Source organism: Streptomyces sp. NPDC096046 (assembly GCF_040303285.1).
Classification (GTDB): Bacteria; Actinomycetota; Actinomycetes; order Streptomycetales; family Streptomycetaceae; genus Streptomyces.
Window position 1 is genome coordinate 1 of sequence record NZ_JBEOSZ010000056.1, and the last position, 42,664, is coordinate 42,664.

Annotated in this window: 39 protein-coding genes; 22 read left to right on the top strand and 17 right to left on the bottom strand. The window is 73.0% G+C overall.

Annotation, left to right across the window (positions count from 1 at the left end):
- Positions 1 to 528 precede the first annotated feature (528 nt).
- Positions 529 to 1,455 (bottom strand): cyclase family protein, encoded by a 927-nt coding sequence (locus tag ABTX62_RS32805; RefSeq protein ID WP_352119575.1) that lies wholly within the window; start codon positions 1,453 to 1,455, stop codon positions 529 to 531.
- A gap of 104 nt (positions 1,456 to 1,559) precedes the next feature.
- On the opposite strand from ABTX62_RS32805, the gene ABTX62_RS32810 reads away from it, so the two are divergent.
- The 3 genes from ABTX62_RS32810 to ABTX62_RS32820 all read left to right on the top strand — a co-directional run bounded on the left by ABTX62_RS32810 (position 1,560) and on the right by ABTX62_RS32820 (position 4,783).
- Entirely contained in the window at positions 1,560 to 2,474 is a 915-nt protein-coding gene (locus ABTX62_RS32810; protein ID WP_352119576.1) for an SDR family NAD(P)-dependent oxidoreductase, read from the top strand.
- Positions 2,475 to 2,585: 111 nt separating this feature from the next.
- Positions 2,586 to 3,734, top strand: coding sequence for an acyl-CoA dehydrogenase family protein (locus ABTX62_RS32815; RefSeq protein WP_352119610.1), 1,149 nt, complete (start codon positions 2,586 to 2,588; stop codon positions 3,732 to 3,734).
- Positions 3,734 to 4,783 carry a Zn-dependent alcohol dehydrogenase gene (locus ABTX62_RS32820; protein WP_352119577.1) on the top strand — a complete coding sequence of 350 codons (1,050 nt, stop codon included), beginning with the start codon at positions 3,734 to 3,736 and terminating at the stop codon, positions 4,781 to 4,783. Before ABTX62_RS32815 ends, ABTX62_RS32820 begins: the two co-directional genes overlap by 1 nt.
- On the opposite strand, the gene ABTX62_RS32825 is transcribed toward ABTX62_RS32820, so the two are convergent.
- Positions 4,773 to 5,786 carry a GlxA family transcriptional regulator gene (locus ABTX62_RS32825; protein ID WP_352119578.1) on the bottom strand — a complete coding sequence of 338 codons (1,014 nt, stop codon included), beginning with the start codon at positions 5,784 to 5,786 and terminating at the stop codon, positions 4,773 to 4,775. The genes ABTX62_RS32820 and ABTX62_RS32825 overlap by 11 nt on opposite strands.
- Positions 5,787 to 5,857: 71 nt before the next feature.
- Between ABTX62_RS32825 and ABTX62_RS32830 the strand changes: the two genes are divergently transcribed.
- The gene (locus tag ABTX62_RS32830) at positions 5,858 to 7,159 is read left to right on the top strand and encodes an MFS transporter (protein WP_352119579.1); all 1,302 of its coding nucleotides are present in this window, start codon (positions 5,858 to 5,860) and stop codon (positions 7,157 to 7,159) included.
- A 174-nt stretch (positions 7,160 to 7,333) separates the two neighbouring features.
- Here ABTX62_RS32830 and ABTX62_RS32835 read toward each other — a convergent pair whose 3' ends face one another.
- From ABTX62_RS32835 to ABTX62_RS32850, 4 genes are all read right to left on the bottom strand, one after another.
- Complete coding sequence (locus ABTX62_RS32835; RefSeq protein WP_352119580.1) at positions 7,334 to 7,945, bottom strand: flavin reductase family protein; 612 nt, start codon at positions 7,943 to 7,945, stop codon at positions 7,334 to 7,336.
- Positions 7,946 to 7,987: 42 nt separating this feature from the next.
- On the bottom strand, positions 7,988 to 8,779 hold the full coding sequence (locus ABTX62_RS32840) for an enoyl-CoA hydratase/isomerase family protein (protein WP_352119581.1): 792 nt from the start codon (positions 8,777 to 8,779) through the stop codon (positions 7,988 to 7,990).
- Positions 8,779 to 11,004, bottom strand: a complete 2,226-nt coding sequence (locus ABTX62_RS32845; protein WP_352119582.1) for an acetate--CoA ligase family protein — start codon at positions 11,002 to 11,004, stop codon at positions 8,779 to 8,781. Before ABTX62_RS32845 ends, ABTX62_RS32840 begins: the two co-directional genes overlap by 1 nt.
- A gap of 137 nt (positions 11,005 to 11,141) precedes the next feature.
- Complete coding sequence (locus ABTX62_RS32850; protein ID WP_352119583.1) at positions 11,142 to 12,347, bottom strand: flavin-containing monooxygenase; 1,206 nt, start codon at positions 12,345 to 12,347, stop codon at positions 11,142 to 11,144.
- Between the two features lie 320 nt (positions 12,348 to 12,667).
- On the opposite strand from ABTX62_RS32850, the gene ABTX62_RS32855 reads away from it, so the two are divergent.
- The 5 genes from ABTX62_RS32855 to ABTX62_RS32875 all read left to right on the top strand — a co-directional run bounded on the left by ABTX62_RS32855 (position 12,668) and on the right by ABTX62_RS32875 (position 15,700).
- Positions 12,668 to 13,117, top strand: coding sequence for a DoxX family protein (locus ABTX62_RS32855; protein ID WP_352119584.1), 450 nt, complete (start codon positions 12,668 to 12,670; stop codon positions 13,115 to 13,117).
- The gene (locus ABTX62_RS32860; RefSeq protein WP_352119585.1) at positions 13,117 to 13,560 is read left to right on the top strand and encodes a Zn-ribbon domain-containing OB-fold protein; all 444 of its coding nucleotides are present in this window, start codon (positions 13,117 to 13,119) and stop codon (positions 13,558 to 13,560) included. The genes ABTX62_RS32855 and ABTX62_RS32860 overlap by 1 nt, the downstream gene beginning before the upstream one ends.
- 227 nt (positions 13,561 to 13,787) lie before the next feature.
- The gene (locus ABTX62_RS32865) at positions 13,788 to 14,417 is read left to right on the top strand and encodes a GNAT family N-acetyltransferase (RefSeq protein WP_352119586.1); all 630 of its coding nucleotides are present in this window, start codon (positions 13,788 to 13,790) and stop codon (positions 14,415 to 14,417) included.
- Positions 14,418 to 14,525: 108 nt separating this feature from the next.
- On the top strand, positions 14,526 to 14,738 hold the full coding sequence (locus ABTX62_RS32870) for a DUF4287 domain-containing protein (RefSeq protein ID WP_352119587.1): 213 nt from the start codon (positions 14,526 to 14,528) through the stop codon (positions 14,736 to 14,738).
- Between the two features lie 59 nt (positions 14,739 to 14,797).
- The gene (locus ABTX62_RS32875) at positions 14,798 to 15,700 is read left to right on the top strand and encodes a GNAT family N-acetyltransferase (protein WP_352119588.1); all 903 of its coding nucleotides are present in this window, start codon (positions 14,798 to 14,800) and stop codon (positions 15,698 to 15,700) included.
- 104 nt (positions 15,701 to 15,804) lie between these two features.
- Here ABTX62_RS32875 and ABTX62_RS32880 read toward each other — a convergent pair whose 3' ends face one another.
- The 3 genes from ABTX62_RS32880 to ABTX62_RS32890 form a co-directional block, all read right to left on the bottom strand.
- Positions 15,805 to 16,485, bottom strand: coding sequence for a pyridoxine/pyridoxamine 5'-phosphate oxidase (locus ABTX62_RS32880; protein ID WP_352119589.1), 681 nt, complete (start codon positions 16,483 to 16,485; stop codon positions 15,805 to 15,807).
- A gap of 341 nt (positions 16,486 to 16,826) precedes the next feature.
- A complete protein-coding gene (locus ABTX62_RS32885; protein WP_352119611.1) occupies positions 16,827 to 17,252 on the bottom strand; it encodes a pyridoxamine 5'-phosphate oxidase family protein in 426 nt (141 codons plus the stop codon).
- 81 nt (positions 17,253 to 17,333) lie between these two features.
- Entirely contained in the window at positions 17,334 to 18,503 is a 1,170-nt protein-coding gene (locus ABTX62_RS32890; protein WP_352119590.1) for a thiolase C-terminal domain-containing protein, read from the bottom strand.
- Positions 18,504 to 18,605: 102 nt separating this feature from the next.
- On the opposite strand from ABTX62_RS32890, the gene ABTX62_RS32895 reads away from it, so the two are divergent.
- Together ABTX62_RS32895 and ABTX62_RS32900 are read left to right on the top strand one after the other, a co-directional pair.
- Complete coding sequence (locus tag ABTX62_RS32895) at positions 18,606 to 19,922, top strand: acyl-CoA dehydrogenase family protein (protein ID WP_352119591.1); 1,317 nt, start codon at positions 18,606 to 18,608, stop codon at positions 19,920 to 19,922.
- On the top strand, positions 19,919 to 20,389 hold the full coding sequence (locus ABTX62_RS32900; protein ID WP_352119592.1) for a nitroreductase/quinone reductase family protein: 471 nt from the start codon (positions 19,919 to 19,921) through the stop codon (positions 20,387 to 20,389). Before ABTX62_RS32895 ends, ABTX62_RS32900 begins: the two co-directional genes overlap by 4 nt.
- A 139-nt stretch (positions 20,390 to 20,528) precedes the next feature.
- On the opposite strand, the gene ABTX62_RS32905 is transcribed toward ABTX62_RS32900, so the two are convergent.
- On the bottom strand, positions 20,529 to 21,176 hold the full coding sequence (locus tag ABTX62_RS32905; protein WP_352119593.1) for a TetR family transcriptional regulator: 648 nt from the start codon (positions 21,174 to 21,176) through the stop codon (positions 20,529 to 20,531).
- Between the two features lie 122 nt (positions 21,177 to 21,298).
- Here ABTX62_RS32905 and kbpA point away from each other — a divergent pair, with 122 nt between their 5' ends.
- The 3 genes from kbpA to ABTX62_RS32920 all read left to right on the top strand — a co-directional run bounded on the left by kbpA (position 21,299) and on the right by ABTX62_RS32920 (position 24,803).
- Positions 21,299 to 22,021, top strand: coding sequence for an AfsK-binding protein KbpA (gene kbpA, locus ABTX62_RS32910; RefSeq protein ID WP_352119594.1), 723 nt, complete (start codon positions 21,299 to 21,301; stop codon positions 22,019 to 22,021).
- Between the two features lie 192 nt (positions 22,022 to 22,213).
- The gene (afsK, locus tag ABTX62_RS32915) at positions 22,214 to 24,589 is read left to right on the top strand and encodes a protein serine/threonine kinase AfsK (RefSeq protein WP_352119595.1); all 2,376 of its coding nucleotides are present in this window, start codon (positions 22,214 to 22,216) and stop codon (positions 24,587 to 24,589) included.
- 79 nt (positions 24,590 to 24,668) lie between these two features.
- Positions 24,669 to 24,803, top strand: coding sequence for a hypothetical protein (locus ABTX62_RS32920; RefSeq protein ID WP_352119596.1), 135 nt, complete (start codon positions 24,669 to 24,671; stop codon positions 24,801 to 24,803).
- Between the two features lie 97 nt (positions 24,804 to 24,900).
- Here ABTX62_RS32920 and ABTX62_RS32925 read toward each other — a convergent pair whose 3' ends face one another.
- The 3 genes from ABTX62_RS32925 to ABTX62_RS32935 are packed head-to-tail and all read right to left on the bottom strand — an operon-like array spanning position 24,901 to position 27,257.
- Complete coding sequence (locus ABTX62_RS32925) at positions 24,901 to 25,677, bottom strand: enoyl-CoA hydratase/isomerase family protein (protein ID WP_352119597.1); 777 nt, start codon at positions 25,675 to 25,677, stop codon at positions 24,901 to 24,903.
- Positions 25,674 to 26,087: a Zn-ribbon domain-containing OB-fold protein gene (locus ABTX62_RS32930; protein WP_352119598.1), complete on the bottom strand. Its 414-nt coding sequence runs from the start codon at positions 26,085 to 26,087 to the stop codon at positions 25,674 to 25,676. The genes ABTX62_RS32925 and ABTX62_RS32930 overlap by 4 nt, the downstream gene beginning before the upstream one ends.
- 9 nt (positions 26,088 to 26,096) lie before the next feature.
- Positions 26,097 to 27,257: a lipid-transfer protein gene (locus ABTX62_RS32935; protein ID WP_352119599.1), complete on the bottom strand. Its 1,161-nt coding sequence runs from the start codon at positions 27,255 to 27,257 to the stop codon at positions 26,097 to 26,099.
- A 97-nt stretch (positions 27,258 to 27,354) separates the two neighbouring features.
- On the opposite strand from ABTX62_RS32935, the gene ABTX62_RS32940 reads away from it, so the two are divergent.
- Positions 27,355 to 28,962: a FadD3 family acyl-CoA ligase gene (locus ABTX62_RS32940; RefSeq protein ID WP_352119600.1), complete on the top strand. Its 1,608-nt coding sequence runs from the start codon at positions 27,355 to 27,357 to the stop codon at positions 28,960 to 28,962.
- On the opposite strand, the gene ABTX62_RS32945 is transcribed toward ABTX62_RS32940, so the two are convergent.
- The 3 genes from ABTX62_RS32945 to afsR form a co-directional block, all read right to left on the bottom strand.
- The gene (locus ABTX62_RS32945) at positions 28,952 to 29,878 is read right to left on the bottom strand and encodes an SMP-30/gluconolactonase/LRE family protein (RefSeq protein WP_352119601.1); all 927 of its coding nucleotides are present in this window, start codon (positions 29,876 to 29,878) and stop codon (positions 28,952 to 28,954) included. The two genes, ABTX62_RS32940 and ABTX62_RS32945, sit on opposite strands and share 11 nt — an antisense overlap.
- A 261-nt stretch (positions 29,879 to 30,139) precedes the next feature.
- Positions 30,140 to 30,316 carry a hypothetical protein gene (locus tag ABTX62_RS32950; RefSeq protein ID WP_352119602.1) on the bottom strand — a complete coding sequence of 59 codons (177 nt, stop codon included), beginning with the start codon at positions 30,314 to 30,316 and terminating at the stop codon, positions 30,140 to 30,142.
- A gap of 217 nt (positions 30,317 to 30,533) precedes the next feature.
- Complete coding sequence (gene afsR, locus ABTX62_RS32955) at positions 30,534 to 33,581, bottom strand: SARP-family global regulator AfsR (RefSeq protein ID WP_352119603.1); 3,048 nt, start codon at positions 33,579 to 33,581, stop codon at positions 30,534 to 30,536.
- 226 nt (positions 33,582 to 33,807) lie between these two features.
- On the opposite strand from afsR, the gene ABTX62_RS32960 reads away from it, so the two are divergent.
- From ABTX62_RS32960 to ABTX62_RS32985, 6 genes are all read left to right on the top strand, one after another.
- Positions 33,808 to 35,052 carry an amidohydrolase family protein gene (locus ABTX62_RS32960; protein ID WP_352119604.1) on the top strand — a complete coding sequence of 415 codons (1,245 nt, stop codon included), beginning with the start codon at positions 33,808 to 33,810 and terminating at the stop codon, positions 35,050 to 35,052.
- Positions 35,053 to 35,066: 14 nt separating this feature from the next.
- Positions 35,067 to 35,969 (top strand): TIGR03619 family F420-dependent LLM class oxidoreductase, encoded by a 903-nt coding sequence (locus tag ABTX62_RS32965; protein ID WP_352119612.1) that lies wholly within the window; start codon positions 35,067 to 35,069, stop codon positions 35,967 to 35,969.
- A gap of 9 nt (positions 35,970 to 35,978) precedes the next feature.
- Positions 35,979 to 36,749 (top strand): SDR family NAD(P)-dependent oxidoreductase, encoded by a 771-nt coding sequence (locus tag ABTX62_RS32970; RefSeq protein WP_352119605.1) that lies wholly within the window; start codon positions 35,979 to 35,981, stop codon positions 36,747 to 36,749.
- Between the two features lie 96 nt (positions 36,750 to 36,845).
- Positions 36,846 to 37,964 (top strand): LLM class flavin-dependent oxidoreductase, encoded by a 1,119-nt coding sequence (locus ABTX62_RS32975; RefSeq protein ID WP_283971982.1) that lies wholly within the window; start codon positions 36,846 to 36,848, stop codon positions 37,962 to 37,964.
- 113 nt (positions 37,965 to 38,077) lie between these two features.
- Positions 38,078 to 39,808 carry an N-acyl-D-amino-acid deacylase family protein gene (locus ABTX62_RS32980; RefSeq protein ID WP_352119606.1) on the top strand — a complete coding sequence of 577 codons (1,731 nt, stop codon included), beginning with the start codon at positions 38,078 to 38,080 and terminating at the stop codon, positions 39,806 to 39,808.
- Complete coding sequence (locus ABTX62_RS32985; RefSeq protein WP_352119607.1) at positions 39,805 to 41,256, top strand: aldehyde dehydrogenase family protein; 1,452 nt, start codon at positions 39,805 to 39,807, stop codon at positions 41,254 to 41,256. Before ABTX62_RS32980 ends, ABTX62_RS32985 begins: the two co-directional genes overlap by 4 nt.
- Before the next feature lie 6 nt (positions 41,257 to 41,262).
- Here the strand turns inward: ABTX62_RS32985 and ABTX62_RS32990 are convergent, their stop codons facing one another.
- Positions 41,263 to 41,655 (bottom strand): nitroreductase/quinone reductase family protein, encoded by a 393-nt coding sequence (locus ABTX62_RS32990; RefSeq protein ID WP_352119608.1) that lies wholly within the window; start codon positions 41,653 to 41,655, stop codon positions 41,263 to 41,265.
- 98 nt (positions 41,656 to 41,753) lie between these two features.
- On the opposite strand from ABTX62_RS32990, the gene ABTX62_RS32995 reads away from it, so the two are divergent.
- On the top strand, positions 41,754 to 42,638 hold the full coding sequence (locus ABTX62_RS32995) for an endonuclease/exonuclease/phosphatase family protein (protein WP_352119609.1): 885 nt from the start codon (positions 41,754 to 41,756) through the stop codon (positions 42,636 to 42,638).
- Positions 42,639 to 42,664: the final 26 nt, after the last annotated feature.

Below are 42,664 nucleotides of genomic sequence, written 5' to 3' on the forward strand. Positions count from 1 at the left end.
AGTACACCCAGTACGAGGGCTTGCACCCGGCACGCCGAGAGCACGCACCGGACGCCGCTCCTTGACGGGCAAACGTTGCCTGCCGCGGCACTAGGGCGGCGGGACCCCGCTGTCCGGGCCCGTCGGGCGTGCGGAGTGCGACGGCACATGCCGCGGGGTTGTGCTGCGGGGGTGGGGCACGGAGGCAGGGCGACGGCCGATTTCGTCAGGGTGTGCGGTGATGCGCCGGGATGTGCTTCCGTGCGCGCCCATGGCAAAGGCCGCATAAGCGACATCTCGCCGATCGGGTGTTGACCCGTCGTGACCGTGTGCTCACGCTGGTGGGCAGCGATTCGCCGTGAGGGGACGACGAGGGCTTCGGTGGACGGCAGTCCTCGTCGAGTGCGGGTCGTTGTTCGGCGTCGGCTTCCTCGGGGTCAGGAAGTCGGGGCGGGAGCGCCGGAGTCGGGTGGCGGCGCGCGCTGCCGGGCTCGGGGCGGGCAGCGCGGCGCCGCCGCCCAGCGGGTGGCGGCCCGGGGCGTGCGGGGCCTACAGGACGGCCACGGGTGCCACCGGGGAACCGGTCGCCCCGGTGAACGGTTCGGGGGTCGCCGTCAGCAGGAACGCGTACCGGCCCGCTTCTCCACAGGCTGTGGACAACTTTTCGAGATTCCAGTTCTGGCCCTGTGGCATGCCCATCTCCACGAGGTGGAGGGCGTGCACCGGCAGCCAGAGGTTCTCCACCTCGGGCGGGAACACCTCGAAGGTGAGGGTGTCGTTGGCGACGGCGGCGACGTCCCGCGCGTGGAACCACTCCGGCGTGCGGATCGACAGCCCCGGCGACGGATACGCGTAGCCGTGCCGGTCCCCGGTCAGGCAGCTCCGGATCTGCCCGGTCCGCACCAGCACGATGTCACCGGCGCGCACCCGTGTGCCGGCCAACTCCTCGGCCATGTCCAGGTCCTCGGGTGTGACCGCGTGTCCGCCGTCGAGCCGGTCCGTGCCGTGAGCCCGGGCGACGTCCAGCAGCACCCCGCGTGAGACGACGTGCCGGACCGTGCCGATGCCGCTGAACCCGGCGCCGCCGTGCGGGGTGACGGTGTGGGCGGGGCGGCCGTTGTACAGCCGGCCCGAGTGCGAGACGTGGGGCAGGGCGTCCCAGTGGGTGGCCGCCTGCAGTCCCATGGTCACCACGTCGTCGCTGCACGCGACCGTGCCCGGGCCGAAGATCTCCTGGTTGATCTGCACCATGGCGTGCAGGGGGTCGACACGGCCGGGGATCATGCCCGTCTGCACGCCGTCCCGCTGGAGGGGCAGGGCGAGAGGGACCCGGTGGCCGGTGCGGACGGTCGCCGCGGCTTCCCTGACCACCTCGTCGGTGATCAGGTTCAGCGTGCCGATCTCGTCGCCGGTCCCCCAACGGCCCCAGTTGTTCACGCGCTCGGCGATGTCGTGGAACACGTCCGGCAGCGACATGAGTCCTCCCCGGGGCTTGCCCGCGCGTATCTGACGGGTCGTAGAATTCGGGCAACGAGTTTCTAACGGTCCGTCAGAAACTGTGGGACGGGAAGGGGCCGGGCGTGGGGAACTTCTTGGCGGGCAAGGTGGTCGCCGTCACGGGTGCCGGGCGGGGCATCGGCCGGGCGGTCGCCCTCGCGGCGGCGGCCGAGGGGGCGAAGGTCGTCGTCAACGACTACGGCGTCTCCGTCGACGGCGCCTCCCCGGCGAGCGAGATCGCCGACACCGTGGTCAAGGAGATCGAGGCGGCGGGCGGCGAGGCCGTGGCCGTCGCCGACGACATCTCCACGATGGCGGGCGGGCAGCGCGTCGTCGACGTGGCGCTGGCGTCGTACGGGCGGCTGGACGGTGTCGTGTGCGTGGCCGGGATCCTGCGCGAACGGATGCTGTTCAACATGACCGAGGAGGAGTGGGACCCCGTCGTCGCGACCCATCTGAAGGGCACGTTCACGGTGTTCCGGGCGGCCTCCGCGGTGATGCGGAAACAGCGTTCCGGCACGCTCATCGGCTTCACCAGCGGCAACCACCAGGGCTCGGTGTCGCAGGCCAACTACAGCGCCGCCAAGGGCGGGATCATCTCGCTCGTGCGCAGCGCCGCGCTCGGGATGCACAAGTACGGGGTGACCGCCAACGCGGTGGCGCCGGTCGCGCGGACCCGGATGTCGGCCGGGGTGCCGACGGAACTGGCCGAGATCGGGGAGCCGGAGGACGTCGCCCCGCTGGTGGTGTACCTGCTGTCCGACGCCGCCGCCCGGCAGGGGGTGACCGGGCAGGTGTACACGGTGGCCGGGGCGAAGATCGCGGTGTGGGCACAGCCGAGGGAACTGCGCGCCGCGTACGCCTCCGGCGGGTGGACCGCGGAACGGATCGCGGAGTGTCTGCCCGGGTCGGTGGGGGTGGATCCGATGCCGATGCTGGAGCGGGTGGCGGGGATGGAGAGGGCGGCGGCTGAGGGAGCGCGGCCCAACGCCCGGTAGCCCGGGGGTTCGAGAGGTTCGGCGGGTGCGGCTTCGTCGGGGTGGTTCGCGCAGTTCCCCGCGCCCTTGAAGGACATGGCTCCACCGCACATCGACAGCGAGGCGGCGATCGTGGATTTCGGACTCACACGAGACGACGAGGACTTCCGTGCCGAGGCTCGGGCCTGGCTCGGCGCGCACGCCCACGGCACGAGTGATCGCCGCGCCTGGGAGCGCACCCTGGGCGCGGCCGGATGGATCGGGCTCGGGTGGGACGGCGACGGCTACGGCAACCGCAGAGCCACCCTCACCCAGCAGGTCGTCTGGGCCGAGGAGTACGCGCGGTCGGCCGCGCCCCCGCGCTCCGGGCACATCGGGGAGAACCTGCTCGCCCCCACCCTCCTCGCGCACGGCAGCGAGGAGCAGAAGTCCCGGTTCCTGCCACCGATCGCACGCGGTGAGGAGCTGTGGTGCCAGGGGTACAGCGAACCCGGCGCCGGATCGGACCTGGCCGGTATCCGTACCGCGGCCGTGCGCGGGCCGGACGGCGGCGCGTACCGCGTCACCGGGCAGAAGATCTGGACGTCACTCGCGCACGAGGCGGACTGGTGTTTCGTGCTGGCCAGGACCGAACCCGGCTCGGCGCGCCACCACGGGCTGACCTTCCTGCTCGTCCCCATGGACCAGCCGGGCCGGATCGAGGTCCGCCCCATCCGGCAGCTGACGGGCACCAGCGACTTCAACGAGGTCTTCTTCGACGGCGCGCACGCGGAACACGTCGTCGGCGGCGAGGGCGACGGCTGGCGCGTCGCCATGAGCCTGCTCGGCTTCGAGCGGGGCGTGTCCACGCTGGCCCAGCAGATCGGGTTCGCCGAGGAACTGGCCGGTGTGGTGCGGGCGGCCGTCGAGTCGGGCGCGGTGCGCGACCCCGTCGTACGGGAGCGGCTCGTGCGGCAGTGGGCCGAGCTGCGCACGATGCGCTGGAACGCCCTGCGCACCCTGGGCGGTTGCGGGGACGCGGGCGCCCCGAGCGTGGCCAAGCTGCTGTGGGCCGGCTGGCACCAGCGACTCGGGGAGCTGGCGGTGCGGGTGCGGGGCGCCGCGGCGAGCGTCGGTCCGTCCGACTGGTCGGCGCGGTCGCCGTACGAACTGGACGCGGCACAGCACCTGTTCCTGTTCTCCCGGGCCGACACGATCTACGGCGGCTCGGACCAGATCCAGCGCACGATCATCGCCGAGCGCGTGCTCGGCCTGCCCAGGGAGCCCAAGGGGGCCGTGTGATGCGAGGCGTGATCTTCGACGGGAAACGGGTCCGGGTCGTGACGGACCTGGAGGTGCGCGAGCCGGGGCCGGGCGAGGTGCGGGTCGCGATCGCGGCGGCCGGACTGTGCCACAGCGATCTGTCGGTGATGGACGGGACCATTCCGTTCCCCGTTCCCGTGGTGCTGGGCCATGAGGGGGCCGGGGTCGTGGAGGCGGTCGGCGGGGGCGTCACCCATGTCGCGCCGGGGGACCACGTGGCGCTGTCCACCCTGGCGAACTGCGGCACGTGCGCGGAGTGCGACCGGGGCCGGCCGACCATGTGCCGGCAGGCCATCGGACGCCCGGGCCGGCCGTTCGGCCACGGCGGCTCCCCGGTGCACCAGTTCGCGTCCAACTCGGCGTTCGCCGAGCGCACGGTCGTCAAGGCCGTTCAGGCGGTCCGCGTCCCCGACGACATTCCGCTGACGTCGGCGGCGCTCATCGGGTGCGGAGTGCTGACGGGGGTGGGCGCCGTACTGAACCGGGCGCGGGTGGACCGCGGCGACAGCGTCCTGGTCATCGGGACGGGCGGCGTCGGCCTGAACGTGCTCCAGGGGGCCCGGCTCGCGGGCGCCGGGCGGATCGTGGCCGTCGACGCGAACCCGGCGAAGGAGGAGATGGCCCGGCGGTTCGGCGCGACCGACTTCCTCACCTCGGCCGAGGGCGTGCGCGACCTCCTGCCCACGGGCGCGGACCACGCCTTCGAGTGCGTCGGCCGCGTGGAGCTGATCCGCCGGGCGATCGACTCCCTGGACCGGCACGGCCAGGCCGTCCTGCTCGGCGTGCCCCCGGCCACGGCCGAGGCGTCCTTCCGCGTCTCCTCGCTGTACCTCGACAAGTCCGTCCTGGGCTGCCGCTACGGCTCCTCCCGCCCGCAGCGGGACATCGCCCTGTACGCCGGCCTGTACCGTCAGGGACGCCTCCTGCTGGACGAACTGGTCACCCGGACCTACCCCGTGGAGGACTTCGAGAAGGCGGCGGCGGACGCGGAGGCGGGGCGGGTGGCGCGGGCGGTGCTCACCTTCTGAGGGCGGCGGCCGTGTCGTTCTCCGCCCGGAACGTCCGCCGGTAGGCGGTGGGCGTGACGCCCAGGGCCGTCTGGAGGTGCTGGCGCATCGACTGGGCCGTGCCGAAGCCCGCGTCCCGGGCCACCTGGTCGACGGAGCGGTCGGTGGCCTCCAGGAGGTGGCGGGCCCGTTCCACGCGCTGCTGGGTGAGCCACTGACCGGGACTGACGCCGGTCTCCTCGCGGAAGCGGCGGGTGAAGGTGCGGACCGACATGGCCTCCCGGGCGGCCATGTCGCGCAGCTGGATCGGCTCGTGGAGGCGGCCCAGGGCCCAGGCGCGGGCGGCGGTGGTGGAAGCCTGCTGCGGGTCGGGCACGGGCCGCGCGATGTACTGCGCCTGCCCGCCGTCGCGGTGCGGCGGTACGACCGTGCGGCGGGCCACGTCGTTGGCGATCGCCGCGCCGTGGTCGCGGCGCACCATGTGCAGGCACAGGTCGATGCCGGCCGCGACACCCGCGGAGGTCAGCACGTCGCCGTCGTCGATGAACAGGACACCCGGGTCGACCTCGATCTGCGGGAAGAGCCGCTGGAACCGGTCGGCGTCGGCCCAGTGCGTGGTGGCGGGGCGGCCGTCGAGGAGACCGGCGGCGGCGAGCACGTAGACGCCGGTGCAGATCGAGGCGAGCCGGGTGCCGGGGCGGATGTGGGCGAGGGCGGCGGCCAGCTCGCCCGTCAGCTCGCCCTGCTCGAAGACCGGTCCGAGCTCGTACGACGCCGGGACGATCACGGTGTCGGCGGTGCCCAGGAGCTCCGGGCCGTGCTCGACCTGGATGGCGAAGTCGGCGTCGGTCCGCACCGGTCCCGGCGGGCGGATCGAGCACGTGACGACGTCGTACAGCAGGCGCCCCCGGGCGTCCCTCGGGCGGCCGAAGATGCGGTGCGGGATGCCCAGTTCGAAGGGGAGCAGGCCGTCGAGGGCGAGGACGACGACCCGGTGCGGGCGGAACTCCGGCTCACGGCGCATGGCCCGATCCTAACGAATGCTGTCCTTCGGGCCACTCGATGGAGCGAGCGGCGGGCCGGAAGCTCTATGTCGTGACCCAGACAACCGATGCGGCGGCCGTCCGGCAGCCGCCGAAGCCGACTCGTGGGCGCGTGCACCGCGCCTGGTTCGTCGCCGCCGTCACCTTCGTGACGATCATCGGCGCCGCCGCCTTCCGTTCCGTGCCGGGCCTGCTCATCGACCCGTTGCACGACGAGTTCGACTGGTCGCGCGGCACGATCGGCGCCGCCGTCTCGGTGAATCTCGCGCTCTACGGCCTGACGGCCCCGTTCGCGGCCGCCCTGATGGACCGCTTCGGCATCCGCCGGGTCGTCGCGGTCGCCCTGACCGTGATCGCGGCCGGCTCCTGGCTCACCGTGTGGATGACCGCCGCCTGGCAGCTGATGCTGTGCTGGGGCCTGCTGGTCGGTCTCGGCTCCGGCTCCATGGCGCTGGCCTTCGCGGCGACCGTCACCAACCGCTGGTTCACCGAACGGCGCGGTCTGGTCAGCGGCATCCTCACCGCCGCCTCGGCCTCCGGCCAGCTGATCTTCCTGCCCCTGCTGTCCTGGATCATCGACCGGTACGACTGGCGCCCGGCGGCGGTGACGGTCGCCCTCGCCGCCCTCGCGGTGGTGCCGTTCGTCTGGCTCCTGCTGCACGACCACCCGGCGGACGTGGGCCAGAAGCCGTACGGTGCCACCGCGTTCGTGCCGAAGCCCCCACCCGTCCCCGGCGCTGCCCGCCGGGCCGTGACCGTCCTGCTCTCCGCCGTGCGCACCGGCCCGTTCTGGCTGCTCGCCGGCACCTTCGCCATCTGCGGCGCCTCCACCAACGGCCTGATCCAGACCCACTTCATCCCCGCGGCGCACGACGTCCACATGCCCGTCCAGGCCGCGGCCTCCCTGCTCGCGGTCATCGGCGTCTTCGACGTCGTCGGCACGATCGCCTCCGGCTGGTTCACCGACCGCTTCGAGCCGCGCCGCCTGCTGGCGGTCTACTACGCGCTGCGGGGCGTGTCCCTGGTGTTCCTCCCGCTCCTGCTCGGCCCGACGGTCCACCCCCCGATGATCTTCTTCATCGTCTTCTACGGACTCGACTGGGTCGCCACCGTCCCGCCGACCCTGGCCCTGTGCCGCGAGCAGTACGGCGAGGACAGCGCGATCGTGTTCGGCTGGGTCCTCGCCTCGCACCAGATCGGCGCCGCCGCCGTCGCCTTCCTGGGCGGCGTCGCCCGCGACACCTTCGGCACGTACGACGTGATGTGGTACGCGTCGGGGGCACTGTGCGCGGCGGCGGCGTTGATGGCGCTGGTGATCCGGCGGAGAGCGGACGGCGCGGTGGCGCCGGTTTGAACCGGGGCGCCGCTTCGGCGTGTGCCTCGTCCGCGCTGCCCGGCGAGGCCGACCCGGGCGTGCTCGGGTGGTTCCCGCGCTCTGCCCTCGGTGCTCATGCGGCTCACTGTCGGCCTTCCGCGGTCCTGCGTGTCCACGGTCCACCGGGGCGGGGACGGGGGACCCGCTCGGGCGTCAGTCCGCCAGCCGCGCGAAGCGCCCCCGGTGGAACAGCAGCGGGTCTCCGGTGTCCTCCGTGCCGAGGGCGGTCACCCCGCCGACCACGATGAGGTGGTCGCCGCCGGTGTGGACGGCGTGGACGGCGCAGTCGATCCACGCCACGGCACCCGCCAGGCGCGGCGCACCCGACACCGGCGCCGCGTCGTAGGCGACGCCCGCGAACTTGTCCGCGCCGCTCACCGCGAACGCCCGGCACAACTCGCCCTGCCCGGCGCCCAGGACGTTCACGCAGAAGACCCCTGCCCGGGCGATGCGCGGCCACGTCGTCGACGTGCGGCCGACCATGAAGGCCACCAGGGGCGGAGCGAGGGAGAGGGACGTGAAGGACTGGCAGGCGAAGCCGGCCGGGGAGTCGCCGTCGGTGGCGGGCGGTGCCGTGATGATCGCCACGCCCGTCGGGAAGGTGCCGAGGACACGGCGGAACTCACGCGGGTCGAGTGGGGCGCGCTCGTCCTCGGCGACACAGCGCAGCTCGGGGCGCGGCAGCGCGTCGACATGCTCCCGGGCGGGTGTGCGGTTCGACCTGAGGTAGCGGACGGCGGCTTCGGCCATCCCTGCTTGTCCCATCACAACGGTCATTGAAACTGACGACTCGTCAGATGGGAAGGGTCAGCGGCCTCTGAACCGCGGGTCCCGCCGCTCGACGAAGCTCCGCACACCGTCCTGCGCGTCGGCCGTCGTCATGTTGATCTCCTGCGCGGCGGCCTCGGCGGCGAAGGCGGTGGTCCGGTCGGTGTCCATCGAGGCGTTGACGAGCTGCTTGGTCAGAGCCAGGGCGCGGGTCGGGCCGCAGGCGAGCCGCTCGGCCCACGCCCGTGCCGTCTTCTCCAGCTCCTCGTCCCTGACGACCCGGTTGACCAGCCCGAGGCGTTCGGCGTCCGGGGCGGAGAGGGCGTCCCCGAAGAACATCAGCTCCTTCGCACGCTGCGGGCCGACGAGACGGGGCAGGAGATAGGCGCCGCCGCCGTCGGGGACCAGGCCACGCCGGACGAACACCTCGATGAAGCGGGCCGATGCGGCCGCCAGGACCAGATCGCAGGCGAACGCGAGGTGCGCCCCGAGGCCGGCCGCCGTGCCGTTCACCGCCGCGATCACCGGCTTCTCGCAGTCGAGGACGGCGGTGATCAGGCGCTGGGCGCCGGTGCGAAGGGTGCGTGCGACATCGCCCGGGAGGCGTTCGCCGGTCGGGCCGGTGCCCCGCAGGTCGGCCCCGGAACAGAAGCCGCGACCCCTGCCCGTGATCACGACCGCGCGTATGTCCGCCGTGGCGGACGCCTCCGACAGCAGCCGGATGATCTCCTCGCGCTGTCCGGCCGTGAGGGCGTTGAGGCTCTCGGGCCGGTTCAGGGTGAGGGTGAGGACATGGACGCCGGTCGTGCGCAGAACAGCGGCCTCCGTCATCAGCGGCACACCACCAGTGCGTCCAGCGCCACGGCACCCTGCCCCCGGGGCAGGACCAGCAGCGGGTTGATGTCCAGTTCGGCGACCTGGTCGCCGAGTTCCAGTGCCATGCGCTGGATCCGCAGGACCACCTCGACCAGCGCGTCCAGATCCGCCGCCGGCCGCCCCCGGACCCCGTCGAGCAGGGCCCGCCCGCGCAGCCCGGAGAGCATGTCCCGCGCCTGCTCCTCCGCGAAGGGCGGCACTCCCACGGCGGTGTCGCGCAGCACCTCGACGAGCACGCCGCCGAGCCCGACGGTCACGGTCGGGCCGAACAGGTCGTCGTGCGTGACACCGACGACCATCTCGACGCCCGGCTCCACCATCTGGCACACCAGGACGCCGTCCAGGCAGACGTCCTCGTAGCGGGCGATGTCCGTCAACTCCCGGTAGGCGTCCCGGACCTGGCTGGCCGAGGTCAGCCCGATCTTCACCAGGCCCAGCTCGGTCTTGTGGGCGATCCGGGCACCGGAGGCCTTCATCACCACCGGGTAGCCCACCAGCCCGGCCGCGCGGACGGCCGCCGCCGCGCTGGTCACCAGCTGCTCGCGCGGTACGCGGATGCCGTACGCCCGCAGCAGCTGCTTCGCCGCGTGCTCGCTGAGCTGCCCGCCGGGCTGCATCAGGGCCTGCGCCTTGCGGTAGGACGGCGAAGGGGTGCGCGGGGCCTCGTCGAAGGGGGAGCGGTAACCGGCCGTGAAACGGTGGTGGGCGAGGTAGGCGCGCACGGCGGTGAGGCAGTTGCCGACCGTGCGGAAGGTGGCCACGCGGGACGATCCGAGCAGGACCTCACGGTAGGCCGGTTCGGTGCCGACCGGGGAACCCCACACCACGCAGACGAGTTTGTCGGTCTGCTCGGCCGCGTCCACCAGGTCGCGCACGAGCCGGTCGCTGAGCGGGGGGAACGGGCCGGTGACCGGACAGATCAGCACGCCCACACCGGGGTCGGCGAGGATCGCGTCGATGATCTTCCGGCCGCGGTGGTCGCCGACCGGGTGGCCGCCGTTGTCGACCGGGTTGGCGACGCTCAGGTACTCGGGTATCCACTGGTGCAGCTCGGCCTGCTTGGCCTCGGACAGCACCGGCAGCCGCAGTCCCGCCCCGGCCGCCAGGTCGGCGACGTGCGCGCCCGTGCCACCGGAGATGGAGTAGAGGACGACCCCGTCGGCGCGTGGCGGGCGGGCCCGGGCCAGCAGGGCGGCCGTGTCCTGGAGTTCGTCGAGCCCGTCGACCCGGATCACGCCGTACTGCCGGAGCGCCGCGTCCACCACCGCGTCCGCGCCGGTCAGCTTGCCGGTGTGGGAGGCGGCTGTGCGGGCGCCGGTCTCGGTACGCCCCACCTTGACGGCGACGACCGGCACGCCGCGCCGGGCGGCCCGGTCGGCGGCGAGCAGGAAGGAACGGCCGTCCTTGAGGCCTTCCAGATAGCAGGCGATGGCGCCGACCTCGGGCTGCTCGGCGAAGTAGGAGAGGAAGTCGGCGCTCTCCAGGTCGGCCTCGTTGCCGGTGGGCGCCCAGTGGGAGAGACGGATGCCGAGTTCCTGGAGGGCGAAGAGGGGGCGGCCCTGGTGGCCGGACTGGGTGATCAACGCGATCGCCGGACCCTCCAGGTCCTCGCGGAACCGCTCGAAGGCGTTGAGGTTGGTGTTGGGCCCCAGCAGCCGCAGGCCGGACCGCTCGACGGCGGCGGCCAGCCGCCGCTGGGCGGCCTCGCCCTGCGGCCCGGTCTCCGCGAACCCGGACGCGAAGACGACCGCGAACCGTGCCTTGGCCTCGGCCAGTTGCTCGATCACCGGAAGGGGGTCGCCGACCAGCACCACCGCCAGGTCGACCTGCTCGGGCAGGTCGGCCACGGAAGGGGAGCAGGGGATGCCGAAGACGGACGGCCGGGCGGGGTGCACCGGGTACAGCCGGGCGCCGACGCGCTCCGTCCAGTCGGCCAGGCGGCGGGTGACGCCGGTGTGGGGGCGCCCCTCGGCGTCCGAGGCGCCGATCACGGCGACGGAGTGGGGTCGGAAGAAGCGGTCCAGGTCGGGGGTGTCGGTGTGCAGCGGCCGCCCGCTGACGTCGAGGTCGTCCGGCTGGGCCGGCCTGCCGTGCACGACGGGCCCGGACCGTTCGCCACAGGCGATGGCCCGGGCCCGTCGGGAGTCGGTGGTGAGGGTGCCGTGAGTCGATCCGAGCATCGTTTCCGCCCGCTCCTGTGAGACAGCCGCTAACTGACGCCTTGTCAGATTACTGAACTGATGCGACGTCAGGAACGGTGCGAGCGGGTGAAGTTGTGCGAACGGTCAGCCGGGCGGCTCGCCCGCGAAGCGAGGCTTCAGAACGGCAGCCGGGACGCGCCCCCGGAGTCGTTCCTCGCGACGGCCTTCGCGATCTTCACCGCGTCGAGCGCCATCTCGCGGAGATTGCCGCTGATCGGGTTGGTGAAGCCGGTGAAGTACAGGCCGGGGGCGTTGCTCGGGGTGCGGGCGCCGTGGGCGACGGGCCTGCCGCGGTCGTCGAGCACGTCGAGGTGGCCGACCAGGTCCTCCAGGGCGCGGACGTACCCGGTGGCGGCGATCACGACGTCCGGGGAGATCCGGGTGCCGTCGGCCAGGGCGATCTTGCCGCCGTCCTCGAAGCCGCCCACGGCGGCCACGATCTCCACCGTGCCCTTGCGCACGGCGTCGATCAGGCCGACGTCCTGCACCGGGATCGCCCCCTGCCGCACCCGCGAGTACAGCCCGGTGTCGGGACGCGGCAGCCCGTGGGCCGACAGGTCGGGCACGGCCACCTTGGCCTGCACCCGGGAGACGCGGTCGACCAGGCCGACCGGCAGCCGGCGGACCAGGACGCCGCTGTACTGGGCGGCCCAGCCGGCCGTCGACCGGCGCACGATGTGCGGGACGGTGCGCACGGCGAGCCGGACCCGGGCGGCACCGCTCTCCACCAGGTCGACGGCGATCTCGGCACCGGTGTTGCCGGCGCCGACGACGAGGACGTCCCGGCCGGCGTAGGGCTTGCCGTTGCGATACTGCCCGGCGTGCAGGAACTCGCCGGTGAAGGCGGCCCGGCCGGGCCAGTCCGGCACGCGCGGGGTGTGGTTGTAGCCGGTGGCGACGACCACGGCCGCCCCGGTCAGTTCCCGGCCGCCGGTGGCGCGCAGCAGCCAGCCCGTGCCGTCGGGGGAGCGTTCGATCCGGGACACCTCGACGCCGGTGACGATCTCGAGGCGGTGGTGCTCGGCGTACTTCTCCAGGTACCGCACCACGTCGTCCCGGGACACCCACCGCCCGAACCGGCGGGGCATGGGCAGGCCGGGCAGGGCGGAGAGGCGGCGGGTGGTGTGCAGGCGCAGGCGGTCGTAGTGGCGGCGCCAGGACGCCCCGACGCGGTCGGACTTCTCCAGGATGACGGCCCGTATGCCCCGGGCGCGCAGCGCGTACGCCGCGGAGAGTCCTCCGGGGCCGCCGCCGATGACGTAGACGGGGCGGTCGGGCGGGGGCTGCGCGGAGGCGTGTGTGGGGGGTGTGGAGTCGGCCATGAGCGGGAGCGTAATCACGGGACTGCTTGATGGGTCTCGGTCAAGACCGGAATTGGTTGCGGATTGATCACGGCTGCGGAGGGAGGGGGAGGGGCTTGTGGTGCGCAGGCCTGCTTGTGGTGGGCAGGTGATGGTTTCTGGTGCCGGCGGCCGTGTCGGCGGTCTGCGGCGATCCCGGTCGGCCGAGCCGGCGGCCGGCCTCCCGGGTGATCCGCGCGGCGCGGCCTCCCGGGCCGGTGCCCGCGGCGGGGTGTGCACGGTGTCCCGGACGTTCTCGCCGGGGCTTGCGCATCGACAGATCTGACGTACCGTCAGATCGCATGGACACGATCTGGCTCACCGGGGCGGAATGGCTGGCCGTGCTGCGGATCGGGCTGGGGCTGTGGTGGCTGGAGAGCTGGCGGCACAAGGACCGCAAGGCCTGGTTCGAACGGGGCACCGGCATCGCGTGGGCGGCCGGCATCGCCGCCGAACACCGCTGGCGCGCCGTCCGTTCGGGCTTCGAGGCGGTCGTCGCACCCCACCCGCGCGCGATGGCGTACATCGTCGTCCACGCGGAACTGGCCCTCGGCCTGGGCCTGATCACCGGCTTCCTCACCCCGGTCGCCCTGGTCGGCGGATTCCTCCTCAACACCCTCTACTTCACGCTCATGGTCCACGACGTGGCCGAACAGGGGCAGAACTCGATGATGGCGCTGATGTCGGTGGTCGGGCTGTTCGGGATGTCCTGGCAGACGTGGTCGCTGGACAGCGCCCTGGGCCTGTTCTGATGACCGCCCGCTTCGACCTGCCCGAACCCGACGCCTTCACCCGGGCGTACTGGGACGCGGCCGCCGAGGGCAGGCTGCTGATCCGCCGCTGCGGGGCCTGCGGCCGGGCCCACCACTATCCGCGCGAGTTTTGTCCCCACTGCTGGAGCGAGGACGTGAGGTGGGAGACGGCGAGCGGCCACGCCACGCTCTACACGTGGTCCGTCGTCCACCGCAACGACCTGCCGCCGTTCCCGGACCGTGTCCCCTACGTCGCCGCCGTGGTCGAACTCGCCGAGGGCCCGCGGATGATGACGGAGATCGTGGGGGCGGAGGGCCACCCGCTCGGCGAGGAGCCGGACCTGTCGGGCGGAGCGGAGCTGGAGGTGGCGTTCCGGGAGGGCGTCCCGGTGTTCCGGACGGTGTCCCGTCCCGAGCCGCCGCCGTTGGCCGGGCCGCGTTGAGGCGGTACGCAGGGTCCAGCCCCGGGACCGGACCGGACCGGAGCCGCTGCCGTTGGCCGGGCCGCGTTGATCGGAAGGGCTGGGCGGTAGGGAGGGTGGCGTCCTGGGGCCCAACCGGATGCCTTTGGCGGTCGCGCCCCGATCGTCCGGGGAGCCGGGCCCGGTGGTGACCGTGTTCTCTCCGTCCCGGCGCCCCGAATTCCGCACCGCGGGTTTGAATGGGACCCATGGCCCCCATACGCGACCGGTCCCTGACCGGCTCCCACCCGGATCTCCACGGCCACGGCCTCCGTCTGCGCCCCTGGGACGCGGGGTCCGGTGCCGACGTCGACACCTGGCTGCGCGGCATGCGGGATCCGGACTTCCGGCACTGGAACACCCCGTTGAGACCGGTCACGGACCGGGCGAGCGCGCGGGAGGCGCTGCTCGCCCGGGCGAGCAGCGCCTTGGAGGGAACGTCGGTGTCGTTCCGGATCGCGGACGCGCGCACCGACACGGCACTGGGGCACATCGGCGTCAACGAGATCAGGTACCACCTGAAGGTCGCCCGGGTCGGCTACTGGGTCCTGCCCGAGGCCCGCGGCCAAGGCGTCGCCACCCGGGCCCTCCTGCTCACCGCCCGCTGGGCGCTGACACAACTCGGGCTGCACCGACTGGAGCTGGATCACGCGGTCGGACACGACGCGTCGTGCCGGATCGCCGAGCGGTGCGGGTTCTCCTACGAGGGCACCCTGCGCGGCGCGGTCTTCCAGGAAGGCCGCCACGACGCGTTCCGGGACGCCCATCTGCACGCACGCCTGGCCACGGACCCGGAGCCGGAGCCGGCAGGGCCGGACGGGCGGAACACGGGCATGTGACGCGCGCCACCGCGAAGGGGCGATCAGTTCGTGCGGCACGGCCGGTCTTACCCGGCGACCGCGGCATCCCCGCTGCGGAACCGCAGAGAAGAGAAGGGACCGGCCGAGATGACCGCACCCGTGAAGGGCCCCGCCAGCTACTTCCCGTCCATCGAGAAGAAGTACGGCCGGCCGATCGCCGACTGGCAGGAGCTCATCCGCAGCTCGCCACTGACCCGGCACATGGAGCTCGTCACCTGGCTCAAGACCGAGCACGGCCTGGGACACGGCCACGCCAACGCGCTGGTGGCGCACACGCTCGCCGAGGACAGCGGCACCTGAGCCGGACGGCCCGCGAAAAATGGGGCGTGCCCCGAAGGCCGCCCACGGCACCATGAACCATGGACACAGGCACAGGCACAGGCACAGGCACCGCGACCGACACCGAAACCGGTGGCTGGCGCCTCACCCATGACCTCGACGACTTCCTGACCCGCGCGGGCGCCTTCCTCCGCTCCCGGCCGGCGCTGCACACCGTGCCGCTGACGGTCACGGAGACGCTGCGCACGCGCGGCCGGAGCGTGTACGGCGCCGGAGCGCCGGAGTTCGGCCTGCTGGAACGCGACGGCGCCGTCCGGGCGACCTTCTTCCGCACCCCGCCGCACTGGCTCAACCTCACGGCCCTCACCCCCCGGGACGCCGACGCCCTCGCCGCGCGGCTGGCCGCCCTCGGGCACCGCCCACCCGGCGTGAACGCGCCGTGCGACACCGCCGCCGCCTTCGCCGGGGCCTGGCAGCGGCACACGGGCGTGACAGCGACCCTCCGCCGGCGCCAGCGGCTCTACCGGCTCGGCACCCTGACCGCGCCCGGACCCGTACCGCCCGGCCGACCCCGGGTCGCGGTCGCAGCGGACCGCGAGCGACTCGTCCGCTGGTACGACGAGTTCAGCGAGTCCGTCGGCCAAGGCACCGCCGGCGACTCCGCCGAGTGGGCGGACGCCCGTATCGACAGCGGCGACGTCATCTTCTGGGAGACCCCCGACGGCGTCCCCGTCGCCATGGCCGGCACCGGTCCGCAGGTCGCCGGCCAGCTCCGGGTCGCGACCGTCTACACCCCGTCCCACCTGCGCGGCCGCGGCTACGCGGGCGCGGCCACGACCGAGGTCAGCCGTGCCGCCCTGGCCGGTGGAGCGGACGAGGTCCTCCTCTTCACCGACCTGGCCAACCCGACCAGCAACAGCCTCTACCAACGCATCGGCTACCGCCCGGTGGCGGACTTCGAGGTGTACGACTTCACGGGCTGAGGCCGTTTCGGCGGGTCGGGCCGTGGGCCGGACGACCCGGAACCGAGGTCCTGATTCCGAGGCCGTCGGTCAGGTGGCGGGCGTCGGTCGCGCGAAACGCCCCCTCACGGCCAGAGCAGCTCCCGCGACCACTCCTCCGCGGCCGTCTCCTCCCCGTCCCGCCGGTAGCGGAGCCGGACATGCCGACGGCGCTCGTCGCCCTGGAAGAACTCGACCTCCTCCGCCCGCAGCCGGTACAGCGTCCAGGACGGCACCGGCGCCTCCGGTTCCCGTGAGGCCCGTTCCCACGCCGACTCCGAGACGCGGGCCAGTTCGTCCAGGGAGGCGAGCACCTCGCTCTGGCGTCCGGTCAGCGCGGCTGCCAGCGCACCCGTCGAGCGGGCGTGCAGGTCGCCCTGGGCCTCCGCGGACGGGGCCGCCGACACCGGGCCGCGTACCCGCACCTGGCGGCCCAGCACCGGCCAGTAGAAGCCGAGCGCGGCGTACGGCCGGCCGGTGAGGTGCCGGCCCTTGCGGCTGCCGGCGTGGGACGCGAAGGACCAGCCGTCGGCGTCCGCGCCGTGCAGCATCACGATCCGCACGTCGGGCAGGCCCGACTCGTCCGAGGTCGCCAGCGACATGGTGTGCGGCTCGGTCTGGCCGGCCGCCACCGCCGCCGCGAACCACTCGGCGAAGAGGGGCAGGGGAGCGGCCGGGGCGGTGGCCGGGTCGAAGGAGGGCAGGTCGGTGACCTCCGGGTCCCAGACCCGCAGTGACCTCAGCAGCTCGTGAAGATCGGTTGCCATGCCTCGATTGTCACCGCCCCCGGCACCGCCAGGCACCAGATCAGCCCGCCTTTCAGCACCACCGGGCCCCTGGCCCATCCCGGCACCAGTCAGGCGCCTTTCAGCACCACCGGGCCCCTGGCCCATCCCGGCACCAGTCAGGCGCCTTTCAGCACCACCGGGCCCCTGGCCTATCCCGGCACCAGTCAGGCGCCTTTCAGCACCACCGGGCCCCTGGCCTATCCCGGCACCAGTCAGGCGCCTTTCAGCACCACCGGGCCCCCGGCCCATCCCGGCATCACAGGCACCCTCAGCACCACCAGGGCCCCGGCACCCCCGGCGCCATCCGGAGCCCTAGTGGGTCACACCTGCCCCAGGTCCGACGACACCCACCGCTCGGGCCGCATCCGCAGTACCAGCTGCGCCCCGTGGTTCTTCCAGGCGAAGTCCACGTAGCCGTCGACCTTGTCGGCCGGCAGGTAGCGTGCCGAGATCTCCCGGAGCTGTTCGAGGGTCGCGGGGGCCGTGTCGACCACCGGCCCCTCCACGGACACGTACCGGATCGTGGGCTCGACCCGGTCCACCATGAGGGAGAACCGGCCCGCCGCACCGATCAGCTCGTTCTTCCGGGAGTCGCGCCCGGTCATGATCCAGATGTCGCTGCCGGGCTCGTACTGGTACCAGATAGGCACGGTGAGCGGGGCGCGGCCCGCCCCCGCGTCGACCGCGAGCGCCGCGATGTGCGGCTCGGCCAGGAACTGTTCGCGTTCTTCGCGGGTCAGGGCCACCACGGTCTCCTTCGGCAGAACGGTCATCACTCGGTTCAACGCCGTGACGCCGCGCGCGTGTTCCCCCCGGTTCGCGGCCGATCAGCCCGCCCCCAGCACCACCGTCCCCGACGAGCAGAACCAACCCCCCGTCCCCGACGCCACCGCCAGCCCGGGCAGTGCGCCGTCCCTCCGCCGCACCTGCCTCGGCCCGCACTCCCCGCGCAGCTGCCGCACCGCCTCCACCAGCAGGAACAGCCCGCGCATCCCGGGATGCTGGGCCGACAGCCCGCCGCCGTCGGTGTTCACCGGCAGCGCACCGCCCTCGACCCGCAGCCGCCCCTTCTCCACGAACGCCCCGCCCTCGCCCTTCCCGCAGAAGCCGAGGTCCTCCAGTGTCACCAGGGTCATGTAGGTGAACGCGTCGTAGATCTCGGCGAAGTCGATCTCCGACGGCCGGACCCCCGCTCGTTCGAACGCCAGCCGCCCGCTTACCGCCGCCGGCGAGACCGTGAAGTCCGGCCACTCCGACATGGACGCGTGCGAGACGGCCTCTCCCGTCCCCAGCACCCACACCGGTGCGGTGCGGCAGTCCCGTACGTACTCCTCCGCCGCCAGCAGCACCGCGGCCCCGCCGTCGGAGCGGACGCAGCAGTGCAGTTTGGTGAAGGGGTCCGCGATCAGGGGGCCGGCCTGCACCTCGTCGACGGTGACGGGGGTGCGGAACATCGCCTCCGGGTTGAGGGCCGCGTTGGCCCGGGCCTGCACCGCCACCTCCGCGAGCTGCTCGATCGTCGTGCCGTACTCGATCATGTGGCGGCGGGCCGCCATGGCGTACTTGGCGATCAGGGTGTGGCCGTAGGGGACTTCGAACTGCGAGGGGCCTCGCGTGCCGAAGGACAGCGTCCCGGTGCGGCGGCCCGCGAGGACGTCCGCGCGGGCCGTCGAGCCGTACACGAGCAGCACCGCGCGGGCGTGCCCGGCCGTGATCGCGTCCGCCGCGTGGGCCGCCATGACCTCCCAGGTGGATCCGCCCACAGAGGTGGAGTCGACCCAGCTGGGACGCAGGCCCAGATACTCGGCGACCTCGATCGGGGCGAGGGTGCCCAGGCCCGCCGAGGCGAAGCCGTCGACCAGTGACCGGTCCAGGCCCGCGTCGGCCAGGGCGCGGCGGGCCGCCTGGGCGTGCAGGGCGTACGGGGTCGCGTCGTCCAGGCGGCCGCAGTCCGACAAGGCCACGCCGACGACGGCCGCTCTCCTCCTGGCCACCATGAATCTGACGGTACATCAGATATGCGGGAGTGGCAGGACTCTGGGCTTCCCTGATCCGCCGACCTAATATGACACACCGTCAGCTGCGGAGAGAGGTGCCCCATGGACGCCCGCTTCACCGACGAACAGGACGAGATCCGCCGCACCCTGCGCGAACTGCTGACCAAGCGGTGCGGTCCCGAGGAGCTGTGGGCCGCCGTCGACACCCCGGCCGGTCACGACCGGGCCCTGTGGGCCACCCTCGCCGAACGGCTCGGCCTGCCCGCCCTGGCCCTCCCCGAGGCCTACGGCGGTGTCGGCTGCTCGGCGACCGAACTGGCACTGGCCTGCGAGGAGACGGGCCGGGCCCTCGCCCCCACGCCCCTGCTCGCCACCGCCGTGCTCACCGCCCCGCTGCTGCTGGCCCTCGGCACCGGCGCCCAGCGCGCCGCACTGCTGCCGCCCATCGCCTCCGGCCACCTCACCGCCGCCCTCGCCGTGCCGGGGGCGGCCCTCGCCACCGCCCTCGCGCTCACCGGCCACGACCGGCGCGGTCGGTGGGCGGGCGGCGGACGGGCCGGGGGAGTGCAGGCCCGGCGGGCGGAGGGCGGCTGGCGGCTGTACGGGCAGGTCGAGCAGGTCCTCGACGGGCACAGTGCTCACCTGCTGGTGGTCGCCGCGCACACCGGGGGGTTCGCCCGGTCCCGGGTGCTGCCCTTCCTCGTCAGCGGTGACGCCGCCGGTCTGACACGTGCCCGGCAGACGGCGCTGGACGCGACCCGTCCGCAGGGGCGCATCCAACTGCGCGACACCCCGGCCGAGTTGCTGGGCGGCGAGGCCGTGGACGTCCTGACCGCCCTCGCCCGGCTCGGTGACACGGCCGCGGCCTGTCTCGCGGCCGAGGCCGTGGGGGCCGCCGACCGGGTGCTGGAGCGGACCGTCGCATACGTGGCGCGGCGCGAGCAGTTCGGGCGGCCGGTCGGCTCCTTCCAGGCGGTCAAGCACCGGCTGGCCGACGCGTATGTCCAGGTGCAGGCGGCCCGCTCGGCGGCGTACTACGCGGCTTGGGCCACCACCGAAGCCATGGCCGCGGATGCCATGGCCGCAGATGCCACTGCCGTGTGCGCCATCGCTGCCGAAGCCACCGTCGGCCCCGCCGCCGAAGCCACCGCCGCCCACGCGCCCGCCCCGGCCCCCGCTCCCGCTCGCGCCCCCGAGGACACGGCCGGCGGCCTCGCCCTCGCCCAGGCGCTCGAAGCCCTGCGCCGCGCCGCCGCCGAGGGGATCCAGTTGCACGGCGGCATCGGGTTCACCTGGGAACACGAGGCTCACCTGTACTTCAAGCGTGCCGCGGGCGACGAGCTGCTGTTCGGGCCGGTGCACCGGCTGCGGGCGCACGCCGCCGACGCGGCACACGTCTTCGAGGAGGCCGGCACATGAGGGGCGCGCGCGTGGTGCAGAAGATGTCGTCGACGAGGGGCTTCGCCCGCGTGGCGCCGCATGTGGTGCCCGCCCTCGACCGGGTCGTGCACCGGCTCACCCGGGGAAGGGTGCTGCTCAGCGCCCAACTGCTCCCCGGTGTGGTGCTGACCTCGACCGGGGCGAGGAGCGGGCTGGCCCGGCGTACGCCGCTGGCCTGTATGGCGGAGGACGGCGGGCGCGCCTGGATCGTCGTCGGGTCCAACTTCGGGCGGCCGGGGCACCCCGCCTGGAGTCACAACCTGCTCGCTCATCCCGACGCCGAGGTCAACTGGAAGGGGCAGGACATCCCGGTCACGGCCCTGCTGCTGGCGGGGGAGGAGCGGGCGGCGGCGTGGCGGGCGCTGCTGGCGTTCTGGCCGCCGTACGCGACGTACCAGGCGCGAGTGGAGCGGGAGATCCGGGTGTTCCGGCTCGTACGGAGGTAGGGGGAGAGAGGTACAAGAAGGGCGCAAATGGGCAGAAGTGGCGGAAACAGGCTGTAACAGCGCGACAGGCGGTGGTCCACCCGGTGGACCACCGCCTGCCAGACAGGACTTGGAAAGGTGGGAGGCCGCCGCGCCGCCGCTACTTCGTCGGCTTCCGGCCGGTGACGCCCAGGTATACCAACAGGGCGAGGTTGGGCTTCAGTTCGGCCTGTTTCACGCCCCAGGAGGAGAAGCCCTTCTGGTGGGAGGCGACGGCCGCGAGCATCGCGACGAGCGAGCCGGCGACGGCCGCCGGGTTCACGTCCTTGTCCACCCTGCCCTTGGACTGGAGCTCGGCGACGGCGTCCGCGAGGGAGTTGTTCACCGAGTTGAGGATCTTCATGCGGAGTTTGTAGAACCGCTTGTCGCCCTCGGCGGCACCGAGATCGACGACCCGGAGGATCGCGTCGTTCCTGCGCCAGAACTCCAGGAAACCGTCGACGAGTTCCTGAGCCGTCTGCCAGCCGGCCTTGCCGGCCCAGGAGCGGCCCTCCAGGAGCTCCGTCAACGCGGCGCCCTCGGTCGCCATTTGCTCGGCGATCTCCAGGACGGCGCCCTCGACGTCCGGGAAGTACTGGTAGAAGGTCGCGGGCGAAGTGCCCGCTTTCCGGGCGACATCGATGACTTTGACGTCGCGGTACGGGGAGGAGCTGAGCATCTCGCTGAGGCAGTCGAGCAGCTTCTGCCGAGTCGCCTGCCCACGCCGGCCGGCCACACGGCCGTCGACGGTACGCACTTGTCCTGTCATGCCGTCAGCTTACCGAGGCGTGATCGGGGCGCGATTCGGCCGACTGCAAATGGGGTGCGAGGGAGCGCCGAGGCTGGTGTGCCTGGTCTGCGGGTTGCGGCAGACCCGGTTACGTTGTCGGCATGGCCGAAAACAGGGCATCGGTGTACGGAGAGGGCGTCCCCTGCTGGGTGGACGCGCAACTTCCCGACGTCGAGGCGGGCAAGCGGTTCTACGGTGAACTTTTCGGGTGGTCCTTCGAGGACTGGTTCGGCTCCTTCGCGCAGGCACTGAAGGACGGCGAGCCCGTGGCGGCCCTGGTCCGCAAGGTGGACGGCCGGCTGCCCAGCGTCTGGACGGTGTACTTCGCCACCCCGGACGCACCGGCCCTGGCCCGGCGTATCCGGGACGCGGGCGGGCAGGTCGTCTCGGCGCCGGTGCCGGCCGGTGATCTGGGCGTCACCGCGCTCGTCACCGACCCCGAGGGCGCCGTCTTCGCCCTGTGGCAGCCGGAGGAGCACCCCGGCTTCGGCAAGCGGCACGAGCCGGGCACCTTCGCCTGGGCCGAGCTGTACGCCCGGGACACCGAGGCCGCCAACGCCTTCTACGGCGATCTCTTCCGGGAGGCCCTGTTCGGGCCGGGGGCCGCGCCGGACTTCGGCCGCGCCCCCGTCTCCGACGTGTTCCCCGCCGAGATGCCGCCCCACTTCCTGGTGCACTTCGCGGTCGATGACGTCACGGCCGCGCTGGAGGACGTGCGGCGGCTCGGCGGCCGGGTGCAGGCCCCGCCCTTCGAGACCTCGTACGGCGAGGTGGCCGTCGTCACCGACGATCAGGGGGCGTCCTTCGCGCTGCTGCGCCGCTGAGCAGGCATTGTTTGGTCATCGTTTGATCACCTTTGCCGCTGGACATCCCAATTGTCACCGGGTTCGCCACCACGGCTCCGGCCAGGAAGAATCAGGGTGCGTGCCGCCATGGCGGTGCGGTGGTGAGACGCTGCACGGGGTCGCGTGGAACATGTGGCTTGGCGCGGCTCGTACGGGGAGGTGGCAGGCAGAGTGGTGGATCAGCTGACGCAGCACGATCCGCGGCGGATCGGGCCGTTCGAGGTGCTGGGACGGCTGGGTGCCGGCGGCATGGGGCTGGTCTATCTCGCGCGTTCGGCGTCCGGCCGGCGTGTGGCGATCAAGACCGTCCGGACGGAGCTGGCCGAGGACCAGCTGTTCCGGGTTCGCTTCACCCGTGAGGTGGAGGCGGCGCGCGCCGTCTCCGGCTTCTACACGGCCGCGGTCGTGGACGCCGACCCGCGCGCCGCCGTGCCGTGGCTGGCCACCGCGTACGTCCCCGCGCCCTCCCTCGAGGAGATAGTGAACGACTGCGGCCCGATGCCGGCCCAGGCGGTGCGCTGGCTGGCGGCGGGTGTGGCCGAGGCGCTCCAGTCCATCCACGGAGCGGGCCTGGTGCACCGGGACCTCAAGCCGTCGAACGTCCTCGTCGTCGAGGACGGGCCCCGGGTGATCGACTTCGGTATCGCGTCCGGCGTTTCGAACACCCGTCTGACGATGACGAACGTCGCCGTCGGCACCCCCGCCTACATGTCCCCCGAGCAGGCCAAGGACTCCCGCAGCGTCACCGGCGCCAGCGACGTCTTCTCGCTGGGCTCGATGCTGGTCTTCGCCGCCACCGGGCACCCGCCCTTCCACGGCGCCAACCCGGTCGAGACGGTCTTCATGCTGCTGCGCGAGGGCCCGGACCTCGAAGGGCTCCCGGACGAACTGCGGCCGCTCATCGAGTCCTGTATGCAGATGGACCCGACGGCCCGCCCCAACCCGGCCGACCTCCAGGCCCAGCTCGCCCCGCACCTCTTCGGCTCCGGCTCCGACGACAGCGGCACGGCCTCCGCGTGGCTGCCCGAGCGGGCCGTGGGCCTGATCGAGTCCCGCCGCAACGGCCGCCCGGCCGGCAAGCCCGCCCAGGGCCCCGGACGCGGCGGCGGACGCCCCGCCCCCGCGCCCGTGCCCATCCCGCCCCCGCCCTCGCACGACCCCGTCGTCCCGGCGGTCGTCCCCGCGCCGGCCGGCGGCCCCGACACCGGCCCCGTCCGGCTGGCCGGCGCCAAGGTGCCCATCGGCCCCGGCCCGCGGGTCGCCGACGTGCGTGCCGCCGCCGTCCAGGCGCCCCCTCCGGAGGCCGCCCTCGCCGCCTCCTGGGCCAAGCCCCGCCCGGGCGTCAACGGCGCAGACCCCGCCGTGGGCCCCGCCGTCGCCGCGCCCCCGGCCCCGGCCGCGCCGCCGGAGCAGGCCGGTGGCTGGCGGCCGTGGCGCTTCCGTATGTCCAACGACGTCTGGGGCACCCCCTCCGTCGACGGTGACCTCGTGTACGTCACCTCCTTCGAGGTGCACGCCCTGGACGTCGCCACCGGTCGCCGCCGTTTCAAGACCCGGGACGTCGCCTGGTCCATGGCGGTCGCGGACGGCCGTATCCACGCCTCCGACGGGCCCACCCTGTTCGCGCTGGACGCCCGTGAGGGCGGCGACCTGTGGCGCCTGCAGACGGACGCCTGGGTCTACTCCCTCAAGGCCGGCCGCGGCACCGTCGTCACCGGCACCCGCGGCGGCGGCGTACAGGGCTGGGAGGCCTCCGGCGGCCAGAAGCTCTGGGAGATCACCGGCTGCCAGTCCGACTTCGAGTCCCCCGAGGCCGGGCCCGTCCTGCACGACGGCACGGTCTACGTGTGGCAGGACGCCCGGCTGCGCGCCCTGGACGCCCGCACGGGCGACGAGCGCTGGTCGTACCCGATCGGCGACGCGGCCTCCTGCGGCGGCGTCCCGGTCCGGCTCACGCAGGCCACCGACGGCTACGTCTACGTCTGCGCCGGCACCCGCGTCCTCGCCCTCGACGTGGCCGCCGGGCATGTGAAGTGGCACTTCGAGGCCCCGGCCGTGTTCCTGTGCCCGCCCACCTTCGTCCCCGGCCCGGCCGTCACCGGCGGCGGCGTCTACCTCGCCGACTACCTCGGCACGGTCTACGCCCTCGACGCCACCGACGGCCGCGACCGCTGGCGCATCGCCACCGAGGCCCGCTCCTGTGCCGACCCCGTCCTGGTGGCCGCCGGCCATGTCCACGTGGGCAGCGGCAAGGGCCTCTACACCCTCGACGCGGTCACCGGCACACCCAAGTGGCGCTTCCAGGCGGGCGGCGACATCGTGGGCACCCCCTCGGTCGCCGAGGGCCGTATCCACTTCGGCTCCACCGACCACCTGCTCTACACCCTGAAGGCCGACGACGGCCGGCTGCGCTGGAAGCTCGCCACCGGCGGCGAGATCACCGGCTCCCCGGTCGTCCGGGACGGGGTGGTGTACGCGTGCAGCAAGGACCGCTGTGTGTACGCACTGGACGCGGAGAAGGGCACGGGCACGGCACGTACCGCCTGACCGGCCCGAGCGGCCGTCGTCCCGGTACGGCAGGGACTCCGGGCAGCCCCCGTCGCCCGCCGCCTCCGCCCGGGACGCCATGCCGAGGACCACGCGAGCAGCGGCGGCGGCTCGTACACGGCAGGCCGAGGTCCGGGTGGGCGGCAGCGGCCCGGGCCTGGCGGCCCCGGTCGACCACGGCGACGCCTACCGTCAGGCCCTCGTGGACGGCTGACGGGACCCGCCTTCGCGAGGTATCAGTCCCGCAGTTCCGTCAGGAAGTCGATCACTCAACCACCCCTCGAGCATAGGCATGGGTGAGGGATCGACTTCTACTGCCGCAACCGGTACTGCCGTGACCGCCCCGCGAACAGCCGGGCCTGCCGTGCCCCCGCCGCGTTCCCGAGTGCGATGAGGTGGGGTGCCTGCGCGATCCCCTGCGAGCGCCCCGCCTCACTCGCGGCCCACAGCGCCCGCACCGTCCCCTGCACGGCCTCGGTGGGATACCCGGCGAGGACGGCGGCGCACCCGGCCGCCGCCCCCACGGCCTCGCCGTCCGGCACGAGTTCCGACACCAGTCCGGTCTCGTACGCCCGCCGGGCCGAGATCCGCTCGGCCGTGCCCATCAACGCCATCCGCGCCACCTCCCCGTAGGGCATGCGCTGCGCCATCAGGACGGACTCGTAGGCGCTGACCATGCCGTAGGTGGTGTGCGGGTCGAAGAAGGAGGCGGTGGTGTCCGCGACGACGAACTCGGCCTCGCCGAGCAGGTAGAAGGCCCCTCCGCAGGCCATGCCGTGCACGGCGGCCACGACCGGTTTCCACAGGTCGTTCGCCTTCGGCCCGATGCCGAGCAGCGGATCGTCCTGGGCGTAGGGCGAGTTCGGCTGCGGCACGACGGCGTCCCGGTCGATGCCGGTGCAGAAGGCACGCTCGCCGGCCCCGGTGAGGACGATCGCCCGTACGGAGTCGTCGAACCGCAGCTCGCCCCAGGTGGAGGCGAGTTCGTCGGCCATGGCGAGGTCGACGGCGTTGAGCCGCTCGGGCCGGTTGAGCGTCACGACGGCGACCCCGCTGTCCGTGTCGGTCCGCACGAGGACGCTGCTCATGACCGCTCCGGAACCCACTGGGGAAGGCCGTCGTGGAAGACGGCCCGCACCCGGGCGCCGATGCGAAGGCGCTCGGGCGGGAAGGCGCCGAGCGGCTGCCCGGGCCCGGTGACCAGGTTGCCCACCAGCCGGATCCGGGGCGCCTCGTCCAGTTCGACGACGACCACGTTGTACGGCGCCCGCGCCGCGTAGTCGGGCAGCAGCGGCGGATGGGCCACGACGTACGACCAGACCCGGCCGCGGCCGGACACCGGCCGCCACTCGGCGTCGAAGGACTGGCAGTGCGGGCAGCAGGGCCGGGGCGGGAAACGGAGTTCTCCGCAGGCGGCGCAGGCCTGGACGCGCAGTTCGCCCTGGGCGGCGTACTCCCAGAAGGGGGCGCCGTCGGGGTCGGGGACGGGACGCAGCATGGTCGCTCCTCAACTCCTCAGCAGCAGGGCGGAGGTCGGGACCCCTTCGCCCGCCGTGACCAGACAGGCGGAGGCGCCCGGCACCTGGGCGGTGCTGGTCCCCCGTAGCTGCTTCACCCCTTCGTTGATGAGGTTGAAGCCGTGGACGTAGGCCTCGGACAGCCCGCCCCCGCCGGTGTTCACCGGCAGCAGCCCGCCGATCTCCAGCGCCCCGCCCTCGGTGAACGCCCCGCCCTCACCGCGCCCGCAGAAGCCGTACCCCTCCAGGGAGAGCAGGACCAGCGGTGTGAAGGCGTCGTAGATCTGGGCGACGTCGATGTCCTCCGGGGCCAGGTCGGAGTGTTTCCACAGATGCCGGGCGGCGCTCCAGGCGGGGCCGGTGAGGGGGTCGTCGTTCCAGTAGTTGACCATGCCGTGGTGCTGGGCGGGCAGCGACTGGGCGGCGGAGTGGACGTAGACGGGCCGGCGCCGGCAGTCGCGGGCCCGCTCGGCGGAGACCACGACACACGCCAGCGCCCCGTCGGTCTCCAGGCAGTTGTCGAAGAGGCAGAGCGGTTCGCTGATCCAGCGGGAGGTCATGTACATCTCGCGGGTGAGCGGCCGGTCGTACATGATCGCGGCGGGGTTCTGGTTGGCCCGGTTGCGGCAGGCGAGGGCGACGTTGAACAGGTGCTCCCGGGTGGCGCCGTATGCGTGCAGGTAGCGGCGGGTGAGCATCGCGATCTCGTCGGCGGGACGCAGCAGCCCGAACGGCCGGGTCCACTGGGCCGGGGTCGGGAGCTGGACGGTCGTGTTGGTCCAGGGCCGGGGGCCGCTGCCCCGCTTGCGGGACCGCCAGGCCACTCCGACGCTCGCCTGCCCGGCGGTGATGGCGGCGGCGAGATGGGCGACGGTGGCGCACGAACCCCCGCCCCCGAAGCCGACCTTGCTGAAGAAGGTGAGGTCGCCGAAGCCGCAGGCCTTGGCCAGCTCCACCTCGTCCGTCTCCTCCATGGTGTAGGAGGCCAGGGCGTCGACCTCGCCGGGCGCGATCCCGGCGTCGTCCAGAGCGGCCAGGACGGCGCGGCAGGCGAGGGTGCGTTCGTCCTCCGGGAGCCGTTTGGCGAAGGGCGTCTGGCCTATGCCGACGAGAGCGGTGGCGTCCTTGAGGCCTCCCGATCCTGCTGCCATGCTGCGCGCACCTCCGGGCCCGAACGGTCACTGACAGAGCGTCAGATTACCGATAATCTGACGGGCAGTCAGCTCCTAGGGCGCGGGGAGGCGTGCGGTGCGGGCGGATACGGCGTGGGGAAGCATTCCGGACCTGGTCAGGGCGGCGGCCGAACGGTACGCGGGCGACGAGGCGGTGGTCGAGGGCCGCACCCGCGTCACCTACGCGGAACTGGGCACGCGCGTGGAGCGCGCGGCGGCGGCCTGCCTGGCGAACGGGATCGAGCCGGGCGACCGGGTCGGCATCTGGGCGCCGAACTCGCTCGACTGGATCGTCGGCGCCCTGGGAGCCGTTTCGGCGGGCGCGGTGCTCGTGCCGCTGAACACCCGCTTCAAGGGCGCCGAAGCGGCGGACGTGCTGCGCCGCAGCGGCGCCCGGCTGCTGTTCGTCACCGGCACGTTCCTCGGCACCTCCTACGTGGCGTCCCTGCGCAGGGCGGCCGGGGACGGCCCGGGCACCGGCCCGCTGCCCGGCCTGCCCGCCCTGAAGCACGCGGTCGTCCTCTCCGAGGACGCCCCGGCCGGCTTCCTGACCTGGAAGGACTTCCTGGCCGGCGGGGAGGGGGTGGGAACGGCGGAGGTACGCGACCGGTCCGCGGCCGTACGGGGGACCTGGCCCTCGGACATCGTCTTCACCTCGGGCACGACGGGCCGCCCCAAGGGCGCGGTCATCACCCACGACCAGACGCTGCGCGCCTACGACATCTGGGGCGACCTCGCGGGCCTCACCCGGGGCGACCGCTATCTGATCGTCAACCCGTTCTTCCACACCTTCGGTTACAAGGCCGGGGTGATCGCCTGCCTCATGCGGGGCGCGACGATGATCCCCCAGCCGGTGTTCAGCGTGAACACGGTCCTGGCCAACATCGCCGCCGAGCGTGTCTCCGTGCTCCCCGGGCCCCCGACCCTCCTCCAGTCCCTGCTCGACCACCCCGCACGCGACGCCCACGACCTCTCGCCCCTCCGCCTGGTCGTGACGGGAGCGGCGGTCGTGCCACTGCGCCTGGTGGAGCGCCTGCGCGGCGAACTCGGCATCGGCACGGTCCTCACCGCCTACGGCCTCTCCGAGGCGAGCGGCATCGTCACCATGTGCCGGCGCGGCGACGACCCCACGGTCATCGCCTCCACGTCGGGCCGCGCCGTCCCCGGCACGCGGGTCCGGGTCGTGGACCCCGAGGGCCGGCCCCTGGAACCCGGCCTGCCCGGCGAGGTCCTGGTGCGCGGCTTCAACGTCATGAGCGGCTACCACGAGGACGAGCGGGCCACCGCCGAGGTGCTGTCACCCGACGGCTGGCTGCGCACCGGCGACGTCGGAGTCCTGGACGCGGCGGGGAACCTGCGCATCACGGACCGCCTGAAGGACATGTTCATCGTCGGCGGCTTCAACGCCTACCCCGCCGAGATAGAGCAGCTCCTGGGCCTCCACCCGGACGTGGCCGACGTGGCGGTGATCGGCGTACCGGACGCCCGGCTCGGGGAGGTCGGCCGGGCCTACGTCGTACGGCACCCCGGCGCCCTGCTGACCGCCGACGACCTGATCGCCTGGTCCCGCAGGGAGATGGCGAACTACAAGGTGCCGAGAACGGTGGAGTTCGTCGCCGAGCTGCCGCGCAACGCGAGCGGGAAGGTCGTGAAGGGCGCCCTGCGGAATCGGATCACCGGCTGAGCGGCAGGGCCGAAGTGCCGGTGACCGACATCATCAGCGAATACAGGGTGGTGTCGGCGGCGATGAACAGCCGGTTGCGCCGGGCGCCGCCGAACCGCACGTTGGCGACGGTGCCGGGCACCAGGATGCGGCCCAGCAGCGTGCCGTCGGGGTCGTAGCAGTGCACGCCCCCGTCCATGGCGGCCGCCCAGAGCCGCCCCTCGTCGTCGAAGCGGATGTTGTCGAAGGTGCCCTGCGCGCACGCGGTGAAGACCTCGCCGCCGGAGAGCGAGGTTCCGTCCTCGTGGACGTCGAAGACGCGGATGTGGTTGGCGAGGCTGTCGGACACGTACAGCCGCCGCTCGTCCGGCGAGAAGACGAGCCCGTTCGGCCCCTGGAACCCGTCGGCGACCAGCCGCACCTCGCCGCTCGCCGGGTCGACGCGGTAGACGTTGCGGGCGCCGATCTCGCTCTCGGCGCGATGCCCCTCGTAGTCGGTGGCGATCCCGAACTCCGGGTCGGAGAACCACACCGACCCGTCCGACCTCACGACGGCGTCGTTGGGGCTGTTGAGCCGCCTGCCCCGGAACCGCTCGGCGAGCACGGTGACCGAGCCGTCGTGCTCGGTCCTGGTCACCCGCCGATTGCCCTGCTCACAGGTGACGAGGCGCCCCTGGACGTCCAGAGTGCCGCCGTTCGGGTACCCGGCGGGGGAGCGGAAGACCCCGACGGCCCCGGTGGTCTCGTCCCACCGCAGCAGCCGGTCGTTGGGGATGTCGCTCCACACGAGATACCGACCGGCGGGCACGTACACCGGCCCTTCGGCCCACCGGCACCCCTCGTACAGCGTCTCCAGCCGCGAGTCCCCCGCCTGGCACCTCCCCGTCCGGAACCGCTCGTCGAGGGTCTCGTACAGCTGGGGCTGCTCGCCGGGCATGGGACCGCCTTCGGGTCGGGACGCTGATCCACGGGCCACTATCGCGCGTCGCGCCCAGCGGTGCACTCCGCCGGGCCCACGGCACGCGGTGACGGTATCGCGTGGTGCTCTTCACCTCCGACGAGGACGACATGGGGAAACCGTGCGGGCCGGGGCGTGCGGTTCGTTTCACTCTGACGCGACGCCGCCTGCCCGCGGACACACCTCGGCCGCGACGGCTCCCCCTCCGCGCCGCCGCGGCCGAACCCCGTGCGTGGTGGCCTACTTCGTCGGCTTGAAGGGCTCCGACGTCGCGTGCAGGTCCTTGACCTCGAGCGGCTCCTCGGTCGCGTGGAGGTCCTGCTTCCTGACGGCGCCCTCCTCCGTGGCGCGCGGATCCTTGGTCTCCAGCGGCTCGGCGGTGGCGTGCAGGTCCTGCGGCTTGAGCTCGTCGCCCATGATCGTCAACTCCCCTTGGCATGGATCAAACGGTGGGCTCGGCGGGCCCGCCCGGCCACTCCCCCGAGGATGGCCGGGCAGGCCCACCCGGGCCGCTCGCCCCGAACGATCGGGGCGAGGCCCGTGCGGTGACCCGTCTGCCCCCCGACGCGACGGATCGACTGCGTTCATCATGGCGTGCGGCGATAAACGAATGATGAACGCCCCGACGCGCCCCTCAGGCCGCCTGCACCGGGGACAGCAGCGCACGCACCTCGGCGGCCTCGGGCGAGCCCAGCTCCTCGTAGATCGCGGCCGCTTCCTGCCAGCAGACCTGGGCCCGGCCGGTCTGGCCGATGCCGCTGAGCGCGCGCCCGAGGACCGTGAGGACGTTGCCCCGCCGCCACTGTCCGCCGATCCCGCGCAGCACCGTGAGGGCCATCTCGGCGTTGGCGGCGGCCCGTGCCGCGCGCCGGGCGGCGAGATCCACCTCGGCCAGCCGGAACAGGCTCATGCCCTCCCACAGGCGCTGCCTGCTGTCGCGGAACACCTCCACCGCCTCCTGGAGCCGGTCGGCGGCCTTGCCCAGCTCCCCGCTCTGCGTGAGGGCGAGCCCGAGGGCGTAGCGGGCGTTCGCGCCGCGCATGGAGTTGCCCATGCCGTCGTAGATGTCGATGCCCTCCTGGGCCAGCGCGACCGCGCTCTGGGTCCGCCCGGTCGCGAGGTGGATCCGGGAGAGGTTGCAGAGCGCGGCGGCCTCGCCGGGGCGGTCGCCCAGGGCCCGGAAGTGGTCGATGGCCCGGGAGAGATGCTCCTCGCCGTCCGTGTGCCGGTTCTGGTAGAGCGCGATGATGCCGCGCGCGTTGCGCGCCCAGCAGACGGGGAGCAGGTCGTCGGACTCCCGCGCGAGCAGGATGGCCCGCTCCGCCTCCTCCTCGGCCTGTTCGAAACGGCCGCTCACGTGGTGCACGTTGACCAGCGTCATCAGCGCGCGTGCCTCCGCCCGCCCGAGTCCGTGCGACCGGGCCGCGTCGACGAGCGCCCCGGCCGTCGCCTCGTACTCCTTGGAGTTGGCCCCCGACTCGGAGAGGTCGTGCGCCGCCCACAGCATGTCGATCGCCCGGGGGAGGGTCTCCGGCCGCCCCGCGGACTGCCGCACGCACGCGAGGAGACAGATGGCCTCCGCGTACAGCCAGTCCTGTGCCGCGTGCCGGCTGCCGAACCGCAGCCCCGGATACGACGTGGGTTCCAGATGATCCACCAGCCGGTCACCCGGCCGCTCGATCGCGTACACGCGCGCCGCCGACGCCAGGTAGAAGTCCAGCAGCCGGGACAGCGCCGAGCTCCGTTCGCTCGGGGGCAGTTCGTCCCTTTCCGCACAGGCACGCGCGTAGAGCCGCACCAGGTCGTGGAAGCGGTAGCGGCCGGGGGCCGCCGATTCGAGCAGGGAGGTGTCCACGAGGGACTCCAGCAGGTCCTCGGTCTCCTCGGCCGGCAGGTCCAGGACCGCCGCCGCGGCGGCCAGGGAGATGTCGGGGCCGTCCGCCAGGCCCAGCAGGCGGAACGCGCGGGCCTGGGCGGGTTCCAGCTGGCCGTAGCCGAGTTCGAAGGTCGCCTTGACGGCCAGGTCGCCGGCCTGGAGTTCGTCCAGGCGGCGGCGTTCGTCGGCGAGTTTCGCCGCGAGGACGGAGACCGTCCAGGTGCGGCGGGCCGCCAGGCGGGACGCCGCGATGCGGATCGCCAGCGGCAGGAAACCGCAGGCCGCCACCACGTCCAGGGCGGCCGTGCGCTCGGACGCCACCCGCTCCTCGCCCACGATCTTCGTGAACAGCGCGAGCGCCTCGTCCGGGGCCATCACGTCGAGGTCGATCAGATGGGCCCCGGCCAGGTCCACCATCCGCATCCGGGAGGTGACCAGCGCGGCGCAGCCGTCCGTGCCGGGCAGCAGGGGCCGCACCTGGGCGGCGTCCCGGGCGTTGTCGAGCAGGACCAGCACCCGGCGCCCGGCCAGGACGGAGCGGTACAGGGCCGCGCGTTCCTCCAGGGAGTCGGGGATCGCCGAGTCGGCCGTGCCGAGGGCGCGCAGGAACGAGCCCAGGACCGTCTCCGGTTCCGCCGCACGGGCGCCCGCGCCCTGGAGGTCGACGTACAGCTGCCCGTCCGGGAAGGCCGCGCGGGCCCGGTGCGCCACGTGCACGGCGAGGGTCGTCTTGCCGACGCCGCCGATGCCGGCCAGGGCCGAGACCGCCATGACCCGGCCCTCGGCGGAGGCGAGGATGTCGCCGAGCTCGCGGACGAACCCGGACCGGCCGGTGAAGTCCGGTACCGACGCGGGCAGTTGGGCCGGTCGGACCGGGATCGAGGCCGGTTCGGGTGCGGGGGAGGAGGGCTCCGCCAGTGCGGGGTCCGCCTGGAGGATCCGCTGTTGCAGTTCGCTCAGGCCGGGGCGCGGGTCCACGCCGAGTTCGTCGGCGAGCAGCCGCCGGGTGTCGGCGTACACGGCCAGGGCCTCGGCCTGACGGCCGCTGCGGTAGAGCGCCAGCATCAGGAGCTCGCGCAGCCGCTCACGCAGGGGATGGGCCGCGGTGAGGGCCGTGAGCTCGGAGACCGCCTCGGCGTGGCAGCCCTGCTCCAGGTCCATGTCCAGGCGGGATTCCAGGAGCTGGAGCCGCCACTCCTCCAGCCGGACGCGCTGGGCCTGAGCGTAGGGGCCGGGCACACCGGCCAGGGTCTCGCCGTCCCACAGGGCGAGGGCGCGGCGCAGGGTGGCGCGGGCGTGGCAGAGATCGCCGGCGGAGCGGGCCTTCTCCGCCTCCGTCGCCAGGTCCTGGGCGACGGTGAGGTCCAGTGCGCTCTCGGCGAGGCCCCGGATCGCGTAGCCGCCGGACTCGCTGACCAGGACGGCGTCGCCGTCGGTGCCGCCGGAGCCTCCCTCGCCGCCGGGGGCCAGCACCTTGCGCAGGCGTGAGGCGTACGTCCGTACCGCCGCCAGTGCCTGCGAGGGCGGTTCCTCGCCCCACAGGGCGTCGATCAGCTCCGCCGCCGTGGCGGTCCGGCCCTCGCGCAGCAGCAGGGCGGCCAGCAGGGCGCGTTGCTGGGGGGAGCCGGTGGTGACCGGCTCGTCACCGCGCCGGGCGCGCACGGGGCCGAGCACGCTGAAGCGCAGTGTCATGGAGTCCCCCGGCTCCGTGGGCCTGTCCGGCGTCGCCGGCTCCGGCGATGTCGACGCGTGGTCGGGACGCCGCTGCTCCGGTACGCGCGGCACACCGTCCGGTACACCGTCCATGCAGTCCCCCTAGACATCCTGAGCAACCACGCCAGTTTGCCTTGTTGACGGCGGATACGTCAGCCGTGGGAGACGCCGATCACAGGGCGGCGCACCGGAGACCACCAGGTCTGCACACTCTCTCCGCATGCGCCGGGCCGGAGCGGACGGATCACGCCAGCGCGGCCGGAACCGGCCCGCGCACACATAGCTGACGCCCCGTCAGATCAGCGCTACCGTGAGCGCCATGGACACCCACGACAGCACCTTTCCGCTGATCATCTCCGTGGACGACCACACCGTGGAGCCCGCGAGCGTCTGGCAGGACCGGCTTCCGGAGAAGTACCGGAGCGCCGGACCGCGGATCGTCCGTGCTCCTGTGAAGGAGATGACCTTCCTCGGAGGCCGCTTCAAGCCGGTCATGGGGCAGCCCGGGGACGACGGCCCGGTCGGCGACTGGTGGGTCTACGAGGATCTGCGCCGGCCCCTGACCCGGCTCGACACCGCGGTCGGCTACGACAGGGACGAGATCCGGCTCGAGGTCATCACCTACGAGCAGATGCGGCCCGGTTCCCACGACGTCACCGAGCGGCTCGCCGACATGGACGTCAACCACGTCCAGTCCGCCCTCTGCTTCCCGACGTTCCCGCGCTTCTGCGGCCAGACCTTCACCGAGGCGAAGGACCACGAGCTGGGCCTGCTCTGCGTACGCGCCTACAACGACTGGATGGTGGAGGAGTGGTGCGGCCCGGAGGCGCACGGACGGCTCATACCCCTGCCCATCGTCCCCCTGTGGGACGCCGAACTGGCGGCGGCCGAGGTCCGGCGCAACGCCGCCCGTGGGGTCCGCGCGGTCGCCTTCTCCGAGATACCGCCGTTCCTCGGGCTGCCCTCCATCCACAGCGACGGCTGGGACCCGTTCCTCGCCGCGTGCGACGAGACCGGCACGGTCGTCGCCATGCACATCGGCTCCAGCAGCCGTATGCCGTCCACCTCCGCGGACGCCCCGCCCGCCGTCGGCTCCACCATCACGTACGCCAACTGCTGCTTCTCCATGGTCGACTGGCTGATGAGCGGCAAGTTCGAGCGGTTCCCGAACCTCAGGGTCATGTACGCGGAGGGCCAGATCGGCTGGATCCCCTACATCCTGGAACGGGCCGACGTGGTGTGGGAGGAGAACCGCGGCTGGGGCGGCGTCGCCGACAAGGTGCACAGGCCGCCGTCCGAACTGTTCGCCGAGCACGTCTACGGCTGCTTCTTCGACGACGCCTTCGGGCTGCGCAACCTCGACTCCATCGGGGTCGGCAACGTCCTCTACGAGACCGACTACCCCCACTCCGACTCGACCTGGCCCAAGTCCCGCGAGGTCGGCGAGGCGCAGATGGGGCACCTGGAGCCGGAGGCCGTCGAGCGGATCGTGCGGGGCAACGCCATCGAACTGCTCGGGCTGACGGCCGAGGGCCTGTGGCCGGGCGGCGGAGGCGCGCGGTGAGCCTGCGGTACGGGATGCAGCTTCCCGTCCAGTCGCAGAGCACCCTCTACGCCGAGGGGTGGGAGGCGGCGGCCGGCCCCGCCGACCTGCTGGAGATCGCCCGCGCCGCCGATCGGGCCGGATTCGACTACCTGGCCGGTTGCGATCACGTCGGCATCCCCCGCCGGCTCGCCGCCGCCATGAGCACCGTCTGGTACGACCCCGTCGCCACGCTCGCCTTCCTCGCCGCCGCCACCGAACGGATCCGGCTGCTCAGCCATGTCGCGATCGTGGGGCTGCGGCACCCGCTGCTCACCGCCAAGCAGTACGCCACCCTCGACCACCTTTCGCACGGTCGCCTGATCCTCGGGGTCGGCGCCGGGCACGTGCAGGAGGAGTTCGAGGCCCTCGGCGTCGACTTCCGCCGGCGCGGGGCCGTGCTCGACGAGTGCGTGGACGCCCTGCGCGCCGCCCTCGGGCCGGAGGAGTTCCCCGAGCACCACGGCAAGCTGTACGACTTCGAGGGGCTCGGGCAGCGGCCCCGGCCGGTGCAGGACCGTGTTCCCCTGTGGGTCGGAGGCTCCTCGCCCGCCGCCCTCCGGCGGGCCGCCCTCAAGGGCGACGGGTGGCTGCCGCAGGGGGATCCGAGGGACCGGCTGCCCGCGCAGATCGCACGCGTCAGCAAGTGGCGCGAACAGGCCGGTGTGCGGGGCCGGTTCACCGTGGGTGCCATCGCCGAGCCGCTGTACGTCGGCACGCCCCGGTGGGACGTGGGGCGCCGGACCCTCACCGGCGGGCCGGGCGAGCTCGCCGAGTCGCTGCGGGCGTACCGCGCGATGGGCGTGCACCAGGTCCAGGTGCGGTTGCGCAGCCGGAGCCGCGCCGAACTCGTCGACCAGATCGCGGCGTTCGGCGCCGAGGTCGCCCCCGAGCTGTGAGGAGACGCCATGGGAAGGCTGGACGGACGGGTCGTCATCATCACCGGGGCCGCTCGCGGCCAGGGCGAGCAGGAGGCGCGGCTGTTCGCGGCCGAGGGGGCCCGGGTGGTCCTGGCGGACGTCCTCGACGACCAGGGCGAGGCCCTCGCCGAGGAGATCGGCGGGCGGTACGTCCGCCTGGACGTGGGGCGGGAGGACGACTGGCGGTCCGCCGTCGCCACCGCCAAGGAGGCATACGGCCACGTCGACGGGCTCGTCAACAACGCCGGCGTCCTGCGCTTCAACTCCCTGGTCGACACCCCCCTCGACGAGTTCATGCAGGTCGTCCGGGTCAACCAGGTGGGCTGCTTCCTCGGCGTCAGGACGGTCGCACCGGAGATGTCCGACGGGGGCACGATCGTCAACACCGCCTCCTGCACCGGCCTGACGGGGATGGCCGCGGTGGGCGCCTACGCGGCGTCCAAGCACGCCGTGGTCGGTCTGACCCGGGTCGCCGCGCTGGAGCTCGCCGGGCGGGGGATACGCGTCAACGCCGTCTGCCCGGGGGCCGTCGACACGGCGATGTCCAACCCGGCACGGCTCGACCCGGACGCCGACCCGGAGGAGACGGCGAGGGGGCTCGACCGGCTGTACCGCAAGCTCGTGCCGCTGGGCAGGGCCGGGCGGCCGGAGGAGGTGGCCAGGCTCGCGCTGTTCCTCACCTCGGAGGACTCGTCGTACATCACGGGGCAGCCGTTCGTGATCGACGGCGGCTGGCTGGCCGGTCTCAGCATTATATGACGCTCCGTCAGCTATTGACGCTCATGGGGGCCGGTGGAACAGTCGGACCATCGATCTGACGCATCGTCAGAACTGACCGTGGGGCGGTGAACCTCCTTGGAATTCGGCATCTTCGTTCAGGGGTACGTCGGCAAACGGGCCGAGACCGACCCGCTCGCCGAGCACAAGGCGCTGATGGAGGAGACCGAGTACGTCATCCAGGCGGACAAGTCGGGCTTCAAGTACGCCTGGGCCTCGGAGCACCACTTCCTGGACGAGTACTCGCACCTCTCCGCCAACGACGTCTTCCTCGGGTACCTGGCGCACGCGACCGAGCGGATCCATCTGGGCTCGGGGATCTTCAACCCGCTCGCCCCGGTCAACCACCCGGTGAAGGTCGCCGAGAAGGTCGCGATGCTCGACCACCTCAGCGGCAACCGCTTCGAGTTCGGCAGCGGCCGGGGCGCCGGGTCCCACGAGATCCTCGGGTTCATGCCGGGCGTGACCGACATGAACCACACCAAGGAACTCTGGGAGGAGACCATCGCCGAGTTCCCCAGGATGTGGCTCCAGGACGAGTACCAGGGCTTCCAGGGCAAGCACTGGTCGCTGCCGCCGCGGAAGGTCCTGCCGAAGCCGTACGGCGCCTCGCACCCGGCGATGTGGTACGCGGCCGGGTCGCCCCCGTCGTACGCCATGGCGGCGAGGAAGGGCCTCGGGGTGCTCGGCTTCAGCGTGCAGAAGGTCTCCGACATGGAATGGGTGCTGGAGCAGTACAAGACGGCGATCGTCGACGCGGAGCCCGTCGGGGCCTTCGTGAACGACAACGTGATGGTGACGACCACGGCGATCTGCGCGCCGACCCACGCCGAGGCGGTGCGGATCGCCGCGAGCGGGGGGCTGCACTATCTGCCCTCGCTGGTCTTCCGCTACCACGACACGTTCCCCCGGCCCGAGGGGTTCCCCGTGTGGCCGGAGACGCTGCCGGAGTACACCGAGGAGTTCGTGGAGGTCCTGATCGAGGAGGAGCTGCTGATCTGCGGGGACCCGGACGAGGTGCTGCGGCAGTGCAAGCGGTGGGAGCAGGCCGGGGCCGATCAGCTGAGCTTCGGGCTGCCGGTGGGGGTGCCGAAGGAGGAGACGCTGCAGACGATCCGGCTGGTCGGGGAGCACGTGATTCCCAGGATCGACACGGATCCCGTGCATCGGACGTCGCGGTTCCGGGGGGTCGGCTGAGCGTGCGGTGGCGGGTGCGGGCGCGTCGTGGCCGGTCGCGCCCACGCGGCGGAGCCGCAAATCGACGCAGTCCCGCACCCCTAAGGCGTCGTACTCGAGGGAGTTGAGTCGTCATGCTCGATCACGTCATCACCGGGGCGACCGTCGTCGACGGGACCGGTGCGCCCGGCTACACCGCCGACATAGGCGTCAAGGACGGCCGCATCGCCGTCATCGGCCGGGTCACCGAGGAAGCGCGCACCACCGAGGACGCCTCCGGCCTCGTCCTCACCCCCGGTTTCGTCGATCCCCACACCCACTACGACGCCCAGCTCTTCTGGGACCCGTACGCCACGCCGTCCCTCAACCACGGGGTCACCACCGTCGCCGGCGGGAACTGCGGGTTCACGCTGGCGCCGCTGCATCCCGACCGGCCCGAGGACGCCGACTACACGCGGCGGATGATGTCCAGGGTCGAGGGCATGGCGCTGGTGGCGCTGGAGGAGGGGGCGCCCTGGAGCTGGCACTCCTTCGGGGAGTACCTGGACGCCCTGGAAGGGCGGATCGCCGTCAACGCCGGGTTCATGGTGGGGCACTGCGCACTGCGGCGGTATGTGATGGGGCCGCGGGCCGTCGGCGGGCAGCCGACCCAGGCAGAGCTCGCCGCGATGGTGCGGCTGCTGCGGGAGGCCATGGACGCCGGGGCGTGGGGGCTGTCCACCACCCAGTCGACCAGTCACTCCGACGGCGACGGACAGCCCGTCGCCTCGCGGCACGCCCGGCCGGCCGAACTGCTGGCGCTGTCGCGGGCCGTCGGGGAGTGCGAGGGCACGCAGATCGAGGCGATCGTCGCGGGCTGTCTGGATCAGTTCAGCGACGCGGAGATCGACCTGTTCGTGGAGATGAGCGCGGTGGCCGGGCGGCCGCTGAACTGGAACGTGCTGACGATCGACGCGGCCGTTCCCGAGCGGGTGCCCCGGCAGTTGTCCGCGAGCGAACAGGCCAGGAAGGCCGGTGGCAGGGTCGTGGCCCTCACCATGCCGATCCTCACGCCGATGAACATGTCGCTGGGGACTTTCTGCGCGCTCAACCTCATCCCCGGGTGGGGGCCGATTCTCGGGCTGCCGGTGGCCGAGCGGATCGAGAAGCTGCGCGACCCGGACGTACGGGCGGAGATGCTGCGGTGCGCGCATTCCAAGGAGGCGGGCGTCTTCAGGAGGCTGGCGAACTTCGGGCGGTACGTCATCGGCGACACCTACAGCGAGGCGAACGCCGGGCTGACCGGGCGGGTGGTCAGGGACATCGCCGAAGAGCGCGGCCAGGAGCCCTTCGCGTGCCTGGTGGAGATCTGCGCCAACGACGAACTGCGCACGGTGCTGTGGCCGATGCCGCCCGACAACGACCCGGCGTCCTGGGCGCTGCGGGCTCAGACCTGGCAGCACGAGGACGTGCTGCTCGGCGGGTCCGACGCGGGCGCGCACCTGGACCGGATGTGCGGGGCGCCGTACACGACCCGGTTCCTCGGGGACTGCCTGCGGGGGCGGAAGCTGGTCGGTCTGGAGCAGGCCGTGAAGATGCTGACCGACGACCCGGCCCGGCTCTTCGGCCTGCGCGAACGGGGGCGGATCCGGGAGGGCTGGCACGCGGACCTGGTTCTGCTCGACCCGGAGCGGATCGACGCGGGCCCGGCCACCCTGGTGCACGACCTGCCGGGCGACAGCCCGCGGCTGGACTCCCGGGCGCTGGGTGTGCGGGCCGTCTGGGTCAACGGGGTCCAGGCGATCCGGGACGACGTGGTGACCGGGGCCGTACCGGGCCGGGTGCTGCGCTCGGGGCGGGACACGGAGACGGTGAGCACCCGGTGACGGCACGGCAGTCGCTGTTCGTCGGCGGCTCCTGGGTCGAGCCGGACGACGGGCACTACGCGGTGATCGACCCGGCGAGCGAGGAGACCGTCGGTTGGGCGCCGGAGGCCTCGCGTGAACAGGTGCACGCGGCCTGTGCCGCGGCCCGCGAGGCCTTCGGGCCGTGGTCGGCCACGCCTCCGGAGGGGCGGGCGGCGGTGCTGGGGAGGGCGGCGGGGATCATCGCCGGCCATCTGGAGGAGTACGCCGACCTGGCCCGGGCCGAGACCGGCGCGACCACCGGCACCGCCCGCGCCATGCAGGTCGGCGTCGCCGCCGCCCGCTTCCGGCGCTACGCGCGCGTGGAACCCGCCGAGTGGGCGATCCCGCCGCAGATCCACGAGGCCGGGCCGATGGGGAAGGCCGGCGTGCTGGGTGCTCTGGCGATCCGGCAGCCCGTCGGGGTCGTCACCTGCGTCACCTCGTACAACAACCCCTGGGCCAACGCGGTCGGCAAGGTCGCGCCCGCCCTGGCCATGGGCAATACGGTCGTGGTGAAACCGGCCCCGCAGGATCCGCTGTCGGTCTACCGGATGGCGCAGGCACTGGAGGAGGCGGGTGTCCCGCCCGGCGTGGTGAACGTCGTGTCCGGCCGGTCGACCGGTGTCGGTGAGGCGGCCGTGGCGTCACCGGACGTCGACATGGTCAGCTTCACCGGCTCCACGACGGTCGGGCAGCGCATCGCCGAGGTGTGCGGGCGCGGTATGAAACGGCAGTTGATGGAGCTGGGCGGGAAGGGAGCGGCCCTCGTCTTCGACGACGCCGACCTCGGCTCGGCCGTCGCCGGGATCGGCACCACCTTCTCCTTCTACAGCGGGCAGATCTGCACGGCTCCGACCCGGGTGCTGGCGCAGCGCGGGATCCACGACCGGCTGGTCGAGCAACTGGCGGCCTGCGCACGCCGGTTGAAGGTCGGAGACCCGCGCGAGCCGGACACCGTGGTCGTGCCGGTGATCTCGGCGGCCCACCGGGACCGGGTGGAGTCGTACGTCGAACTGGGCCGCAAGGAAGGCGCGGTGGTGGTGGCGGGCGGCGAACGCCCTGACCTGCCCACCGGCTTCTACGTCGCGCCGACCCTCCTGGCGGACTGCACCAACGACATGCGCGTGGCCCGTGAGGAGATCTTCGGCCCGGTGGTGGTCGTCATCCCCTTCGACGACGAGGAGGAGGGCCTCGCGCTCGCCAACGACACCGACTACGGGCTCATCGACTACGTCTGGTCGGGCGACGTGGCCCGTGCCTTCCGGGTGGCGCGGCGGCTCAGGGCCGGCGGGGTGGGGGTGAACACCGTCGGGCGGAACATGGAGGCCCCCTTCGGCGGCTTCAAGAAGAGCGGGGTCGGCCGGGACGTCGGCTCGTACGCCCTGCACGCCTACAGCGAGGTGCAGGCGATCGTCTGGCCGGGCTGACGCCCCTCACCCGTCCAGGTCCACCCGTACGGTCAGCAGGTTCGTCCCGAGGACCCGCACCCCGATGCTGTTGACGCGGGGCAGCGCCCGCAGCCGCGCCACCGGGTCGTCCTGCGGCAGCGGATGCGCCGTGCCCTCGTGCCACCGTCCGCGGATGCGCACCCGCACCCGCGGATCGGCCTTGATGTTGCGCACGTACTGCGACCGTTCGCCGAACTCCGACACCAGCCAGAAGGAGTCGCCGACGCGGCGCCCGCCCACCGGCGTCCGACGGGGCAGCCCCGAGACGCGACCCGTCGTCTCCAGGACCGTCTGGAGGGGCAGGCGGCGCAGGAACGGGTTGAGGCGGCGCTGGACGGCCGTGGTCGCCCGGAACCTCAGGTCGGCGCGTGGGGACATCGTCGGCGGTCTCCTTCACACGAGGCGCTCACAGAACGCGTGAGGGTTCCTGCTTCAATGATCCCAGACGCGGCATCGAGGAGAGCGGGTGGCTGCGGATGCGGATCGTTACCTGGAATCTGTGGTGGCGCTTCGGGCCGTGGCAGACGCGGCAGAAGGCGATTCTCACGGCCCTGCGGGAGCTGCGGCCCGACGTCGTGGGACTGCAGGAGGTCTGGGCGGCCGACGGCGAGAACCTCGCCGAGTGGCTGGCCGGTGAGCTCGGCCTGCACTGGGCCTGGGGCGCCTCGCCCGCCCCCGAGCGCTGGCAGCGGCGGATCGGGGACCCCGCCGTCGGCATCGGCAACGCCGTGCTCAGCAGATGGCCGGTCGTCGACCAGGACGTGCTGCCGCTGCCCGCCCCGGCCGACACGGACGACGGCCGCCTGGCCCTCTACGCCCGCCTGGCCGCGCCCCGCCACGACGTGCCGTTCTTCACGGCCCACTTCAGCTCCGCCCTGCACGCCTCGGCGGTCCGCTGCCGTCAGGTCGCCGCACTCGCCGAGTTCGTCGCCCGGCACGGCGGCGACACCCCGTTCCCGCCCGTCGTCACCGGCGACCTCAACGCCTGGCCCGACTCCGACGAGATCCGTCTCCTCGGCGGCTACAAGACGGCCCCGACCGTGCCCGGGCAGGTCCTCGTCGACGCCTGGGAGTACGCCGACCCGGCCGCACCCTCCGCCACCTGGGACGCGGCCAACCCGCACGTGCTGGCCGGCCGGAAACCCGGCGCACGCATCGACTACATCCATGTGGGCCCGCCCGGCCCCGGCGGGCTCGGCCGTGTCCGGGACGTACGGCGGGCCTGCGACGGCCCGGTCGACGGGGTGTGGCCCTCCGACCACGCGGCGGTCGTGGCCGACCTGGCGGACACCCCTAGGGGGCTTCTGATGGATCTCCGCGGCGTCACGACGCCCGGCACGCACGCTCGCCGCACGCCGTGAACGGACAGGTGGCTCCGCCACATGAC

What these genes read in the sequence shown, in the direction of transcription:
- ABTX62_RS32805 (WP_352119575.1), bottom strand. Translation starts at nt 1,455, where the DNA reads ATGTCGCTGCCGGACGTGTTCCACGACATCGCCGAGCGCGTGAACAAC.
- ABTX62_RS32820 (WP_352119577.1), top strand. Translation starts at nt 3,734, where the DNA reads ATGCGAGGCGTGATCTTCGACGGGAAACGGGTCCGGGTCGTGACGGAC.
- ABTX62_RS32825 (WP_352119578.1), bottom strand. Translation starts at nt 5,786, where the DNA reads ATGCGCCGTGAGCCGGAGTTCCGCCCGCACCGGGTCGTCGTCCTCGCC.
- ABTX62_RS32835 (WP_352119580.1), bottom strand. Translation starts at nt 7,945, where the DNA reads ATGGGACAAGCAGGGATGGCCGAAGCCGCCGTCCGCTACCTCAGGTCG.
- ABTX62_RS32840 (WP_352119581.1), bottom strand. Translation starts at nt 8,779, where the DNA reads ATGACGGAGGCCGCTGTTCTGCGCACGACCGGCGTCCATGTCCTCACC.
- ABTX62_RS32845 (WP_352119582.1), bottom strand. Translation starts at nt 11,004, where the DNA reads ATGCTCGGATCGACTCACGGCACCCTCACCACCGACTCCCGACGGGCC.
- ABTX62_RS32850 (WP_352119583.1), bottom strand. Translation starts at nt 12,347, where the DNA reads ATGGCCGACTCCACACCCCCCACACACGCCTCCGCGCAGCCCCCGCCC.
- ABTX62_RS32855 (WP_352119584.1), top strand. Translation starts at nt 12,668, where the DNA reads ATGGACACGATCTGGCTCACCGGGGCGGAATGGCTGGCCGTGCTGCGG.
- ABTX62_RS32860 (WP_352119585.1), top strand. Translation starts at nt 13,117, where the DNA reads ATGACCGCCCGCTTCGACCTGCCCGAACCCGACGCCTTCACCCGGGCG.
- ABTX62_RS32865 (WP_352119586.1), top strand. Translation starts at nt 13,788, where the DNA reads ATGGCCCCCATACGCGACCGGTCCCTGACCGGCTCCCACCCGGATCTC.
- ABTX62_RS32870 (WP_352119587.1), top strand. Translation starts at nt 14,526, where the DNA reads ATGACCGCACCCGTGAAGGGCCCCGCCAGCTACTTCCCGTCCATCGAG.
- ABTX62_RS32875 (WP_352119588.1), top strand. Translation starts at nt 14,798, where the DNA reads ATGGACACAGGCACAGGCACAGGCACAGGCACCGCGACCGACACCGAA.
- ABTX62_RS32880 (WP_352119589.1), bottom strand. Translation starts at nt 16,485, where the DNA reads ATGGCAACCGATCTTCACGAGCTGCTGAGGTCACTGCGGGTCTGGGAC.
- ABTX62_RS32890 (WP_352119590.1), bottom strand. Translation starts at nt 18,503, where the DNA reads ATGGTGGCCAGGAGGAGAGCGGCCGTCGTCGGCGTGGCCTTGTCGGAC.
- ABTX62_RS32895 (WP_352119591.1), top strand. Translation starts at nt 18,606, where the DNA reads ATGGACGCCCGCTTCACCGACGAACAGGACGAGATCCGCCGCACCCTG.
- ABTX62_RS32900 (WP_352119592.1), top strand. Translation starts at nt 19,919, where the DNA reads ATGAGGGGCGCGCGCGTGGTGCAGAAGATGTCGTCGACGAGGGGCTTC.
- ABTX62_RS32905 (WP_352119593.1), bottom strand. Translation starts at nt 21,176, where the DNA reads ATGACAGGACAAGTGCGTACCGTCGACGGCCGTGTGGCCGGCCGGCGT.
- kbpA (WP_352119594.1), top strand. Translation starts at nt 21,299, where the DNA reads ATGGCCGAAAACAGGGCATCGGTGTACGGAGAGGGCGTCCCCTGCTGG.
- ABTX62_RS32920 (WP_352119596.1), top strand. Translation starts at nt 24,669, where the DNA reads ATGCCGAGGACCACGCGAGCAGCGGCGGCGGCTCGTACACGGCAGGCC.
- ABTX62_RS32925 (WP_352119597.1), bottom strand. Translation starts at nt 25,677, where the DNA reads ATGAGCAGCGTCCTCGTGCGGACCGACACGGACAGCGGGGTCGCCGTC.
- ABTX62_RS32930 (WP_352119598.1), bottom strand. Translation starts at nt 26,087, where the DNA reads ATGCTGCGTCCCGTCCCCGACCCCGACGGCGCCCCCTTCTGGGAGTAC.
- ABTX62_RS32935 (WP_352119599.1), bottom strand. Translation starts at nt 27,257, where the DNA reads ATGGCAGCAGGATCGGGAGGCCTCAAGGACGCCACCGCTCTCGTCGGC.
- ABTX62_RS32945 (WP_352119601.1), bottom strand. Translation starts at nt 29,878, where the DNA reads ATGCCCGGCGAGCAGCCCCAGCTGTACGAGACCCTCGACGAGCGGTTC.
- ABTX62_RS32950 (WP_352119602.1), bottom strand. Translation starts at nt 30,316, where the DNA reads ATGGGCGACGAGCTCAAGCCGCAGGACCTGCACGCCACCGCCGAGCCG.
- afsR (WP_352119603.1), bottom strand. Translation starts at nt 33,581, where the DNA reads ATGGACGGTGTACCGGACGGTGTGCCGCGCGTACCGGAGCAGCGGCGT.
- ABTX62_RS32960 (WP_352119604.1), top strand. Translation starts at nt 33,808, where the DNA reads ATGGACACCCACGACAGCACCTTTCCGCTGATCATCTCCGTGGACGAC.
- ABTX62_RS32965 (WP_352119612.1), top strand. Translation starts at nt 35,067, where the DNA reads ATGCAGCTTCCCGTCCAGTCGCAGAGCACCCTCTACGCCGAGGGGTGG.
- ABTX62_RS32970 (WP_352119605.1), top strand. Translation starts at nt 35,979, where the DNA reads ATGGGAAGGCTGGACGGACGGGTCGTCATCATCACCGGGGCCGCTCGC.
- ABTX62_RS32980 (WP_352119606.1), top strand. Translation starts at nt 38,078, where the DNA reads ATGCTCGATCACGTCATCACCGGGGCGACCGTCGTCGACGGGACCGGT.
- ABTX62_RS32990 (WP_352119608.1), bottom strand. Translation starts at nt 41,655, where the DNA reads ATGTCCCCACGCGCCGACCTGAGGTTCCGGGCGACCACGGCCGTCCAG.
- ABTX62_RS32995 (WP_352119609.1), top strand. Translation starts at nt 41,754, where the DNA reads ATGCGGATCGTTACCTGGAATCTGTGGTGGCGCTTCGGGCCGTGGCAG.